Below are 56,553 nucleotides of genomic sequence, written 5' to 3' on the forward strand. Positions count from 1 at the left end.
CCCGCGGGGGGGGGGGGGGGGGGGGGGGGGCCCCCCCCCCCCCCGGGGGGGGCCCCCCCCCCCCCCCCCCCCCCGCCCCTGAGGTAAGTGCAACGTCCCCCTGCGAAAAAGTGGCCCCTACGCAGCCAGGACGTCCGCGTCCAGCAACCGGCGCCATTCCTGGACGCGGCCCGCGTCCAGCGGGCTGTCCCAGCCCGCGACGCGGACCATCGTGCCGACGTGGAACCCGTCGATGCCGAGCGCGCGCAGGCGCGCGACGTGCTCGGTGCGGAGGCCGCCGCCGACGAGGATCCTCGGCGCGTAGCCGGGCTCACCCGCGCGGGTGACCTCCGCGCCGAGGACGTCCATGCCGGAGGACACGCCCTCGGCGGAACCCGCCGTGAGGACCGTGTCCAGGCCGGGCAGGCCGTCGATCGCGGCGCGGACCTCGTCGCGGGAGACGGCGTTGTCCAACGCGCGGTGAAAGGTCCAGCGGCAGCCGGGGATCGCGTCGAGGACGGTCCGCACCGCGGCGAGGTCGACCGCGCCCTCCGCGGTCAGGAAGCCGAGGACGAACTCCTCCGCGCCCTCCGCGCGCAGCGCCTGCGCCTTACCGCAGAGCGCGTCGAGGTCGCGGACGCGGAAACCCGCGCCGTCGCGGAGCATCACGCGAAGCGGGACGTGGACCGCCGCCCGGATGCGGGCGAACTCCGCGAGGTCGGGCGTCAGCCCGTCGGCCGCCATGTCCGAGGCCAGCTCCAGCCGGTCCGCGCCGCCCGCGGCCGCCGCGACGGCGTCCTCCGCGGTGGTGGCGATGACCTCGAAGATCGCCCGATCACTCATGTGCAGCCTCTCTGCTCCGCTCTCAACGCCCGACCGTCGCGAACGGCCGTGCGACCACCAGTGTGACCGCGCTGCGGCCACGGCCGAGCATGCCAACAGGTCTAGTCCAATACACCCTAGATCCTCGCGGGCACCCGACGCATCCCTCATACGGCCGCACCCCAGCCGGACCCCAGCGGAGCGGGGGCTGTCGGGACCACAATGGCTGTATGCCAGAGCCGTCGTACCCCGACCCCCACCCCGCCGCCCGGCGCTCCGGTCCGCAGCCAGGGCCACGGGGCCAGGCCGCACAACCGGGCAGGCAGCCCGGCACGCCACCCGGCACACCGCCTCGCCCAACGCCGGGCCCGCAGCAGGGCGGCGCACACCCGGACCAGGCACTCGCCGAGGCGCTGCTGGCCCGCTGGACCGCGCTCTTCGCCGCCCCGGAGGCGGAGCCGTACGGCGAGCAGTTGCTGCGCCGCTGGTCGGAACCGCAGCGCAAGTACCACACGGTGCGGCACCTGGCCGCGACGCTCTCCGTGGTCGACCGGCTCGCCGGGCACGCCGACGACGCCGACCTGGTCCGCGTGGCCGCCTGGTTCCACGACGCGATCTACGCTCCGGACCGCACCGAGAACGAGGAGCGCAGCGCGCGCCTCGCCGAGCGCGTCCTGCCCGAACTGGGCGTCGCCGACGAGGCCGTCGCCGAGGTCGCCCGCCTGGTACGGCTGACCGCCGAGCACGACCCGGCCCCCGGCGACCACAACGGCGAGGTCCTCTGCGACGCCGACCTCGCGGTGCTGGGCTCCCCGCCGCACATCTACGCGGGCTACACGGCCGCAGTGCGGGCGGAGTACGCCTTCGTGCCCGACGAGGACTTCCGCAAGGGCCGCGCTGAGGTGCTGGAACGGCTGCTGGCACTGCCCTCGCTCTACCGGACCCAGCCCGCCCGCTCCGCCTACGCCGAGCGCGCTGCCATGAACATGCGTACCGAGCTTGCACGTCTGCGCGATAGGGTGCCGCCCGTCACTTGAGTCGATCCGGGTGGGGCACATGGACATAGAGGCCGACTTCGCCTTCGCACGCGGCGAGCTGCGCAGCCGCTGGCTGCGGACCCGGGCCTGGATCAACGCCCTGTGGCTGCTCCTCGGCCTGGCCGGGCTGGTCATCGCGCTCGCCTCGCACCCGGCGTCCGTGTCCCACCTGGCGCTTCTCGCCATCTCGGTCATGCTGCTCTCGGTGCACGGCCAGATCGTCGGCCACAAGCTGCGCTCGCTGACGACCAGCAACGAGATGTCGCTGCGCTTCACCGACGCCGGGCTGAGCTGGCGCAACCAGTTCGTCTCGCACCAGATCCGCTGGCCGGCGGTGCGCCGGGTCCGGCGCACGGGCGGCTGGCTGGTCTTCGAGGGCACCCGCAGCGTCGGCGACGTCGCCTTCCCGGCGCGCGCGCTGAGCGAGGTCCAGATCGAGGAGCTGATCCAGTGGCTGACGGCCCAGAAGCTGATGCGCTGACCCCCCTGACCCCCTGACCCCCTGACGCGCGGTCTCAGGGTCGCGGCGCGCGGCGCTTCGGTCGGCGCAGGCCCGCGTGGGCGAGGCGGGCGACGATCTCCCGGCTGCGCACCGGCTCGGCGCCGAGGCCGAGGGCGGCCTCGTAGAGCCGCTCCGGCACGTCGTAGTGGTCCCCGTCGAAACCGCGCTCCGGCACGCCGAGCAGGCGGGCGAAGGCGTGCAGCTCGTCGAAGGACCGGTCCGAGACCAGGTGCGACCAGAACCGCCCATGGCCCGGCCAGGTCGGGGGGTCGATCAGGATCACGGAGTCAGCTCCCCGACGGCCGCGACCACCACGCCCTGCTCACCGCAGACCCAGTGCGGGTCGGGACCGAGCTCGGGCTCGACGGAGAGCGCGTGCGGATCCCCCTCGGCCGAGCACACCTGGCAGAGGGGCCAACGCCCCCACCCCTCCAACAGCCCGTCCTGCACGTCCTGGGCGACCAGGCCCAGTACGTAGTCCACCCCGTCCGGCCACTGCTCCACCCACCACCGCCGCTGCGCGATCGCGTCCTCCAACACCGACACGACGGCGGCGTCGGCGACGTCCCGCGCGCTCAGATCCCGCAGCAGGGCGCCGCGGGCGGCGTGCAGGGAAGCTTCCAGGGCGTTCTCCATCACTCCAGTGTCTCCTTTTCTCCCAACGGGACGTTGCACTCCCCAGGGGTGCGGGGAAGTGCAACGTCCCGGTCCGCAAAATACGTCCCGTCGGCAAAAGCCGGAAGGCGACCCACCCCGGTGAGGGGTGAGCCGCCTTCCGTGGGGCTCAGAACATCCGATCCGTCAGGATCAGAAGTCCATGTCACCGCCCGGCATGCCGCCGCCGGCCGGGGCCGCGGACTTCTCCGGCTTGTCGGCGATGACGGCCTCGGTGGTGAGGAAGAGCGCGGCGATGGACGCCGCGTTCTGCAGCGCGGAGCGCGTCACCTTGGCGGGGTCGATGATGCCCGCGGCGATCAGGTCGACGTACTCGTTGGACGCGGCGTTCAGGCCGTGACCGGCGGGGAGGTTGCGCACCTTCTCCACCACGACGCCGCCCTCGAGACCGGCGTTGGTCGCGATCTGCTTGATCGGGGCCTCGAGCGCGACGCGCACGATGTTGGCACCGGTCGCCTCGTCGCCGTCCAGCTCGAGCTTGTCGAACGCGACACCGGCCTGGAGCAGGGCCACGCCACCACCGGCGACGATGCCCTCCTCGACCGCGGCCTTGGCGTTGCGGACGGCGTCCTCGATGCGGTGCTTGCGCTCCTTGAGCTCGACCTCGGTGGCCGCGCCCGCCTTGATGACGGCGACGCCACCGGCCAGCTTGGCCAGGCGCTCCTGCAGCTTCTCGCGGTCGTAGTCCGAGTCGCTGTTCTCGATCTCGGCGCGGATCTGGGCCACGCGGCCCGCGACCTGGTCGCTCTCGCCGGCGCCGTCCACGATGGTCGTCTCGTCCTTGGTGACGACGACCTTGCGGGCGCGGCCGAGCAGCTCGAGACCGGCGGACTCCAGCTTGAGGCCGACCTCCTCGGAGATGACCTGGCCACCGGTGAGGATGGCGATGTCGCCGAGCATGGCCTTGCGACGGTCACCGAAGCCCGGGGCCTTGACGGCGACGGACTTGAAGGTGCCGCGGATCTTGTTGACGACCAGCGTGGAGAGCGCCTCGCCCTCGACGTCCTCGGCGATGATCAGCAGCGGCTTGCCGGACTGCATGACCTTCTCGAGCAGCGGGAGCAGGTCCTTGATCGAGCCGATCTTGGAGTTGGCGATGAGGATGTAGGGGTCCTCGAAGACCGTCTCCATGCGCTCCAGGTCGGTGGCGAAGTACGCCGAGATGAAGCCCTTGTCGAAGCGCATACCCTCGGTGAGCTCCAGCTCCAGACCGAAGGTCTGGGACTCCTCGACGGTGATGACGCCTTCCTTGCCGACCTTGTCCATGGCCTCGGCGATGAGCTCGCCGATCTGGGTGTCGGCGGCGGAGATGGAGGCCGTGGAGGCGATCTGCTCCTTGGTCTCCACGTCCTTCGCCTGCTCCAGCAGCTGGGCGGAGACGGCCTCGACGGCCTTCTCGATGCCGCGCTTCAGAGCCATCGGGTTGGCGCCGGCGGCGACGTTGCGCAGACCCTCGCGGACGAGCGCCTGGGCCAGCACGGTGGCGGTGGTGGTGCCGTCACCCGCGACGTCGTCGGTCTTCTTGGCGACCTCCTTGACGAGCTCGGCGCCGATCTTCTCGTACGGGTCCTCGAGCTCGATCTCCTTGGCGATGGAGACACCGTCGTTGGTGATCGTGGGAGCGCCCCACTTCTTCTCCAGAACGACGTTGCGGCCCTTGGGGCCAAGCGTGACCTTGACGGCGTCGGCGAGCTGGTTCATACCGCGCTCGAGGCCGCGACGGGCCTCCTCGTCGAACGCAATGATCTTGGCCATGGAAGCGGTCCTCCTGGACAGACTGGCTGCTTCGGACCGCGCCTGCGCCCGCGACGGACGGCTCCGGCCTTCGGCGGTTCCGTCCCGCCTCGCCCGGGGCCTCACCGACCCGGCCCGTTGTCACTCTCTACCTCAGAGTGCTAACGCCAATGATTAGCACTCGACCCCTGGGAGTGCAAGCGCCCCGAAGGGGCACGAACAAGGGTGGCGGCGGGCGACGGGAGGGGCAAGCAGGTGGGGGAAGCTCGGAGCACATCGAAGGGCCCCTGTCCCAGGACGGGACAGGGGCCCTTCGGAAGACCTGCGTGGATGCATCGTTTCGCTTGGAACGAGCTCTGCGGGTCCTGATCAGTCAGCGATCGCTACTCATGTCAGCAGGTGGTGGTCAGACGATAGCCTTGACCATGTCGGCCTGCGGGCCCTTCTGGCCCTGCGAGATCTCGAACTCCACCCGCTGGCCCTCTTCGAGCGACCGGTACCCGTCCATCTGGATCGCGCTGTAGTGGACGAACACGTCCGCACCACCGTCGACCGCGATGAAGCCGTATCCCTTCTCCGCGTTGAACCACTTGACGGTGCCCTGAGCCATTCCGAACTCCCCTATTACTGGCCCTTTCACGGTCCGCACACCGCGAACCGGGCCGGTCCGGGACGCTGCGGGCTGCAGGCGCCGGGCTCGACCGACGCTGAATGTATCCACTCCGATGCCCTGAGCAACAGAGCATTCGACGGAGAATTCTCGGGGCTAGTTAAGAGACATAACGCGCAATGTTCGGCAAAGGGGAGCAATTCGGGCCGGACATATCGGACGCTCCCGACATAACGTCGGACGATAAAGAATCGGTCAACCGTCTCGTAGGACGGGACAAGCGCGGGACAGGAGCACTCTACTCCTCTTAAACCGCTGGAAATGACAGAGCCGGAGCCACCCCGGCTCGGGGTGCTCCGACTCGTCGGTACCTCTCGGGGTTTCCCTCAGCAGCCGCCGGCGACCGCCGGGATGATCGAGACGCCCGCGCCGTCCGGCGTGGCGGTCTCCAGGCCCTCGGCGAAGCGCACGTCGTCCTCGTTGACGTAGACGTTGACGAAACGGCGCAGCTTGCCGCTGTCGTCCAGGAGGCGGGCGGAGATGCCCGTGTGGTTGGCCTCCAGGTCCTTGATCACCTCGGCCAGGGTGGTGCCCTCGACCGTCACCTCGGCCTTGCCGTCGGTGTAGGTGCGCAGGATGGTGGGGATGCGGACGGTGACGCTCATGCGAGGCCTGCCTCTCGGAACGAGTCAAGGGTGGGGCGGATGACGGCGGTCGGGCGCGCGGCGTCCGCCACGGCCTCCAGGGTCTTCAGGCCGTCGCCGGTGTTCAGCACGACGGTCTCGGCGGCGGGGTCCAGCAGGCCGTTCTCGATCAGCTTGCGCAGCACGCCGACGGTGACGCCACCCGCCGTCTCGGCGAAGATGCCCTCGGTGCGGGCCAGCAGCCGGATCGCGTCGACGACCTGCTCGTCGGTCACGTCCTCGACCGCCCCGCCGGTGCGGCGGACGATGTCGAGCACGTAGATGCCGTCGGCCGGATTGCCGATCGCCAGGGACTTGGCGATGGTGTCCGGCTTCTGCGGGCGGACCACGTCGTGTCCGGCCTTGAAGGCGGTGGAGACCGGGGAGCAGCCCTGGGCCTGGGCGCCGAAGATCTTGTAGGGCTTGTCCTCGACCAGGCCGAGGGCGATCAGCTCCTTGAGACCCTTGTCGATCTTCGTCAGCTGCGAGCCGGACGCGATCGGGATGACCAGCTGGTCCGGAAGCCGCCAGCCGAGCTGCTCGCAGATCTCGTAGGCCAGCGTCTTGGAACCCTCGCCGTAGTAGGGGCGCAGGTTGACGTTGACGAAGCCCCAGCCCTCGCCGATCGGGTCGCCGATCAGCTCGGAGCAGAAGCGGTTCACGTCGTCGTAGTTGCCGTCGATGCCGACGACGTCGCCGCCGTAGATCGCGGCCATGACGACCTTGCCGGCCTCCAGGTCGTGCGGGATGAAGACGCAGGCGCGCAGACCGGTGCGGGCGGCGGCGGCCGTCACGGCGCCGGCCAGGTTGCCGGTGGAGGAGCAGGAGAGCGTGGTGAAGCCGAAGGTGCGGGCCGCCTCGACGGCGATGGCCACGACCCGGTCCTTGAAGGAGTGGGTCGGGTTGCCGGAGTCGTCCTTGACGTAGAGCGAGCCGGTGACGCCCAGCTCACGGGCCAGGTTGTTCGCCTTGACCAGCTTGGTCAGGCCGGGGTTCAGGCTCGGGCGCTCCGCGACGTCCGGGGAGACCGGCAGCAGCGGGGCGTAGCGCCAGATGTTGTTCGGGCCGTTCTCGATCTGCTTGCGCAGGCCCTCCGGGTCCCCGGCGGGGAGCTCGTAGGCGACTTCCAGCGGGCCGAAACACTCGGCGCAGGCGAAGTCGGGGGCGAGGGGGCTGCGGGCTCCGCACTCGCGACAGGAAAGGGCGACGGCGGGGCCGAAGGCGTCGGCGGGGATACTGCTGGAAAGGGCCATGATGGCGAGATCCTCTTCTCTCCTCATCTTCCCCGGGGCGCGTCTCGCCACGGGCCGGAATTGGCACCTTCCCGACCGGGGGCCGCAGCGCGTGTGGGCTGCGGGCAACCTGGTAGGGGGGTTGCCGGGACTTCAACGGGCCGTTCCCTCAGTCCCTCTGGATGAGCGCTATGGCGTCGCGCGTCCGAGCGCGGCGCATTTGTCCGGAGGCGGACCCCAATGTGCGGTCGGCACGCCTCGTCCTCAAGACTGTAACCGAAGGCCCACCGAGCGCTCACTGCCGTCCGAGACGCGAGACGGCGGAGGCGTCGCCCGGCCCCGGCCGCCCTGGCCCGGGGACTGGGGCACTCTGGACGGGCAGACGGGCCGGATGCGCCGGGCGTCCGCCCGTCGGACGGGCCTCCCACCGGACGGGCCGCCGAGGAGTTCAGGAGAGGGAGTCAGGTGCTGGACCAGGTCGAGGAATGGCTGCGCCGCCGTTCGTGGAGCGCGGCCGACCGGCCCCTGCCCGACCTGCTGGCCGCCAAGCGGCACAGCGGGGCGACGGTCAGCGTGGTGCTGCCCGCGCTCGACGAGGAGGAGACCGTCGGCGAGATCGTCACCGCGATCCGCCGGGACCTGGTCGAGGCCGTACCGCTGGTCGACGAGCTGGTCGTGGTGGACTCCGGATCGGTCGACCGCACCGCGCACGAGGCCGCCGCCGCTGGGGCGCGGGTGATCCACCGCGACGACATCCTGCCCCGGCTGCCCGCAGGGCCGGGCAAGGGCGAGGTGCTCTGGCGGTCACTGCTGGTCACCGAGGGCGACATCGTCTGCTTCGTCGACTCCGACCTGCGCGCCTTCGACTCCACCTTCGTCTCCGGGATCGTCGGCCCGCTGCTGACCGATCCGGATGTCGCACTGGTCAAGGCGATGTACGACCGGCCCTTCGACACCGAGACCGGCTCCATACCCGCGGGCGGCGGCCGGGTCACCGAGCTCGTCGCCCGTCCGCTGCTCAACCTGCACTGGCCGCTGCTGGCCGGCTTCGTCCAGCCGCTCGGCGGCGAGTACGCGGCCCGCCGCTCGCTGCTTGAGCAGCTCCCCTTCCCGACCGGCTACGGCGTCGAACTGGGCCTGCTGGTCGACGCGTTGGAGCTGGTCGGCCTGGACGCGCTGGCCCAGGTCGACGTGGGCGTGCGGCACCACCGGCACCAGGACGCGCAGGCCCTCGGCCGGATGGCGGCGACCATCTACCGCACGGCGCTGGACCGGCTCAAGGCGCCGGAGGAGCTGGTCGCGACAGCTGAACCGTCGGGCACGCCGCAGCTGGTCCAGTTCACCCGGACGCCGGACGGGTTCACGCCGAGCAGCACCGAGGTGACGCTGGTGGAAAGGCCCCCGGTCGCGAGCGTGCCGGAGTACCGCGAGCGCGCCGCGGCGGGGCTCCCGCCGGGCCGGTCGAAGGTTTGCCCGCATCCCTCCTAGGCAAGGGTCACTGACATGGCTCCAACGACTGCCCCCGGTTCCGCAGGCTCCGCTCCACGGCGGACCGCACCGATCGTCCTCGCGTCCAACCGCGGCCCGGTCTCGTTCTCGGTCGGGGACGAAGGGACGCTGACCCCGCGCAGAGGCGGCGGCGGGCTGGTCTCCGGCCTGTCCGCGATCGGCACCGAGCAGGAGAGCGTCTGGGTCTGCGCGGCACTGTCCGACGGCGACCGTGCGGCAGCCCGGCAGGGCCTGACCGACCCGGACGTGCACATGCTGGACATAGACCCCGGCACCTTCACCCGGGCGTACAACGGCATCGCCAACTCGACCCTCTGGTTCGTCCACCACCTCCTCTACGACACGCCGACCAAGCCCGTCTTCGGCGCGAACTTCCGCCGCGAGTGGGCCTCCTACGAGGCGTACAACCGCGCCTTCGCGGACGCGCTGGCGGCCTGCGCCGAGCCCGGTGCGGCGGTACTGGTCCAGGACTACCACCTGTCACTGACACCACGGCTGCTGCGCGAGCTCCGACCCGACGTGCGGATCGGCCACTTCTCGCACACGCCCTGGGCCCCGCCGGACTACTACCGACTGCTACCGGACGACGTGGCCGCCGACGTGCTGCGCGGCATCCTCGGCGCGGACCGGGCAGGGTTTCTGACGGAGCGTTGGGCGCGGTCCTTCGCGGCCTGCTGCGAGGCGGTGCTGGGCGCCGAGGTCGGCGAGGTCGCCCCCGACGCGGACGGCCTGCTGAGCATCACCTACGAGGGCCGGACCACCGTGGTCGGCGTGCACCCGCTGGGCGCGGACGCGGGCTTCCTCCGCGAGCGCGCCCACCGCTCCGACGTGGACGCCCGGTTGGCCGCGCTGCGCGAGCAGGTCGGCGACCGGCGGACCGTGGTGCGGGTGGACCGCACCGAGCTGAGCAAGAACATCGTCCGCGGCCTGCTCGCCTACCAGCACCTGCTGCGCACCCGCCCCGAGTGGCTCGACCGGGTCGTCCACATCGCCTTCGCCTACCCCTCCCGCCACGACCTGCCGGAGTACCGCGAGTACACGGCGGCGGTGCTGCGGACCGCGCAGGAGATCAACGACGAGTTCGGGACGCCGAGTTGGCAACCGGTGATCCTGCACGTCAACGACGACTTCCCGCGCTCGCTGGCCGCCTACCGGCTGGCGGACGTGGCGCTGGTCAACCCGATCAGGGACGGCATGAACCTGGTCGCCAAGGAGGTCCCGGTCGTCTCGGACCGGGGCGTGGCGCTGGTGCTCTCGCGCGAGGCGGGGGCCTTCGCCGAGCTGGGCGAGGACTCGCTCACGGTCAACCCGTACGACGTCATCGCCACGGCGGACGCGCTCGCGGCGGCGCTGGTGATGCCGGAGGAGGAACGCGCCTCCCGCAGCAAGCGCCTGGCCGAGGCCGGCACGGCGCTTCCTCCCACGGAATGGTTTCTGCAGCAGCTCCGCGCCCTGACCGCGGGCCGCTGACCCCGTTATGGTCGTAGCCATGGGCATTCCCGAGCCGAGCACCCCCGCCGGAGCAGCCGGGCTCGCCGCGCTGCTCGCCGAACCACGTCGCGCCGTCGTCGCCCTCGACTTCGACGGCACGCTGGCGCCGATCGTGGCCGACCCCGACCAGGCGCGCGCGCACCCGGACGCCGTCCCCGCGCTGGCGCGCCTCGCGCCGCTGGTCGACACGGTCGTGGTGGTCACCGGCAGACCGGCGGGCGTCGCCGTCCGGCACGGCGGCTTCGCCGGGGTTCCCGGGCTGGAGAACCTGACCGTGCTCGGCCACTACGGCGCGGAGCGCTGGGACGCGCGCAGCGGCGAGGTGCACGCGCCCGCCGTGCACCCGGGCATCGCGGCCGTCCGCGCCGAGCTTCCGGGCTTCCTGGACTCCGAAGGCGCCTGGCAGGGCGTCTGGATCGAGGACAAGGGCCGCGCCGTCGCCGTCCACACCCGTCGCGCCGACGACCCGGAGGCGGCCTTCGCCGCGCTCGACGCACCGCTGCACGAACTGGCCGCCCGGAACGGGCTGGTGGTCGAGCCGGGCCGGATGGTGCTGGAGCTGCGTCCGCCCGGCGTCGACAAGGGCGTCGCACTGACCGGCTTCCTCACCGAGCGCCGGGCCGGATCCGTCCTGTACGCGGGCGACGACCTGGGCGACATCGCGGCCTTCGACGCCGTCGAGAAGCTCCGGGCCTCCGGCCTGCCGGGCGTCCTCGCCTACAGTGCGCCGACGACGGACGAACCGCCGTTGGCGGCGATCGCGGGGAGGGCCGACCTGGTCGTGCCGGGCCCGGCGGGCGTGGTCGCCCTGCTGGCCGCCCTGGCGGACAGGCTCGGCGGTACGGCTAGCGGCGCTGCCGCTTCTGCTCCCTGATCCGGCGCAGCCGGTTGACCAGCACCGGGTCGAAGGCCAGCGCGGCCTCGCGGTCCAGCAGGGAGTTGAGCAGCTGGGCGTAGCGGGTGGGCGAGTACCCGAGCTCCTCGCGGATCGCAGCGTCCCTGGCCCCACGGCTCCGCCAGGCGCGCGCCTCGAAGCGCAGCAGCGCCCGGTCGTGCTCGTCCAGCTCGTCGCCCATCGCCCGCTGCCCTCCCCCTCGCGTCCGAGGTCCTGCCGCCCCTCACGTCGGGACGACCATACGACTTGTCATTCTGCCGCCTCCCTCTGACGCAGGTTGCTCCTCCCCCGGGCCACCCGCGCGGGCTACGGTCGGCGGCATGACCAGTTTCGCCGTGCACATCCCCGACGCCGAGCTCGAACCGGACCCGCTCGACCCCAGCCAGATCGTCTCCGGCACCCCTGAGGTGTCCGGCAAGGTGCTGTGGGAGTCCGCGGACGGCAAGCAGATCCGCGGCATCTGGCAGATCACCCCGGGCGTCGTCACCGACACCGAGGCCGACGAACTCTTCGTCGTCGTCTCCGGCCGCGCCACCATCGCGGTCGCCGACGGCCCGACCTTCGACGTCGGCCCGGGCGACGCCTGCGTCCTGCGTGAGGGTGACGAGACCACCTGGACCGTGCACGAGACGCTGCGCAAGGCGTACCACATCACCCTTCCGTAGCCGACGAAACGTCAGAGGGGCGGCCGCGCACGATGCGCGACCGCCCCTCTGCCTTTGCCCTGCGGCGCGGAGCGCTACTTCACCGCGCCCGCCGTCAGGCCGGAGGCGACCTTGCCCTCGATCAGGGCGAACAGGATGATCACCGGGATGGTGGCGATCACCGAGCCGGCGAAGAGGTGCTGCCAGTCCACGCTGTACTCGCCGACGAAATTGGAGATCTTGACGGTCAGCGTGCGCGGGCCGGCCTGGGTGGTCAGGGTGAGCGCGACGATGAACTCGTTCCAGGCCGCGATGAAGGTGAAGATCAGCGCCGTGACGATGCCGGGCGCGGCCAGCGGCATGATGACGCGGAACATCGCGCCGATCCGGCTGCAGCCGTCGACGATCGCGGCCTCCTCGATCTCCTTGGGGATCGCGCTGAAGTACGCGTTCAGGATCCACACCGCGAAGGCCATGTTGAAGCCCGCGTTGACCAGGATCAGCGACCAGATCGAGTCGATCATGTTGAACTGGACGAACTGCTGGTAGATGCCGACGATCATCGCGGTCGGCTGGAACATCTGGGTGATCAGCACCAGCAGCAGGAAGATCCACTTGCCGCGGAAGTTGCGCCGGGCGGTGTAGTACGCGGCCGGGATCGCGACCAGCAGCACCAGCGCCGTCGCGCCGCCAGCGATCTCCAGGCTGGTGGCGAGGCTGCCGCCGAGGCCGGTGGACCAGATGTTGAGGAAGCTGGCCAGCGTCGGATGGGACGGCAGCAGGTTTCGGTCGTGGAGCTCGCTGCCCGGACGGACCGCGGTGACGACCATCTCCAGGTAGGGCAGCAGGAAGAAGAGCCCGATCAGGTACGCGCCGCCGGCCATGCAGACGGTGCGCAGCTTCGGCAGCCGACGCTGCGTGGCGGACTTGTTCGCCTTGCGGGCCGCGGAGGCCGGCGCGGGGGCGGTAACGGTCGTCATGTCAGTCCTCCGCGGAGTTCCACTTGGACGCCCGCAGGAAGAGCAGGACGATCACGATGATGAAGCCGAAGTTGACCACCGACATCGCCGCGGCTTCGCCGATGCTGGTCTGCTGGGTGTTGAACATGAACAGCGTGCTGGTGGAGGTCTCGTTGCCGGGGCCGCCGCCCGTCATCTCGTAGATGATCGGGAAGGAGTTGAAGACGTTCATGATGTTGATCAGCGCGGCCACCAGCAGTGCCGGACGCAGCAGCGGCAGCGTGATCGACCAGTAGGTGCGCACCACCCCGGCGCCGTCGAGGCGGGCCGCCTCGTAGACGTCGTCCGGGATCGCCTGGAGTCCCGCCAGCAGCGCGTAGGTGGTGAACGGCACCGAGACGAAGACCGCGACGAAGATCTCCCAGCTGAACCCCGCGGTCTGGCTGGCAAGCCAGTTGACGCTGTTGTAGTTCTTCATGAAGCCCAGGTCGTGCAGCAGCACCAGGATGGTGCCGTTGCTCGGGTTGAGCATCCACTTGAAGACGATGGAGGTCATCACCACCGAGGCGGCCCACGGCGCGATCAGCGCCCAGCGGGCGACCCGGCGGCCGGGGAACTCCTGGTTGAACAGCTGGGCGACACCGAGCGAGATCAGGATGGTCAGCGCGACCACCGTCACGACCCAGATGCCGGTGCGGATCATCACGCCGGGCAGGTCCTGCTCGGCGAAGAGCCGGGAGAAGTTCGACCAGCCCGCACCGCCCTGGTCGAAGCCCATGGAGTCGTACTTCTGACGTGCGGTCAGGAACATCGAGACCACCGGCCAGATCACCACGAAGAGGATCAGCGCGGTGGCCGGGGCGATCCACGGCAGGGGCGCCAGTGCCCGCAGCACGCGGCGGCCCGCGCCGTACCGGGGGCCGGACGGCCGGGGGGCGTCATTGCTCCCAGGTGCCGACTCCAGCAGGCCGGCTCCGGCCGCCGAGTCCTGGGTCGATTGCGTCATGGTCTGCTCCATGGCATACGCGCCGACGGGCCGGCCGGCGGGGGTGACCCGCCGGCCGGCCGCCGACAGTGCGGACTACCGGGCGTCCTGAGTTCAGGACTGCCGGACTTACTGGTTGCTGGTGGCGAAGTTCTGCAGGCCGTTCAGGACCGAGGCCGCGTTGTCGGAGGCGGCGGTGCCCAGGGTCTGCTTGAGCTTGGCCAGCACCGTGTTCCAGTTGGTGTTGGACGGGTAGACCACCGAGTTCGGGACGTTCTTGAGGAAGCCCGCCGCGACCGGGTCCTGGCCGGAGAGGGTCGCGGACGCCGAGGTGGTGGCCGGGAGCAGGTCGTACTCCTTGTCGAAGGAGATCTGGTTGGCGTCCGAGTAGACGTAGTCCAGGAACTCCTTGATCTGCGCGGCGTGGCCGCCCTGCTTGAACGCGACGACGTCGTCGTGCACGCCCAGGGTCTGGGTCAGCGGAGCGGTCTTGCCGGGCATCGGGACGACGCCGTAGTCGGCGGTGGTCAGCTTGCCGGTCTTGACGATGTCCGGCAGCAGCGCGCCGGAGCCGCCGACCATGCCGACCTGGCCGGCCGAGAAGGCGTCCCACATCTGCTGGCGGTTGGTGCTCGCCGGGCCGGGCTCGGTGTCGCCGGCCTTGACCAGCTGGTTCATGAACTGGAAGGTCTGGATGTTGGCCGCGGAGTTGATGTCGTACTTGCCGGAGGAGTCGACGTAGCCGCCGCCGTTGCCCAGCATCCACAGGTAGGACTCACCCTGGGCCTCCTCGGGGCCCAGCGGCAGGCCGTAGCCGATGTTGCCGCCGCCCAGCGCCTTGATCTTGGCGGCGTCGTTCTGGATGTCGGTCCAGGTCTGCGGCGGGGTGGCGATCTTCGCGGCGGCGAAGAGCTTCTTGTTGTAGAAGAGGCCGCGGGCGCTGGTGGTGAACGGGGCGCCGTAGGCGACGCCGTCGGTTCCGTCCTCCTGCTTGGCGAAGACCGGGATCAGGTTGCTGATCGTGCTGGACGACATCACGTCGGTCAGCGGGTAGAGCAGGCCGTCGGCCGCGAACTGCTGGGGCGCGTCGCCCTCGAGGATGTCCGGGTACTGCTTGTCCTGGATCATCGTGGCGACCTGGGCCCAGTTGGTCCAGGCGATGGTCTGCACGTGGACGGTGATGTCCGGGTGGGCCTTGTGGAACGCGTCCGCGAGGGTCTGCCAGTAGGTCTGGGTGCTGTTGGAGGTACCGGCGGTGCCATAGTCGGCGGCGAGCAGGTTGATGGTGGTCGAGCCACCGGAAGAACCCGAGCTGCCCGAGGAGGAGCTGCATGCCGACAGCGCCATGACCCCGGCGACACCGATTGCTGAGAGAGCGAGCAAACGACGCTTCAAGAAAACCTACCGCCTTCGCAGATGCGAACCCGGTCCCTGCCGGGGTCGATTGTCAGTCCAGGTCCGGCAGTTGGGGGGCCGGCGGAGGTGGGGGTCACCGCCGGCCGGCCCGGGCTGCGCTGCCGCCGTCCCGGTGTGACGGCCAGTCTGGTCACGACCCGCGCAAGAGGTCTACACCATTTACCGAAAAGCTGGGGTTCGTTGCGCCCTGTGCAACGGCAATTCGGAACATCACCGTGCAAAGCCGCCGATTTGCCGGGGCCTGCGGGTCACAATCGACTGGACCACTTGGTCTAGACCAGCTGTCCGAAGGGTGTTTTCGGGGACCGGCGGGGGCCTCCGGGGAGCTGCCGCGGAGCCGCTGCGGAACGGCCGGGATTTCCGTGGATCTCGACCGGATCCCGGACGGATCGGGCGGCGACGACGGCCCGATCACGCACATTCCGCGCAAAAGCCTCGGTACATTGGCCATGGACCAGACCAATCTGCAAACTGGACTAGACCTCTGTGCGTTCCAGGAGGGAGACTGTCGCGTCGTGAAGCACGTCATCGCACTCGATGTCGGCGGGACCGGCATGAAGGCCGCGCTGGTCGCCCCCGACGGCACCCTGCTCCATGAGGCACGCCGCCCCACCGGCCGCGAGCACGGCACGCCAGCCGTCGTGTCCGCGATCCTCGACTTCGCCGCCGAACTGCGCGACGAAGGCAGGCAGCGGTTCGGCGAGACCGCCGCCGCGGCCGGCGTCGTGGTGCCCGGCACCATCGACGAGGCGGAGGGGGTCGCCGTCTTCTCCGCCAACCTCGGCTGGCGCGACCTGCCGATGCGCAAGCTCCTCGGCGAGCGGCTCGGCATCCCGATCGCGCTCGGCCACGACGTCCGCACCGGAGCCCTGGCCGAGGGGCGGCTCGGCGCCGGGCGCGGCGTCTCGCGCTTCTTCTTCATCGCACTCGGCACCGGCATCGCGGGCGGCATCGGCATCGACGGCCGGATCGAGTCCGGGGCCCACGGCAACGGCGGCGAGATCGGCCATGTCATGGTCCGGCCCGGCGGTCCGGCCTGCGGCTGCGGCGCCCACGGCTGCCTGGAGACGGTCGCCTCGGCCGGAGCGGTCTCCCGCGCCTGGGCGGCTGCCTCCGGCAACCCCGGGGCCACCGCCGCCGACTGCGCCACCGCCGTCGCGGCGGGCGACCCGCGCGCCGTCACCGTCTGGACCGACGCGCTGTCCGCGCTCGCCGACGGGATCGTGATGGCGCACAGCCTGCTCGACACCGGAACCGTCATCATCGGCGGCGGCCTGGCCGAGGCAGGTGACACCTTGTTCGCACCACTGCGCGTCGCGGTCACGGAACGACTCTCGTTCCAGGTGCCGCCCGCGCTCGTACCGGCGATGCTCAAAGACACCGCCGCATGCCTGGGCGCGGGGCTCCTCGCCTGGGATCTGCTCTCACTGGAGGTGACCGCGTGACCGACGCGGAGCGCACTGTGCTGGCCGGGGCCAGGCTCGTCCTGCCCACCGGCGTCGTCGAGAACGGGAAGATCGCGGTGGAGAACGGCCGGATCACCGAGATCGCGGCGCCGGTCACTCCCCCGGACGGTACAGCTCCCGCCCTCGACCTCACCGGCCTCACCGTGGTCCCGGGCTTCGTCGACATGCACGTCCACGGCGGCGGCGGCGCCTCCTACCACTCCGGTACCGCCGAGCAGATCATCACGGCCGCGCACACCCACCTCGCCCACGGCACCACCACGACCGTGGCCTCGACCGTCACCGGCGAGATCGACGACCTGTGCCGGCAGGCCGGGCTGCTCAGCGAGTTGGTCGAGGACGGCGTGCTGGCCGGGATCCACTTCGAGGGCCCGTTCATCTCGACCAACCGCTGCGGCGCGCACGACCCCGACCTGCTGCGCGACCCGGACCCCGCGGTGGTCCGCAAGCTGCTCGACGCCTCCCGGGGCGCGGCGCGGATGGTGACCCTGGCACCCGAGCTGGACGGCGGCATCGAGTCGATCCGGCTGCTCGTCGAGCGCGGCGTGATCGCCGCCATCGGCCACACCGACGCCGGCTACGACACCACCCTGGCGGGCGTCGCCGCGGGCGCCACGGTCGCCACGCACCTGTTCAACGCCATGCCCGCGGTGGGCCACCGCACGCCCGGCCCGATCGTGGCGCTGCTGGAGGACGAGCGGGTCACCGTCGAGCTGATCGGCGACGGCGTCCACCTGCACCCCTCCGTCGTCGACCTCGCCTTCCGCGGCGCGGGGGCGGAGCGGGTGGCGCTGGTCACCGACGCGATGGACGCGGCCGGCTTCGGCGACGGCGACTACATGCTCGGCCCGCTGGCCGTGAAGGTGCGCGAGGGCGTCGCCCGACTCGCCGAGGGCGGCTCGATCGCGGGCTCGACGCTGACGCTGGACGTGGCGTTCAAGCGCGCGGTGACGATCAACGGCCTGCCGCTGGAAACGGTCAGCCGGATGCTCTCGCTCAACCCGGCACGGCAGTTGGGCCTTTCCGACCGGATCGGCTCGCTGGAGGTCGGCAAGCGCGCGGACCTGGTGGTGCTGGACGAGCAGTACGAGGTGGTCGCCGTCATGCGCGACGGCGTCTGGGCGGTCGGCGCGGACAAGCTCACCGACCGCGTCCCGGTGGCGCGCTGACGGAACGCCAGTGCATGAGCCTCGACCCGCACTCCCAAGGGGTGCGGGCCGAGGCGTCTCCGGCTGTTACTGCGTCAACTACCGGGCATCGATGCCAGCCGCAGCTTCAAATGCCCAAAAGGACTTTACCGTTAGTAGTAACTCGTAAATCCTTGGAAGTTAGTAGTACCAATCTGCACATTGCCTTCGGCCCGCGACTGGAGCGGACTGAGATCATACAGAACCGGCGTATAGCAGCTGTACGCGCCGAGCGAACTGCTCCAAGTCAGAGCATGACATGAATACGCCTTCGCATCCTGCTCGCGATCGATCCACGCATAAGTGCTGTACTCAGTATCGTTCGTGCGAATTCGCGCCCAAGCTGCATGGCACTTCACGCTATAACGCAGATCGACCGTCGCATACGCGCCGGTGATGTCGTTGGCATAAACGGTCGCCGATTCAATGGTCGTGGCATCGGACGAACACCCAGCGGATACCGGATCCTGTCCATCGAGAGCATAGTTGGCGGCAAATGCCTGCCCCGGAACCGAAACAGCAATTGCGGCAGCTGCCGCAATGGTCGCCCCCACGGCACCGATCTTACGTACGTTCATAAACCCTCCCAGATCGTACTCAGATTCCCAATACGTGATCTTCACCCAAGATGAAGGCAGATGTCAACGATGATTATCAGACACCTGTGAGGCCGAGCTTCGAAAATGCCGCATATATCAGACAACCTCCACCAGGTCCTCATAAGTCCAAAATGGGGGCATTGGCATTGGAAGTCCGTATTGTCGACCGCGAGAAGTATGGGACTACTCACGCCAAGAGCAGAATTCCTAAACCGCCCAGTCGTCAGTCGCCGAACTTGGTCGGCGGATGTTCGGCCAGTTCTTCTGACGACCGCCGGTGAGGGTCCAGCAGGCGAGGAGTGTGGGGTAAGCGCGGAGCAGCGGCCCGATCGACGACGAAAGAGCACACGGGAGCGGTCGTGGTTGCACACCGTGGAACACTTCGAGACCGGGCAGAAGAACGCGGCATCGCGGCCGCGCTGCGCTTGAGCGAGCGTTCCGCCGAGCGGCGGCGACAGGCCTGTCGTGAGCGGGGCGAGGCCGGGTCGTTGTCGAAGGGGTCACAGGGGAGACCCGGCTCCCCAATGCCCAGATCGCCAGGCTGGAGCGGGAGTTGCAGCGTGGGCCGCTTGCTGACGGGTGGACCGGCGGTGGACGCTCGCGCAGATCAAAACGCTGATCGTTCGGCTGTTCCATGTCTCGTACACGGTCGAGGGCACCTGACGACTGCTGAAGAGCCACGGCTGGAGCCGGCAGCAGCCGACCCCATGGGCGATCGAGCGCGACGACGAGGCTGTCAAGGCCTGGAAGCAGGAGATTTGACCGCGAGTAAGGGCACAGCGGCGGAACTCGGCGCCTGAGGTGGTCTTGGAGGACGGAGCCAGTCAGTCGATGGCGCCTCCGCACGCCAGAACCTGGGGCCGAATCGGCCAGACCCCCGGTCGTCCGAGTACGCGGCCAGAACCGCCGTGAGCTCGTCGACGGCTGCCAACTCGGTCCGGGACATCTGGATCCACCTGGCTGCCTGAATGCGAGAGTTCATCGATGCGGACGCCGAGTGGCTCATCGAGACCCAACCCACCAGTTTCGGCGAGCAGGTGACCGGCAGACATCAGGCGCAGACCAGTCGACCAGCGCCCCGACCTGCTCCTCAGGTTTCCGAGACTGCCGGGCCAGACCCGGGCACTGGAATAAGGTCAGAGATCGTCCAGCTCACGGCACGACTCACAAATGAGCATCAACGCAAGGCCGTGCTGCCGAAGGTCGGCACGTCACCACGGACTAGCGGCATTCGGCGTTGTGATGGCCAACTGATCCACGTTGACCGGTGGCTCACCATCTATGCCCTGGAGCGTGATGGTGACTTGACCTGCCGGTAGGTCCGGCTGGACCCAAGTGCGGAACCAGGCCCTGGTCGGGTCCTTCTCGGGGCCGTAGTTCTTGCAGTTGGCTTCGCGGGACTTGGCCCCGTTCACCAAGATATCCAGCTTAGAGTCGGCACCGGAGTTGCCATAGCGAATCCAGACCTGATACGAACCCGCCGAGGGGATGTTGACGGTCCAGGTGATGCTCTGGCCCGAACCGCTCAGCGGCACCGAGGAGCCGCCCGCAGCCTTGGCACCGGCCGGAGTGGTGACGGGAGCGGTGCCGGCCAGCTTCATGGTGGCGGCGTCCGTCGGGCCGAGGCCGGCGGAGACCGACGGCGAGGACGAGGCGGAGGCGCTGTTGCTGCCCGCCGTGGTCGTCGGCGAGGTGGAGCTGCCGGAGCCGGCGTTGGACTTGTCGCCGTTGCTGCTGAACACCGCGAAGCCGATGCCGATGGCGATGGCCACCACGACCGCGACCGCACCCAGCATCACGCCGCGGCTGCTACCGCCGCCCGAGCCACGGGAAGCGGCCCTGCCGCCCGCCGGGGGCCCGCCGGGAGCCGAGCCCTGCTGCGGTACGCCGCCCTGGTAGCCGCCGTAGGCCTGGGTCTGCTGCGCGCCGTAGCCGCCCTGCTGGCCGTAGGACGACTGCTGCCCGTATCCGGACTGGCCGTACTGGCTGCGGCCGCCCACCTGGGTGGCCTGCTGGTACGAGGTGCGGGGCACACCGGGCATCGGCTGCGTGGGCGCGGGGCCCTCCGCACCGCCGTCGGCGTCGCCCTCCGACCGGTACAGGTACGCGAACGGGTCGTCGTCCTCGGGCACGCCGTTGTTCTCGGCTGTCATCGAGTTCTTCTCCCGAGTCGTGATACGTGGATGTTCCGTGATGTTCGGCTTCGCGCCCGGAGTACCGCACCGAAGGCACGCGTATCCACCGCACACTACCCCGACTGGGTGACGCGACGGAAAGAGCGGCGTGGCCGGAACGGTGGACGCAACCAGCCCGCCGCACGGTTCCGCGCGACCCCCACCTGCGAGGCAACGAACGGCGGAACAACGGCGTAACGGCGCGGAACAGCGCCGCGACGTGGATGAGGCGAGGGTGAGGACGGTCAGCCGAACGGCTGTCGCGATCAGCCCGCGCGCCGGTGCGAGCGGCCTCCGCCGCCCGCCCGCGCACGCTTCTCCACGTACATCAGTTCGTCGGCTGTGTGGAGTACGTCGTCGATGCTCATCCCGCAACCGGCCCAACCGACGCCTATGCTCACGCCGACCCGCAGGGTGCGGCTCTCCCACCGTATGGGCGGGGTCACCGCGGCGCGGAGGCGGTCGGCCAGATCCTTGGCGCGCTCGCGGTCCAGCCCGTCGGCGAGGACGACGAACTCGTCGCCGCCGAGCCGGGCCACCGTGTCACCCTCGCGGACGGCGGCCTGAAGCCGTCTGGCCACCTCGATCAGGGTGGCGTCGCCCGCGTTGTGGCCGTGGCGGTCGTTGATGCCCTTGAAGCCGTTCAGGTCGCAGAAGAGCACGGCGAGACCGCGGCCGTTGCGCCCGTCCGGCTCGGCGCCACCCTCGTCCGGCGGAACGGCGTGGACGTGGTCGTACCCACCGCCGTCGAAGCCGCCCGCGTCGGCGGCCTCGGGGTGGCCGTGAGCGTGACCGTCCCCCTCGTCCTCGGCCAGGAGGTCGGCCAGGGCCGGGCGCTTGGGACGACCCGCGAAGTCCCGGGGGTCGCCGCGCAGGCCTTCGGGGTGCAGACCCTCACCCTCGGCGTGCAGACCGTCGGCGTACGGGCCGTCCATGTGGGGGCCATTCATGTGCGGGCCGTCACCCCGGATGGCCAGAGCGGCCATGTCGCCCCGGCTGTCGAGGCCGCCCATGCCGCCGTCGTACCCGCCGAAGCCGCCGAAGCCGCCCGGGTTGTGCGCGGCGGCGCCGGGGGCGCCGGAACCGTGTGCGGCGGGCCCGAGGCTGTCGTGCGGATGGTCGCAGAGGCGCATCTGCAACCGGGCCCGGAGCTCGGCGGCGTTGGGCAGGCCGGTGAGCGCGTCGTGACTGGCCCGGTGGGCCAGGGCCAGCTCGTGGCGCTTGCGGTCCTCGATGTCCTCGACATGCGTGAGCAGGTACATCGCGCCCTCGACCGGGTCGGAGACGACGGAGTTGCGCAGGTTCACCCAGAACCAGCCGCCGTCGCGCCGGGCCAGCCGCACCTCGGCCCGGCCGTTCTCGGTGGCGATGCCGCGCAGCTTGACGGCGTCGTCCGGATGGACCAGGTCGGCGAAGGACTGCCGGTGCAGGGAGGAGCGGGAGCGGCCCAGCAGCCGGCACAGGGCGTCGTTGACGCGGGTGAGCTGTCCGCGGGTCTGGCCGTGCAGCTCGGTGATGGCCATGCCGCTGGGCGCGTACTCGAAGGCCTGGCGGTAGCTCTCCTCGCTGGCGAGCAGCACCTGCTGTTCGCGCTCCAGCCGGATCAGCGCCCGCTGCATCTCCGCGCGCAGGCGCGCGTTGCCGATGGCGATGCCCGCCTGCTGGGCGAACATCTCCAAGGCCTCACGCGTCCACGGACCGGGCCTGCGGCCGTTGCGGGGGCGGTCGACGGAGAGCACGCCGAGCAACTCGCCGCCGTAGCTGTACATGGGGGCGAAGAGACAGTCGTCCGGATGCCAGGCGCCCTCGACGAACTGGGCGTCCCCGCCACCCCAGATGGGGAGGTCCGGTGGGCGCGCCCACATCCGTTCGGCCGGGACGAAGACCAGGCTGCCCCAGTGGTCGCCGACGTTGAGCAGCCGGTTCCACGAGTCGCGGGTGCCGACCTGCCCGAGCATGCTGTTGATGCCCTCGTCGGCCTCACCCTCGGTGCTGATCTCCCAGACGGCGGCGACGACCAGATCGCCGTCGGGCCGGACCATGTTCACGGCGGCGCTGTCGAAACCCAGACCCATCACGGCGCCCTCGACCACGGCCTGGAGGGTACCGGCGAGGCTGCGGGCGGCGTTGAGGTCGGCGATGATGCGATGGAGCGTGCGCAGGGTCGCCAACCGGACATACGGCTCCGGCTGCGGCTCGGCGTCCATCGCCCACCTCCCTCCGATGGTCCGACTGGCAGACAAACTGAATCACATAGAGCACACTGTTCAACACTCTGGGTCAGCAATTCGTTCCCACTTGTGAGCCAACTCACAGGCATCGCACGTGTGAACGTCGAAACTCTGTACCAGGCGCGAGCAGACCCTCCGTCAGTTCCTCCCTCGGTTCCCCTCGTGGCCCATCCCTACCGTTCCCCCTCATTTCTTCCCCAACGTTTGCATCGATCCGACGCAACGTGAGCAATCAGACGCCCGTCCTACGCCCAAGGTCCGATGCGAGGCAGGGCCGAGCGAAGATAGCGTGCTTGTGTGTACGACGCCGCAGCAACTGCCACCCCAGCCCCTGTGACCCCTCTGGACGGCCCCGAGGCCACTCCTGAGGAGTTCCGCGCCGCCCTCGGCCAGCTCGCCTCCGGCGTGGTCCTGGTGACCGCCCACGACGCGGAGGACGGCCCACGCGGCGAGGACGTGGGGATGACGGCCACGGCGTTCCTCTCGGTCTCCCTCGACCCACCCCTGGTCCTGATCTCCGTCCGCGAGGACTCCCGGATGGAGGACGTCCTCTCCCGCGTCGAGACCTGGGCGGTCTCCGTCCTCGCCGCCGACCAGCGGACCGCCGCCGCGCGCTTCGCGATGAAGGGCCGCGTCAGCGACCGCCTCCTCTTCGCGGACCTCCCCCACCACCGCGGCGAGCAGTCGGGCTCCCCCCTGGTCGACGGCGCGCTCGCGACGGTCGAGTGCCGGACGGTGGACCGCATATCCGCGGGCGACCACGTGCTTTTTATCGGCCACGTCCTCGAAGCGAAGGTCGGCGCGCCGACGGGTGGTCCGCTGCTGTACTTCCGGGGCCAGTACCGGCACTTGAGCTGAGCCACGGAGAGAATCCACCGGCATGCGGAGGGTCCTGCACGTTCGGGGCTCTTCCGTCGTGGGTGGCTTGTCGCGCAGTTCCTCGCGCCCCTGGACGTTTGCAACGTCCCCGTCTGCCCGGGGCTAGAAGTCGCGGACGGGGCCGCGGCCGCGTTTGACGGCGGCGGTGCGGCGCTTGTTCTCCAGGCGGCGCTCGACCATGCCGCGGGAGGGCTTCGTCGCGCGGCGGGCACGCGGGGGCGGGGCGACCGCCTCCGCGAGGAGCGCGGACATGCGGACGGCCGCTGCCTCCCGGTTGCGCCACTGCGACCGGTGCTCGGACGCCTTGACCACCACCGCGCCGTCGACCAGCCGACCGGCCAGCCGCTCCAGCGCGCGCTCGCGCCACACCTGCGGCAGCGCCGCGCTCGCCTCCAGGGCGTACCTCAGCTCGACCTGGCTGTCACTGGTGTTGACGTGCTGTCCACCGGGACCGGAAGAGCGGGAGAACCGCCACTGCAGCTCGGCGTCGGGCACGACGACACCCCGGACGCGTACGGCCACAGGATTCGCAGACATGTGCCCATGATCCTGCCGAGCGGCCGCACCCGCGAACCCTTTTCACCGACTCTCACCGGCACTGCGAGAATCGTGGGGTGATCGAGCTCGGCTACTCCCTCTCCAACCGCTTCCCCGACCCGCCGCAGACGGACTACGCGACGGCGCCCGTCCGCGCCCTGCGGCACGACCTCTTCTGCGGGGACGTGTTCATCGAGGGCGAGGGCGGACGGGACCTCTCCACCCGGTGGGGGTGGGTGCCGGTGCTGGACTTCGCCTGGGCGCTGTGCGACATCGTCGAGCAGCTGGACGAGGTGCTGCCGGGCTTCCGCACTCCGCGTGCCGAGCTGGACTTCACGGAGTCGTCGGACCGGCTGCGGTTCTCCCGGCGCGGCGACTGGGTCGAGCTCCGTGCCGACTGGGTCCGCGACGAGCGCCCGCTGCTGGTGGACCACGGCGTGCTGCGCCGCGAATCACGGGACTTCCTGCAGGACATTCTCGCGGACCTGACGGACCTTCACGACGACCTGCAGCACAACCTCACCGTCTGGGAGCTGCGCAGCCGCTTCCCGCGCGTTCCCTGAGCCCGTACTGACCGCCTACGGCCTACAGCCGCGTGCTGCGGCCCATCACCACCAGGCCGGGCACCGGGCGGGCCAACTCCGAGAAGCCGAGCCGGTCGTAGAACGCGCGCGCGGACACGTTGGCCGCGCCCATCGCCAGGTGGACAGCGTCGACGCCGCGCTCGCGCAGCGCGGCGAGGTAGGTGTCCATCAACCGCCGACCGAACCCGCGCCCCTGCGCCTGCGGCATCAGGTCGATGTGCAGATGGGCCGGGTACGCGTCGGCGATCGGGCTCAGCATCACCTCCGGGCGGCGCAGCTCACTGCCCCGTCCGCCGTCGTCGGGGTAACGGTCGACCACCTTCGGCAGCCACTCGTCGCGGTAGCGGGCGACGAAGCGGCGCGTGTCGGCCGTGCCGAGGATGTAGCCGAGTGCCCTGTCGCCGCCCTCCCCGTCCGCCCCGTCCGCCGCGTCCGCCGCGTCCGCCGCGTCCGCGACGACGAACGCGAGCTCGGGCTCCAGCGCGAGGTACGGGCCGACGAAGATGTCCGGCAGGATCCTCGGGTCCGGGTACAACGAGCTCGCGTCCGCACCGTTGTCGCCGGTGCGGACGCAGATCTCGTACAGGTCCTCCCAGTCGTCCGACCGGTACGGACGGATGCTCAGCTCCATCCCGCCAGGCTAGACCGGACCGGACCACTGCGTGCCGTCTCGTGCACGGTCGCGCAGGGTCACGCAGGGCTCAGCCGAGGCTGCTCCACAGCGTGCTGGTGACGAGCGCCTTGAGCTGGGCCATGGTCAGCACCGGTTCGGCCCGGTCCGCCGCCACGCCCTGGGTCGGGGCGTTGAACTCCATGGCGACCACCCGCAGGCCGTCGGGGTGCAACACGTCCGCGATCCACTGGACCGCGCCGCTGCCGCCCTTCTCCGCGGGGTTCTCCGACACGACCAGCTTGCTGCCGTCGGGCAGCACCGTGGCCCCGGCGTAGAGCTGGGCGAGCGTCTGCGCGTCCGTGGTGGGGTTCCAGTGCTGGTAGTTGATCCCGATCAGACCCACGCCGCCGGTGCCGTCGGAGAGCTGCTCCTCGGCGTAGCCGGTCTGGGTGTCCTCGTGCAGCGCGGTGACACCCTTGGGCAGCAGCGCGTTGACCGTGTTGAGGATGGCGTCACCCGTCGGGCCCTGCGGAACGGCGACCGGCGGGGCCGTGGGCGCGGGCAGGGCCGCGAGCAGCGGCTGCCAGGCGCGGTCGGTGACCAGCGCGCGGAGCTGTGCGGCGTCGAGCGGAGGGGTGGGTCGGGAGACGGACGCGCCCTTCTCCTGCGGCGCGTTCCACTCCGAGACCTGCACCTCCTGGCCGTTCGGCCTGACCAGCGTGGCGCCCCAGTCCTTGGTGCCGGTGCCGCGTGAGGGGTACTCGTAGCCCTGGTCGACCACCAGCCGGGAGCCGTCCGGGAGCGTTTCGCTGCTGCAGACGTCGTTGGGCGCGTAGACGGGATCGACGCACCCCGGCACCGAGGCCCCAGGAGCGACGTGGTTGAGGCCGAGCTCGATCAGGGACGCCCCATGGGAGTCGTCGTAAACGACGCTCGCCAGCGGCGCGATCATCCCTCCCCCCAGGCCCCAACGTCCCTGCAGAGAACCGAACGTGGCGCCCTTGGGCAGCAGGCTCTCCAGCGTCCTCAGCATGGCGGCGGCGTGGTCGGGCGTCGGCTCGACGCTGACCGGCGATGTCGACGTCGACTGCCCCGTCGACGCCGACGGGGCAGCACGCCGTCCCGCCGAGGCGGCCTCGGCGCGCTGCTGACCCGTGCCGTGCCCGAGCAACGCGGGTGTGAGCGCCCCGCCCACGGCGATCAGCGCCAGCGCCGCCGTCCCGCCCACGATGGCGAGGTTGCGGCGGTGACGCCGCCGGTGACCGTCGGCGACACCGCCCGCGACGAGGTCGGCGAGGTTGTCGGGAGTGAAGGCCGCACCGGCGCTGCGCAGCTGCTGCAACAGCGGGTCGCCGGAGGCCTGTTCGTCATCTCGGTCCGGGTCGGGAAGGGAGCCGGAGGTGGAGGCGGGCAGGGATTCGGGTGTGGAATCGCGCATGGAAGGTCACCGTCTCTCTGGGAAGCGGGACGTGCGGGCGTCGCGGGAAGTCGCGGGAGTCGCAAGTGGGCAGGAGCGAGGTCAGGCGGTGGACAGGTCCGTCAGGGAGTCGCCGAGGACCGCGCGGAGTCTGACCAGGGCACGCGAGCTCTGGGTCCGCACCGCTCCGGCACTGATCCGGAGCACGCGCGCGCTCTCCTCGACACTGCGGTCCTCCCAGTAGCGGAGGACCAGCACCGTACGGTCGCGCGGATGCAGGCGCGAGAGCGCGTCGAGCAGCGTCAGCCGGAGCGTGGCGTCCCCCTCGGCCGCCACGTTCTCGGGCAGCTGCCCGGTGGGTTGCTCGCCCGCGCTCCGGCGACGGCGATGGCTCAGGAAAGCGCGCACCAGCACCGTGTGCGCATAAGCCGCCGGGTTGTCGGCGCTCGCGACACGGCGCCACTGGGCGTACATCCGGCCGAGCGTCTCCTGGACCAGGTCCTCGGCCAGATGCCGGTCGCCGGCCGTGAGCAGGCACGCCGTCCGGTACAGCGCTCCGGCTCGCGCGGTCGCGAAGTCCAGGTACTCCTGCTCATCGGTCCCGTTCATCGACCGCCCGCATCCACGCCCCCACCACTGCCGCGTTTTCTGGCCCGTGCCGTCCCTGGCCTGTGCTGTGCTTGGCCCGTGCACCCCGGCGTTCCGGGTGATGTGCACTGCTGCCTGATTGACGCGGATGACCCCACGGGACGTTACAGGTGGCGGCAAAAAAGCCAGGAAAGTCAGCGAGGACGGAAAACCGGCGCGCAGAAGCCCCCGGCCGGATCCGGTCGGGGGGCTCTGGCGCAGCAGGTTTGAGGGAGCGTTCGCTCCGGGTCAGTCGTTGGGGCGGAGCTGCTCCGGGCTGAGGAGTTGGAAGGCGGTGGCACCGTCTGTCGCCTCGCGCAGGATGTCGGCGTGGCCGGCGTGGCGGCCGATCTCCTCGATCAGGTGGAGCAGGATCCACCGGGCCGAGCGCTCGGCGCCCTTGGGGAACCAAGGGCGGTCCGGCAACGGGACGGTGACCTCCAGGTCGGGAAGTCCGCCGACGATCTCGGCCGTCTCGGCGGCGACCTCGTCCCAGAACGTCAGGACGTCGCCGATCTCCTCGCCCTCCACCAGGCGGAAGGAATCGGACCAAGTGCTCGTGTCGCGAGTGACCAGCGGCTCGCGTCCGGCCAGGATCACCCGGACCCAGTTGCTCTCCATCTCGGCGAGGTGCTTCACGAGCCCGCCGAGAGTCAGCTCACTCACGGTGGGCTGGGCGGTGAGCTGCTCGCGGCTCAACCCGCCGACGGCCCGGCGCACCGCCGCGCTCTGGGCCTCGACGAAGTTGAGCAGGGCGTCGCGCTCGTCCTTCTCTTCGATCACAACAGTCGGCATGGGGACCACCTTTCAGAACATCAATGCTTCGCTCTCGGTGGTCCCCACGCTAGAGGGGAACTAGGACAGTTTCTGTCCTCCTTGCTCCGGGTTTCTCATCGTGGCGGGGGCAGTCGTTCCAGGAACACCTGGAACGCGGTCGGATCGACGTGGGTCACACCGGTGAACGGGTAGTCCATCTCCTTGATGAGCAGCAGTGACACCACGACCAGAGCAGTCAGGGTGAGCACCATCAGCCCGTGGGCGAGGGTGTTGGACAACCCGAACAGATAGGTGAAGCCGACCGTCAGCAGCCCTCCGGCGAGCAGCGCCACCCACATGATCACCGGCACCGAGTCCCCCACCTCGTTGAGCCGCGCGCGGCGCTCCGAGGCGAGGTCCTCGACGTGGGTCACGGCGTGCTCGTAGAGCACCTGCTCCCGGGGGGTCGAGGGGTTGAAGCTGAAGACCTCCGAACGCATCTCGTAGACCAGGTCCGTGGCCTGCGAGCTGCTCTCGTGCTTGGTCATCAGCGGCCACTCGGTGTCCTGCACGACGTGCGCGTACTCCAGCGTGTTGTGCTCCAACTGCGCGCCCAGCGGCAGCGGAAGCTCGCGGGAGATCCAGTAGACGCCGGCCAGGGCGTCGGCCTCCTTGAAGGTGGTCTGCTTGGCGGAGTCCAGGTTCTGCCAGACGGCGATGACGACGAAGGCCAACAGCACCGCGTACATCACGCCCACGGCGGCGAAGATGAACCCCGCCACGTCGTTGTGGCTCTCCCGCAACCGGTGCGGGACGAAGTGCTGCAGCAGCCACAGCAGCACCGCCGAGGCCACCAACGTGGCCGTGAGTATGAGGATGTCGCTCCAGCTCACGCTCGGTCGCCGTCCCTCAGTCCCGGGGCCGGGCGACCTCGACGTTCTCCAGCACCCCGAGCGCGTCGGGGACGAGCACGGCGCAGGAGTAGTAGGCGCTGACCAGGTACTGGATCACCGCCCGCTCGTTGATGCCCATGAACCGGACGGACAGACCGGGCTCGTACTCGTCCGGCAGCCCCGTCTGGTGCAGGCCGACCACTCCCTGGTCGTCCTCACCGGTACGCATCACCAGGATCGAGCTGGTGTGCCCGCCGTTGACCGGGATCTTGTTGCACGGGAAGATCGGCACCCCGCGCCAGGCCGGGATCCGGTTGCCCGCGACGTCCACGTCCTCCGGGTAGAGCCCGCGCCGGTTGCACTCACGCCCGAAAGCGGCGATGGCACGCGGGTGGGCCAGGAAGAACTTGTTGCCGCGGCGACGCGCGAGCAGCTCGTCCATGTCGTCCGGGGTGGGCGGGCCGCCGTGGGTGTGGATGCGCTGCTCGTAGTCGGCGTTGGCGAGCAGCCCGAACTCCGGGTTGTTGATCATCTCGTGCTCCTGGCGTTCGCGCAGGGCCTCGACGGTCAGCTTGAGCTGCTGCTCGATCTGGTTCATCGGCTGGTTGTAGAGATCGGCGACCCGGGTGTGCACCTGGAGCTTGGTCTGCGCGACGCTCAACTCGTACTCGCGCGGCGCGAGTTCGTAGTCCACGAAGGTGCCGGGCAACTCCGGCTCGCCGTCGTGACCGGCGGCCAGCTCGATCGCCGCCTGCCCATGCTTGTCCTGCGCGGCAGCACCGGCCGCCTCGAACGCGGACAGCTGCGCCCGCAGTTCGGGCGACCGGCCGACCAGGTCCGTGAAGGCCTGACGCGGGAGGGACAGCAACGTGCCTGCGGTGGCGGCCTTCGCCGTGTACTCCCACAGCGCGTCGTCGCGCAGCAGCGCCTCGTCGCCGAAGTGGTCGCCGTTGGCGAGGACGCCGAGGACGGCAGCGCTGTCCCCGAACTTGCCGGTGCCCACCTTCTGCACCTTGCCGTGGGCGATGACCAGCACGTGGTCGACGACTTCGCCGTACTCGGCGATGACCTCGCCCGCGGCGAAGTCCCGCTGGGTGAAGCGCGAGGCGAGCTCGGTGAGGAGCGCGTCCTCCCCGAAGCCGCGGAGCGGCGGCAGCTCCGCGAGGCTCGGCGGCACGATCCGGGTCTCCGCCCCGGTCTGTGCGAAGCTGAGCCGGCCTCGGCCGGTCGCATAACTCAGGCGGCGGTTGACCCGGTAGGTGCCACCGGACACCTGCACCCACGGCAGCATGCGGAGCAACCACCGAGAGGTGATGCCCTGCATCTGCGGCGGGGTCTTGGTCGTGGTGGCGAGGTTCTTCGCGGCGGCGGTACCGAGCGCAGTCGGCTCCGCCGAAGCGTCTGACTGGGCGTCAATACCTGCGTCGACGGTCATGCTTGGGGTCCTCCCCTGGAGCCCTGGAGTTGATCGACACCTCCAGGGTGGAGGGCGGGGAGGGGCGGCGGCTATTACCCGAAAGAGCGTGACTGCGCGCGATCAGCGGTGGGTATCAGGGCAGGTAACGGCCGACGCGCAGGGCGCGCTCCCCCGAGCGGTTGCACCATCCAGGGGCGCGGGGCTCTGCTGATATGCGGCTCCGCCGCGTGGGCGCGACAAGCCACCCTGCGAGGAAACACACCGAACGCGCAGGGCCATCCGCTCGTCAGTGGTTTCTCGCGCAGTTCCCCGCGCCCCTGGATAGTGCAACCGCCTGCCTGCGCAACGTACTTCCTGGCTACGCCTCCAGCGCGGAGCGCACGTGCGGCCAGGCGGAGCTGCTCGGGTCGATGAGACCGTAGTGCTCCATGTCCGGCAGTTCCACCAGCCGGACCTCCTCGCCTGCCTCGCGCGCCATCCGCGCGTACTCGCGCGACATCGTCACCGGCACCACCACGTCGTCCACGCCGTGGACAAGCGTCACAGGCACGCCGAGAGGCAACTGCGCCGCGGGGTCGCAGTCCGCGTAACGGGACGCCAGGGCGTCCACCGAGCCGCCCATCATGTCGTGGGCCGCGCCGCCGCCCAGGCGCCACTCGTCCGCGAGGCGGAGCGACGCGCAGCCCGCCAGTGAGACGACCGCGTCCGGGCGGGACTCCGTGCGCCACGGCGAGCCCGCCGGGAGGCGGTGCCGCGCGGCGGCCCACAGCGCGAGGTGGCCACCGGCCGAATGGCCCACAAGTACCGTACGGTTGGGGCGGAAGCCCAACGCCGCCGTCATCATCGGCAGGGACTCGACGCAGACCGCGACGTCGTCGAAGATCTCCGGCCAGCCCGTCGTCCGCCGGTACTCCGGCACCGCGACCAGGTAGCCCTCGTCCGCCAACGCCCGTGCCAGCAGCGCGGTGTGCTGACGGTCGTAGGCCGGACGCCAGAACCCGCCGTGGAGCAGCACGACCAGCGCCTTCCCCTCGCCGCCCTGGCCGCCGCCCGACCCCGCGCCGCCGCCCGGCAGCAGGAAGTCGACGACCTGGTCCGCGTGGCCGCCGTAGGCGCGGGACTTGTCGGGCGTCAACCGCAGCTCGCTCAGCGCGTCCTCGTCCAGCACGTCGGTTCCCCTCCAGATTCGGGCCTGGTCACGTCTTCACGCCTCTGCACCTCTCCGCCTCGGCGCATCTGTGCCGGAGCGGGCGCTCACACCGGCTCGACCGGCCGCCAGCGGAGCGGGGTCGACAGGATCATCGTGCTGGACGGCTGCCCGTACTCCGCCAACCGGTCGATGAGCCCCTCGAACTCAGCCATCGTTGCCACAGCGACCATCAGCACGCAACAGGCCCCTCCGGTGACGCGGTGCAGTTGCAGCACTTCCGGCCACTCGGTGACCGCAGGGTCACGCAGCACGCAGCGCGGGCCGTAGCACTGGACCTGGACCAGCGCGGTGACCACGCGACCGGCCCGGTTCAGGTCCACCTCCGCGTGGTACCCGCTCAGCACACCCGTCGACTCCAGCCGCCTGACCCGCTCGGCCACCGCCGGGGCGGACAGGTTCACCCGCCGCGAGAGCTCGTTGAAGGACAGGCGCGCGTCCTCCTGAAGTTCGGCCAGCAGCCGACGGTCCACCGCGTCCAGCACCGCACTCACCTCACGCTTTGTGTTTGCAAACCACTATCGCGAATCTGCCTTGCCAAGGCTAAGCCGAACGGCCCAGTCGCGGTTCGTTGCCCATTCAGCAGAAGGCCGCCGCGCAGCAGAATGGCAGTGCCCCACCGCGCCGGAAGGACCACACCATGCCTGCGACGCCCTCCGTTGCAACCACGCTCCCCGAGGCGACCACACCCAAGGTCGACTTCGGCGAGCCCACCACGCCGTACGCGGCGTACGCCGGGATCGACACGCTGCACAGCCTGTTGCACCCGCTCAGCAAGGAGCCCGCGGAGACCTCGTTCATCGTCGCCACACAGGTGATGGAGCTGCTCTTCGGCCTGATACGGCACGAGTGGACCCGCGCCCAGCACGCGCTGCGCGCCGACGACCTGCCCGAGGCGACCGCCGCGCTGCGGCGGGGCCTGGACGCGCAGGACGTCCTCGTCCGGTCCTGGGACCTGCTCTCGACGATGACGCCGGTGGAGTTCTCGGCGTTCCGCCCGGTGCTGGGCGAGGCGAGCGGCTTCCAGTCGTACATGTACCTGCATCTGGAGTTCCTGCTCGGCAACAAGGAGGAGCGCCTGCTGCGCCTCTACGCGGGCAGCCCGCAGGTCCACGCCGACCTGACCCGCACGCTGAACGAGCCGAGCCTCTACGACGACGCCGTCGCCTACCTGGACCGACGCGGGGTGGACACCACGGACGCGAAGGCCGCCTGGCTCTCCGTCTACACCGACTCGACGATGCCGCACGCCCGCGAGCTCCAGGGCCTCGCCGAGTTGCTGCTCGACGTCGCCGAGCGGGTGACGCAGTGGCGCCAGCGCCACCTCAGCGCGGTGAAGCGTTGCATGGGCGCGAAGCCGGGCACCGGCGGCTCCAGCGGCCTCACCTGGCTGCGCAAGGCAGCGGAGACGGATGTCTTTCCGGACCTCTGGGCCGTCAGGAACGAGCTGTGAGCCAGGGGGCGGGGGCTCCCACCCGCGAGGACGCGCTGGCGCTGGACGCCGTGGACCCGCTGGGCGGGTTCCGCGAGCGGTTCACGCTCCCCAAGGACGTGCTCTACCTCGACGGCAACTCGCTGGGCGCGCTGCCCGCCCACACCCCCGAGCGCCTGCGCCGCATGGTCGAGGAGGAGTGGGGCAACGGCCTGATCCGCAGCTGGAACGAGGCCGGCTGGTACGACCTGCCGCGCGGCCTCGGCGAACGGCTGGCTCCGCTGGTCGGCGCCGCGTCGGGCCAGGTCGTCGTCTGCGACTCGACGTCGGTGAACCTGTTCAAGGTGCTCACGGCCGCGATGCGGCTGCGTCCGGGCCGTTCGACGCTGATCAGCGAGGTGGGCAGCTTCCCGACCGACCTCTACATGACCGAGGGCCTGGTCCCGGCCCGCCGCCGGCTGATCGGCCGGGACGGGGACTCGCTGGCGGACCTGCTCGACGACGACACCGCGGTGGTCCTCCTCTCCCACGTCGACTACCGCACCGGCCGTCTCCAGGACATGGCCGCGGTGACCGAACAGGTCCACGCGGCGGGCGCGTTGATGGTCTGGGACCTGTGCCACTCGGTCGGCGCGCTGCCGATCGAACTCGACGCCTGCGGTGCGGACTTCGCCGTCGGCTGCGGCTACAAGTACCTCAACGGCGGCCCCGGCGCCCCGGCCTTCCTCTACGCCGCCGCCCGCCACCACGACGCGGCCCGCCAGCCGCTGACCGGCTGGTTCGGCCACGCGGAGCCGTTCGCGATGTCCCCGGACTACGCCCCGGCGACCGGCATCGGCCGCTTCCTGACGGGCACCCCGCCGCTGCTGAGCTTCGCCGGCCTGGACGCGGCGCTGGACGTCTGGGCGGACGTCGACCTCGAACGGATCCGCGCCAAGAGCCTGAGCCTGACGTCGTTCTTCCTCCGTCTGACGGACGCACTCGGCCTGCCGACGGTCACCCCGAGGACGCCTGCGGAGCGCGGCAGCCAGATCTCCCTCCGGCACGAGGGCGCGTACGCGGTGGTGCAGGCGCTGATCGCACGCGGCGTGATCGGCGACTTCCGCGCCCCGGACGTGATGCGCTTCGGCTTCACCCCGCTCTACGTCTCCCACGCGGACGTCTTCGACGCAGCCGAGGCCCTCCGCGAGGTCCTCGCCTCCGGCGAATGGCGCGATCCACGCTTCGCCCAGCGGGGCGCGGTGACCTGAGGACGTTCGCCCTCGGGTAGTTGCACCGCCAAGGGCGCTGGGATTCTGAAGAAGAGCAACCGTGCACCTCAGGGGCGCGGGGAACTGCGCGACAAGCCACCCACACAGGTAGCACGCCGAACGAGCAGGGCCATCCGTATGTCAGTGGTCTCTCGCGATGTCCGGGAGGTGCAACTGACCGCCGCGCCGACGACAGCAGCATCGCCGTGAGACACCCCTGTCGCTTCCGCACGGGCGCTGTCACAATGCGACTCATGCACAGCCCTCGGCGCTCCTTCGGTCTCCCCCTCGCGCTGGTCAGCGCGTTCTGCTTCGGTGGCTCCGGCGTTGCCGCCAAACCGTTGATCGAGGCCGGGCTGAGCCCTCTGCAGGTGGTCTGGATCCGGATGGCGGGCTCCGCCCTCGTGCTGCTGCCGGTCGCGATCCGCCACCGTGACCTACCGCGACGTCAGCCGTGGCTGCTGCTGGGGTTCGGGCTGCTGGGCGTGACGCTCGTGCAGGTGTCGTACTTCTTCGCCATCTCCCGCATCCCGGTCGCCATCGCGATGCTGCTGGAGTACCTCGGCCCCTCGCTGCTGCTCGGCTACGTCCGCTTCGTGCAGCGGCGCCCGGTGACGCGTGCGGCGGCCTTCGGCGCACTGACGGCGACGGTCGGCCTCGCGCTGGTGGTCGAGGTGTGGACCGGGCTGGGCGGGCTCGACCCGATCGGCGTGCTCTTCGGGTTGGGCGCGGCGGTGTCCCAGGTCGGCTACTTCGTGATCTCCGAGAAGGCCGGGCGCAGCGCCTCCGCCGCCCCGAAGGACCGGATCGATCCGATCGCCCTCTCCGCGTTCGGCCTACTCATCGGCGCCTTGGTGATCACGCCGCTGGCACAGCCGTGGACGCTGCCCTGGCACGTGCTGGGCGGCGACGCGACGATGAACTCGACCCGCGTCCCCGCGATCGCGCTCGCGCTGTGGATGGTCCTGATCTCGACCGTCGTCGCCTACCTGACCGGCGTCACGTCGGTGAGCCGCCTGTCCGCACCGGTCGCATCGGTGATCGCGTTCCTGGAGGCGATCTGGGCGACGGTGCTCTCCTGGGTCCTGCTCGGCGAACACCTCGCCACGCCACAACTGTTGGGCGGAGCGCTGGTGCTGATCGGGGCGTTCATCGCCCAGACCAGCCGTCCCTCGGAGCCGAGCACGCCCGTCGTCGTCTCCACTCCCACAGGCGCGCCCGACAACGCGTCCGCCGGGACGCAGGCCGACCCGGCCCCGTCGGCGTCGACTCCGCACTGACCCTGTCCCTACACCTCCTGACCTGCCCCCCACGCCCTGCCTGACCCGACTGCCCGTCCCGAGGTGCGGGGCCGGGCAGTCGCGCGCATCGTGGTGCCATGACTGCGATGACGACGAACGGCACCCAGGGCTTCCGCCCCAACACCCGGTTGCTGGCGGTCGGCGCGGCGATGACGGGATTCGGCTCGATGGTCGTCGCCACCGGCGCGACCCTCGTCGGCCTCTCCCTGATCTCGGCCGGGCGCCGCTGGATCCAGACCTGGGAGACGCCTCCCAGCGAGATGGCCACGCGCACCCTGAACCAAGCCAAGATGGCCCGCCAGGCCGGCTTGGACGCCTGGCGCACGGGGCCGTCAGTGAACTGACCGCAGCCCTTTACAACCGCATACCGGCAACGCGCCGGGACCCCCGCAGCAAAGCGGGCGTCCCGGCGCGTTCGCATGGTCGGACGCTCTCCTGACCGGGTTCCTGCGCGGTTCCGGTTCATGCTCATGTTCATGTAAGAAGTGGTGCCGGACTTCTTGACGGCGATTCAGGCCAGGGCTACGTTCCCTCCTCAAAAGATAGGAAAGTTTCCTAACAGGAACCGCCGGAGGCCCCCTTGCGTCCCACCGCACGCCTGCGCGCCGCCCTCGCCGTCACGGCAGCCGCCGTCACCACACTCGGCGCCACCGCCGTCGCCCAGGCGGCCGACACCACCGCACCCGCCGCCCCGGTCACCGCCCACGCGACCGGGGCGGCCGCCATTCGGGCCACCGCGGTCCCCTCGCACCTCTTCGCGCCCTACATGGAGGCCTACACCAGCGACGACCCGGCGACCATCGCCGCCAAGTCCGGTGCCAAGTGGCTGTCCATGGCCTTCCTGCAGACCCCGTCCAAGGGCTCCTGCACGCTCGACTGGAACGGCAACTCCTCGCAGCCGATCGCCTCCTCGACCTACGGCTCGTCGATCGCCAAGATCCAGGCCAACGGCGGCGGCGTCATCCCGTCGTTCGGCGGCTACTCCGCGGACACGGACGGGACCGAGCTCGCGGACAGTTGCACCAACGTCAGCACGATCGCCTCCGGCATCGAGCACCTGATCACCACGTACAACCTCTCCCGCGTCGACTTCGACGTCGAGGCCAACTCGCTCACCAACAGCGCGGGCATCGACCGCCGCAACAAGGCGATCGCCAAGGTCGAGGCGTGGGCGGCGAGCAACAAGCGCTCCGTGCAGTTCTCGTACACGATGCCCACCAACACGAACGGCCTGGACTCCGGTGGCCAGGCGGTGATGAAGAACGCGGTGGCCAACCACACCCGTATCGACGTGGTCAACATCATGACCTTCGACTACTACGTGGGCACCACGCAGGAGATGGCCAAGGACACCGAGACCGCCGCCCAAGGCCTGGTCAACCAGCTCCACACGCTCTACCCGAGCAAGTCCTCCAGCCAGCTGTGGGCGATGGTCGGCGTCACCGAGATGCCGGGCATCGACGACTACGGCAAGGGCGAGACGTTCACCACGGCCGATGCCACGACGGTCTACAACTGGGCTGTCAGCAAGGGGATCGACGAGATCTCGATGTGGGCGGCCGAGCGCGACAACGGCGGCTGCCCGGGCACCGGCGGCTCCGACTCGTGCTCCGGGCTCTCCCAGTCCAGCTGGTACTTCAGCCACACCTGGGAGCACTTCACCAACTGACGGTCAGTCCGCTTGACTGCCACCGCTGCCGGGGCCGTCGTCCGCCAGGGCGCGGCCTTGGGCGGTTAGCCCGGCGAGGGCCGCGAGGTGCGTCTCGAACGCCTTGCCTTGCGGCCCTTCGCCCCCGCGTCGAAACGGCGCGTCGAGCGGCTGCCAGGCGCTGTCGGTCCCTGCTGAGACGATGGGGACATGAAGATGCCTCGGACCACCTGCGCCCGCTGCGGCAGGAACGTGGCCGCCATACCGGCCGGAGTCGCCGGCCACTGGAACGCCGCCCGCCACGACGAGCCCCACCGGGGCGCCCGCGACCTCCTGGTGTCCTGCGTCGGCAGCCTCAAGCCCGTGGACCTGGAAGACCTCGTCTACCAACTGGCCTTCGGCGAGCAGGACGACGCCGCTCCCACGATCTTCTGAGCCCTGCTCGACTCCCGCACGTCCCCAAGCCCGCCGAAGGACTCCGCCGCATGCCCGGACGACGCGACTACTACGACGACCCCGCCGCGCCGCGTGCCACCAGCATGGTTCCCTCGGTCAACGTCATCGTCTGCGACCCGGACGGCCGGATCCTGCTGATCCGCCGCACGGACAACGGCAACTGGGCGGTCCCGGGCGGCGCGATCGACCTCGGCGAGTCCGCCCCCGAGGCGGCGGTGCGCGAGACCCGCGAGGAGACGGGGGTCGAGTGCGAGATCACCGGCCTCTCCGGCGTCTACACCGACCCGAGGCACGTGATCCACTACACCAGCAACGACGAGGTCCGCCAGGAGTTCTCACTGGTCTTCACCGCCCGCCCCGTGGGCGGCCACACCCGCCCCAGCCCCGAATCCAGCGAGGTCCGCTGGGTCGCCCCACAGGATCTGCCGTCCCTCACCATCGACCGCTCCATGCGCCTCCGGCTCAGCCACTACCTCTCCAGCACGGACGGCCCCCACCTCGGCTGAGCGGACACCGGCGCCGCACCTGGAGTTCAAGGATCGAGAGCGGCTCAGCTCGCGTCGCTGGACGTTGGGGTCGTCTCCGGCACGGTCGACTTCGACACAGGCCCGGCCCACCGAGCCGAGCGGGCTGAGTGGTCCGACCCGGCGAGCAGTGCCAGCACCGCCAGCACCTCGCACGCGGCGCCGACGTAGGGCAGCCGGCCGACCTCGCCCGCGCCCACCACCAGGCCGCCGATCACCGCAGCGGCAGTCTGCCCGACGTACACCGCACTGTTGTTCAGGGCGAGCAGCATGTCGCCGTCACCGCCGCCAATGGTCAGCAACCGGTGCTGCATCAACGGGAAGCTGGACCAGTGCACCAGGCCCCACAGGGCCAGGCCCGCGGCCGTCGCGACGAGGCTGTGCAGCACGAGCCCGAATCCGGCCAGCACGACCGCCAGCAGCGTGAGGGTGGCGATCAGGCCCTTGCCGGGGTCCACCCGGTCGGCCAGCCGCCCGCCGCCCATCACACCGGCGAAGCTGCCCAGGCCGAACAACAGCAGCAGCCAGGAGCGCTCGCCCGAACCCGCACCGGTGACCTTCTCCAACTCCGTACCGAGGTAGGTGTAGACGGTGAAGGTGCCGAGGATCCACAACGCCGTCGTGAGCAGGGCGCTCGGCGCTCGCTTGATCCGGATGGCCGCCAGCCGCCGGCCGACACTGACTCCGGGCGCGCCGGGCACCGACGGGATACTCGGCCAGACGCCGAGCACGGTGGCGACGGCCAGCAGCGCGACGAAGCCGAAGGCCCAGCGCCACGAGCCGATGCTGCCGATCGCGCTGCCGAGCGGGACGCCGAGCGCGATCGCACTGGTCATTCCCGCGTAGACGATGGCCAGCGCCCAGCCCCGCCGCTCGGGCGAGGTGATCCTGGCCGCCACCGCGGACGCGGTGGCCGCGTAGAGCGCGGCTCCGGCACCGGTGATCGCCCGGCTGATCAGCAGCACCTCGAAGTTCGGTGCCAGCGCCGACAGCGCGTTCCCGGCCGCGAACACCAGCAGCACCGCGATCAGCAGCGTCCGCCGGTCCACCCTGGACGTCACGCTGGCCAGCACCGGCGCGGCGATCGCGTACGTGATCGCGAAGGCCGTAGCCGTCTGACCAGCCGCCGCCACCGAGAGCCGGAGGTCGTGCCCCAACGCGGGCAGCAGGCCGGACACAATGAACAGGTCGGTCCCGATCGCGAACATACCGAGGGCCAGCAACCAAACCCGAGCGGCGGAGGACTGCCCCGCCGCGTTCCCCCCGTGCACCATCTCCTACCCCCAGATGCTAACCACACATACGGTTACTTCCCGAGTAACCTAACATGTGGTTATGACTGACGCAGGAGCCGAACTGCGTGACTGGGTCTGGTACGGCGGCCGACCCAGCCTCGACTTCGTCAACACACTCCGAGACCGCTTTGCAGGCGGCCGCGAACTGCTGGTCCACGCCGAGGACTTGGCCACCTGGTGCCAGGCCTCCGGGGCTACCGCGGCACCACCGTCGGTGGACGACGCCCTGCTGCACCAAGCCCGGGAGCTACGCGAGGCGATCGACACGGGCCTGTCGGCGATCGTCCGTGGCACCGCCTTCCCGGCGGAAGCCGCCGACGTGCTCAACGTCTGGCTGACCCGCGCCGCCCAGCACGCCCCACGGCTCGAACTGACCGACGGCACACCGGTCTTCCGGCCCAGCACGGTCCCGGACGACGCCCACGGCGTGCTCTGCCGGATCGCCCTTGACGCCGCCGAGGTACTCGGCAGCGACCTGCGGCAACGGCTGCGCATCTGCGACGGCGTCGGCTGCAGCGCCCGCTTCATCGACCACTCCGCCGGCGGCCGCCGCCGCTGGTGCTCCATGTCCGCCTGCGGCAACCGCGCCAAGGCCAACCGCCACCGCCGCGCGAGCGTCACGACTGCCGTGAAGTAACCCCGCCCGGAACACGCGGCCAGCCGGGAGACGTCCCGGTTCCTGAAGCGCCGCCGCAAGAGCGGTTGATGTCATCTGGTGATGTCAGAAGCGCCCCGGACCAACCCGACCCGGGGCGCTTCGTCGTTTGCATGGCCGCTGACGTGCAGCGGAGCCAAGAGCCCCCTGTCGGGTTCGAACTCATCTCACGAGTTGCGCTCAACCGTTGTGTCTTGTGTCGAGTCTTCTAATTCTCACCCACAACGATTGCGCTCCGAGTCACGTCGGCTTCCCAGTCCAACATGCCAGCCTTCGTGCTCTTGTAGCCCTTCCCTTCAGGCCAGATGACAGTGACGTTCTGACTGTCTGCCAAGTCCAAGAGGTCTTCGCGCGGCTTGCTCGGCACCAAGATGGCGCGTACATCTGCCTCGACATGGCGGCCATAGTCAGCCAGCTGGCCAAGCGCCATGCGGAAGTTCTCGCGCGTCACGCTGCCCTTCGCCTCAACCAAGAGTCGAAGGTCTTCGTCATAGAAGTCGGTCATCAGGGGACGCGTCTCGCCCTTCGGAAGAATCCTGTGTCGACCAACTCGGTGCCCCCGAGAGCGCAGGTAGTCACTGAGCGCGAGCACAAGCTTCGCTTCGCGACGTTCCGCCTCGTAAGGCTCACGACTCGGATCAACGAAGGTCTTTTCGGTCTCCTGCTGCTCGATGCCGATCGGCTGGACCTTGGCGCGCTGGTCCTCCAGCAGTCGACCGAGCTTGGTCACTGGCTCCTGAGACGCGACGTCGAGCGGACGCAGCCGGAAAACGAGCACCTTGCGCAACGGACCATCGGCGAACTCCGGGGCATCTGCCTCGTACCAACCGTCAACCTCGAATTCGCCGATGTAGGTGACGTTGCCGCGGGCGCCCTGGAAGAGACGTAGCGCTCGATGCTCCGCTCGGTGGTTCAGGATGCTGGCGTTGCCCGAGAGCATGCGCTGATCTCCGTACTGGCCTTCGCCGGTGTAGTGGAAGAGTCCGTCCGGCATCCACCCGTCGTAGTACCCGTACCTCTCTCCGGCAACAGGATCAGTGAAGATCATGACGTTCGGCGTCTTCGCGGACGGGCCGATGCCGCCTTGCGTTCGCCCTCCGAATCGAACATGTAGCCGCTTCCGCTCGATCACTTGGCCGGGCTTGAGATCCCACGCAGCCGGCATCGACTCCGCGCCATCGGCAACTGTCACAGCCTCGCTCCTCATCCGCCGCAACTACTACGGCGTCTAGTACTGTACTCTTTCGATGCATGAGCGAATCGGATAGCAAAAAACAGCATCCGATTCGGACATGATACGAAGCTGGATGAACAACGAGCCCGTCGCGCGACCCGCCACCGTCCGCGAACCGCACGTCGTCTGTCGATCACCACCCTCTTGGGGGACTCATGAACACAAGGCCCACCCGCCGCGACGACCAGCCTCGCCGCCGCCTGTCCACCAAAGCCCGGCGCCTCATCGCCGCCTACAGCGCTGGCTCCGTTGCCTGCGGCATCGCCCTTGCCGCACCGGTCATCGGTACGCCGCTGCTCGTCTTCGTCGGTGTGGTGACCCTGGCTTCTCTCGACCGCGAGTAGGTGCTGCTGCGAGGTGTCCCGCTACCCGAAATCGAACGGCCCCCGACCAACAACAACGGCCGGGGGCGGCCTCCACAACCGACCCCCAACAGTGCAGTTCCCCGGAGCCGAGCCTCGTGGTGTTTGCCCATGGGAGCCGGCGGCGCGGCTACGACCCGCCGTGGTCAACGGTTGAGGAAGTTGAAGACCTGGCTTCTCAGAACGAGAGCCAGGAGCGCTAGCTGAAGCTACGTTCGGTTGGGCTTCGGACCCCGGCCAAAGAGATTGCCGGGGCAAGCAGAAGCCGCCGGACCCTTCTGGCACGGCTGTGGCACGACCCGAGTAGCGCCCGCCAGAGCTCGAACAATGACGAAGGGCCAGTTCGAGAGGCACACCGCCTCCGAGCTGGCCCTTCTCACGTCTCCGCGATCACTCGCGTCTGGAGCCCCTGTCGGGTTCGAACCGACGACCCCCGCTTTACAAGATCAACATGGATCATGACGGCGCGTGATCGCTAATGCCGCGCGGTGCTGTTCCTGCAGGTCAGCACCGCGCGGACGATCGCGGTATCCACTCCGGGTTGCCCCGTGCTGGCACGTCCGCTCACGCATCGCTCACGCATCTGGGCCATCCCGGCACCGAGCGGGAGGCCATAGGATAGCACACACCTACTTCGGGGCAAGCGAGGCCTCGTCCGCAGAGCCTTCTGCAGCGCTACCGCCCAACCAAGTCTGCGTACGCTCGGTGTAAATTCGCTGCTACCAGAACCAACTTGACTGCACGACGGAGCGAAGCGCTTGACGTGCAGGCTCGCTGGCAAGCAATCTGAATCGCTGATGAGGCGTGGGCCTGTCCCTGCCACCGTCCCAGCACGGCCGCGAGCCGCCGACAGGAGCACAGTGACCGCTCTGCACGCCCAGCAGCTCGAACATGCCCTCGACGAGCAGTTCTCCGGGATCACTGCGGTTGACGATCTGTCTCGGTTCGAGGAGCGAATCCGGCGGAGCTCATTTCTCTCCCGCTCCTTGGCTGCCCTGGCGGTCCGCGAGTTCACCGGGTATTCGCTCGAGCGCTGCGCCGAGTTCGTGATCGACTCGTTCGGCGACCAGGGCATCGACGCAGTGGCGGTGGATCTCGCCTCGGAAGAGCCCCAGGTCTTGGTGGTGCAGGCGAAGTGGAGTAGCGACGGCACGGCCACCTTCTCTAAGAGCGCTGCACTTGACCTGAAGAACGGCCTGGAACTGCTGATCGCCCGGGAGTACCAGCGCTTCAACGCCAAGCTGACACCGCTCATCCCGGACCTGGAACGGGCACTCAGCAATCCGCGAGTCCAGATCACCCTGCTACCTGCCTGGGCAGGTAGCCAACCGATGGGGGCCGAAGCCCAGGACGTGCTCGCCCGGTTCTGTGACGAGTACGAGGACTCACTGCGCCTGCGCACGCTGAGATTGCCGGACTTCATCCGCATCCTGCGCTCCGGAATCGCCGAACCTCGGATCAAGCTGAAGGCCGCAGCCTCGGCCGTCGATCTCAGTCCGTTCAAGGAGCCCATCCTGGCCTACCACGGCACCATCGGTGCCGCGGAGGTTGCGCGCTGGTACGAGGACAACCACCACCGGCTGTTCCAGCGAAACATCCGCAATCCGCTCGGTGTCACCGCGGTCAACCGCACGCTTGTGGAGACTCTTCGCAGGAGGCCCGAGTACTTCTGGTACTTCAACAACGGGATCACGGTGCTGTGCGACAAGGTGATCACGGGCCCTCGGGGAGATCTGGAAATGGAGGGGGCAAGCATCGTCAACGGTGCTCAGACGGTCGCCTCCGTTCATGAGGCATACCAGCAAACCCCAGATGTCGTCGCACGCGCACGGATCGGCGTCCGCATCATCTCTTTGACAGACTGCCCAGAAGGTTTCGATCACGACGTCACCCGGACGACCAACACCCAGAATAGGGTCGAGCCCCAGGATTTCATCGCCCTGGAGAAGGTGCAGCAGCAGCTCCGCGACGACTTCCTGCTGCGGCTAAGGAAAACGTACGTGCTGCGCCGAGGCGAAGAGGCCCCACAGACGCAGGACGACGGCTGCACCCTCAGAGAGGCAGCAACCGCGCTCGCCTGCGCTCACGCCGATGCCGAACTGTCCTTCCAAGCCAACGTGGACATCGACCTTCTCTGGGATCCGAAGCAGCATCACCGGCTATTTCCATTGCACCGCACGGACGCCGTGAAGACCTGGCGCACCATCCTGGTGCTGCGGGAGATCGAGCGGCAGATCGACACACAACGCCCACAATGGGAGGGGCGCGCTGGCACACTCGCCGACCTTGGGCGACTACTCATCGCTCACGTAACCTTCCGACGCCTGTCCCAAGGCTGGCAGGAGGTCCCGGAGGTCGACTGGCCAACAGTTCCTGCGAGCATCCCCCAGCTCGTGGACACCACCGTAGCCACCTTGATCCACTGGATCGACACGGGCTACGGACCCAAGAGCCAGGTGAGCAGCATCTTCCGCAATGCTGAGCGATATTCGGCCGTCGCCAGTTCCGCACTGGTGACCCTGCAGGGCAACAATCAAGCGCCGGCCCTCTCACCGGAGTACCGCGCGTCCGAGCGGGAACAGCACGCGCGGCAAGCCAACGCGGTCACGGTGATCTTTGAGAACAACGCACTGGAAGAAGGGACGCTCCTGGAGTTTCGCCCAGTCCCTGGCCGCGAACAGCAGCAGCTCACCCCTTGGCTCACGGCGGATGCGCGGCGGGCGCGTGCAACCTGGACTCGTCAGCGCCGCAATTGCCTTGTTTGGGCGGTGGATGGTGCCGCATACTCACCGACTGGTCTGGCCCAGAAGATGCTGGTCGAGGCCGGTCACCAGAGCCGACCGCTTCAAGGCACGCGTCGCTGGTTCGTTCCACAGCGCGGCTCCCTAGTGGACATTGCCGACCGGTTGCGCCAGGAATCTGAAGAGGAGGAAGAGTGATCTTGTTGCTCACCTGCGCAGCCAAAGAGGCACGCTGAGGGCATCGGACCGACCGGCCATCGCCTCGCGATACCAAGCGCTGGAGGTGCTAGCCCCAGATAGATCATGACGGCGCGTGATCGCTAGTGCCGCGTGGTGCTGTTCCTGCTGGTCAGCGCCACGCGGCCGGTCGCGGTATCCTCTACGGGTCGCCTGCTATTAGCACGTCCGCTCACGCATCGGCTACGGGGGCGCTACTCTTCGGGGTTCCGGTCCGTCTGTGCAGCCAGCCACGTCTCCATACCCATGAGGTGTTCGCCCATTGCCCCGAGCGCCCCGGGGGAAACCGTGTAGAGCCTCGACAGGTTGGCTTGGTACAGCTCATATGCGGAATCCAGCTCCGCGGCCACTCGGACGGCATCCAGCAGGTGAGCGACTGCACTGTCGCGGTCCCCCGCTTCGACCGATGCCACCAGCTCTGGCCAGATCGACTCGCCGATCTCCTCGACGATCTCTCGGATGTTGTCAGCTGCCTTGCCGGCGAGGTTGCGCATGGCCTCCAGTTCGCGCTCGCCGCGGTCCGTTTCCCACTGATCGTCGCGCTGGCTGTCGTCCCAGTCCGTGTCACCCCAGAAGCTCTCCCAATCGCGAGCCCCATCGTCCAACTCTTTGGCGTACTGAGCGTCCAACTGGGCCTGCGTAAGTCGCGGTGTACTGTCCGGATTCACCCCCTCTGCGAGTTTACGCGGCCATTTGTAGGAGGGAACTGCGCTGTCGTCTCGGATGGCAGTCAGCAGGAGCACCGCATCCACCACCGAAAGAACCGTTCGTGGATCTACGAGCCCCCGCACCGAGTCGACGGACTGCTCGACGGCCATGAAGTCGTGTTCGGCGATCTGATTGTCCAGGTCGAAATGTGCTTCGCGGACAGCACTGCCGATGCTCTCGATCTCCTCGAGGTTCGCCGCGATCTCGTCGTCGAGTCGCTCTGCGATGGCCCGCAGCTCTCGGGCTTCCTCGACCTGCTGCTCCAGTTCGGCAACTTCCTTCGCCAGATCCCCCACATCACCCTCCAGATGAGCAATCCACAGATTCGGTTGTTGAGCCTGACCGCAACCATGGCTGTCATGGCTGCCGAGCACCGCCGACAGCAGCGGCGGCCCGCTCAACTCCTAGTTCATTTAGCCTGCTTGGTGACAGTCGCCTCGGCCGCCTCGGAGACCCGGCATACTCCCCCTTCACGACTGCTGCGGCGGGGTCGAGGCCGCGGAGGCCTGCGATCGGGGTCACCCGTCCAGGTCGTGAGCTGGTCAGTCGAGGTCAGGCGCGTCCGGGTCCAACCCGATCCGGAACAGGGTCTCCGCGACCTCCTGGGTCAGCTCGTGCTCCTCTCCGTAGACCATGACCAGGTCGGCGTAGAGCGGCTCCAGCTGCCGCACCGCCTCGCGGACCCGGCCCTGGGCGAGAGTCAGTACGGCGACGCTGTGCCGCAGGTCGATCGCTTCCTCACTGACGTGGCTGTCTACCGCCGTGACCAGATCCAGCACATCCTGCAGTTCGTACGACGCCTGTGTCACGTGCCCCAGCCCGGCCCGGCAGCGAGCCGCTTGCGCTCGGCATTCACGGGTGACCTTCGCCGTCGGACCCACAGTCCGCGCGTAAGCGACGACCAGCTCCTCGAACTCCGGCAGCGCCGCCCGCAGGTCGTCGGCCATCCAACGGATCGCCGCTCGGCGCCGACGCAGCGCCAGCACCAGCCGGTTGTCGGAGCCCAAGGCCGGAACGGCCCGCTCGATCGCCTGCGTCAGCACGTCGACAGCCTGGGCATAGCGCTCCTCCTCCGCCAGGGCCAGCGCCTGCTCGTCCGCCTCCTTGACGGCCTGGCGCAGTGCGTCCGACTCTGGCTCGGGAATGGGCACGACGGGAGCCGGGGGCTGACCCTCAGTCGGGGCGGCCTCGGGACGCGGCCGCGGGGCGTACGGGCTGCGGTACAGCCCGGTCGGATCGGGCACACCGGACGGCCCTGCCTCCTGCGGTGCCGGGGCTGAGCCCGTCAAGGGCAGGAAGGGCAGCAGCCGGGCATAGACCTCCTGGGTGTCCGCGGGCCTAGCCTCTGGAGCCTTGCGGAGCAGCTCCAGCACCAGCGCCTCCAGCCCTGCCGGCACCTCTGCCCGCAGCTCCCGCAGGGGTGTAGGCGGCGCTGAGATCTGCTGCTGCATGACGGCGAACTCACTTTCGCCCTGGAAGACCTGACGGCCGCAGAGCAGCTCGTGGAGGACGCAGCCGAGCGCGTACAGGTCTGTGCGCGGGCTGATCTGGCGGTCGAGCACCTGCTCCGGGGCCATGTAGGGGTGGCTGCCGAGGGCAGAGCCAGTGGCGGTCAGCTTGGTGACGTCGGTGCGCAGCAGCGAGGCGATGCCGAAGTCCAGCACCTTGACCGTGCCGTCGGTGGCGACCATAACGTTGCTGGGCTTCAGGTCGCGGTGCACCACGGGGATCTCGTGGGCGTACGACAGCACGGTGGTGATCTGCGCGGCGACGGCGACGGCCCAGCTGAGCGGCAGCGGGCGCTCGGGGTGGATGTAGCGGGCCAGCGAGGCGCCCTCGACCAGCTCCATAACCAGGAAGACCCGCTCGTGGTCGTCGCCGAGCACGGCGTCGTAGACCTGCGGCACGCCAGGATGCTGGATCTTCGCGGTAATCCGGGCCTCGCGTCGGAACCGCTTCGCGAACTCCTCCGCCTCGCGCGGTCCGCCGACGACACCGCTGCGGATCCGCTTGATCGCGACAGGGCGGTCCAGGACCACGTCGTAGCCGCGCCAGACGTCGCCCATGCCGCCGTGGTCGAGTGCGGCGATGAGCTCGTAGCGGTCGTTGATCACGTTCTCCGGCACGCGGGTGCCCCCGTTCCTGCTGCTGGCATGGTCGTTGAAGCCCCGACGGCCCGGAAGCTGGGGCTGGCGGCTTCCGGGCCGAAGGCGTCGGCACAATTGACTCGTGCACCAAGTGTGGCGACTGTGGAGATCATTCGTCCAGAGTCTGAGCGGGCGTTCGAGCGCTCAGCGCTCAGGCCACGTCGTCCACGCCCTCCTCGCGGCGGATCATCCGCCATGCGGCCCGGCGGGCGCTGCGGTCCAAGCTGGACTTGAAGCCCCGATCCTGGGCGAAGTAGCGCTTGCCAAGATCGGTGACCACGCCGACGTACTCCTCGACCTTGTCCGCGAAGACCCGGTCGAAGACCTTGCCGAAGTTCTCCTCATCGTTGACCACGGCCGCCTGGCGGACTTCAAGATCCTCCGTGGTGGCCTGCCAGGCAGGCAGCACGTCCTGCTCGGTGAAAGCGGTGCCGAACTTGTCGTTGAACCGCTCGATGAGCTCGGAGAGCAGCGACTTCTCGTCCTCCTTCACCCCGCCGGCGCCCTCGCCCACGTTGCGGATCAGACTCGCGCCCTCCTCGGTCAGCCCGAGGTCGTACTCGCCCGTGCGCTGCACTCGCAGGTGGCTCAGGTCGATGTCACCCACGTCCACCCCGCCGTCGGCGAGGCGAGGCAGCCGGTTGAGCAGATGCCGCCCGTACAGGTGCAGGCGCTCCAGCTCGGCATCCTGGTAGCTGAGGATCTGGGCCACGAATCCGTACTTGCGGACGTAGTCGTTGAGGTCCGCGCGGAAGGCCTCGGCGGTCTGCCGGTCCTCCTCGTCGTCGCTGAACAGCAGCGCGGCGAAACGGTCAACGGAGGGGGCCAGCAGCCGGTACAGCTCGGCATGCAACTGCTCCCACTTCTTGGCCGAGCCGGCCGCGCGTTCCTGGGCCTCGAAGTATGCGGCCGCGAACTCGTCCATATCCTTGGCGGAGAGGATGTCCACGCCCATCACCCTGCTCTGCGCCTGGTAGAGCAGGTTGGGATCGGAGGGCAGCGTCTGCGCCTCCCTGAAGTAGGGGACGAAGGCGTCCTTGACCGCCTCGGCATCATTGACGAAGTCGAGGACAGCCAGATCGGCCTGGGTCTTCCGTTCCGCGGTGCGGTTGAGCCGGGAGAGCGTCTGCACGGCGGAGATGCCGGTCAGCGTCTTGTTGACGTACATCGTGGTCAGCAGCGGCTGGTCGAACCCGGTCTGGTACTTCTCGGCCACTATCAGGATCCGGAACTCCGGCTTGCCCGGCCCGCCGGCCTTCACCGCCTTGTCGTCGGCCCGGGTGTAGCCGAATGCCTTCGGCAGGCCGCTCTCTGAGAGGCCCCCGTTCTCCTTCGGCTCGGTGGTCTCCTCGCCCTCGTAGTTCAGCGTCCCGGAGAAGGCGACGAGCACGCCGAGGTCCGGGTAGCGGGTGTGGTAATCGCGATCCAGGATGTAGCTCTTGATCGCCCGGGACATCTGCACGGCGGACTGCCGTGAGGCCGTGACCACCATGGCCTTGGCTCGTCCGCCGAGCCTGCCGCGGGTGTGCGTGACGAAGTGCTCCACGATCACCTGCGCGTGCTGGGCCACGGTGGAAGCGTGGGTCAGCGCGAAGCGGGCCAGGAGCGGGTTCGCCTTCGTCGGGTCGACCTCGCGCTCGGTGTCGTTCTGGTTGACCAGCTTGTAGTAGGTGTCGTAGGTGACGTAGTTGCGCAGCGGATCGAGGATGAAGCCCTCCTCGATCGCCTGCCGCATCGAGTAGGTGTGGAACGGGCGGTACGTGGCCACACCGTCGATCTGCTCCAGCTCGCCGAAGAGTTCGAGGGTCTTCGACTTAGGAGTGGCGGTGAAGGCGAAGTAGGAGAGGTTGGCCGCCTGGGAGCGCTGCAGCGCGCGCTTCTTCAACTGCTGCTCGACCGTGACCGCGAGCTCCGACGCTCCCGCGTCCTCGTCGTCCGCGTCCAGGCCGAGGTCGCGCAGCGCGGCCCGGACAGCGGTCGCGGCGTCGCCGGACTGCGAGGAGTGCGCCTCGTCCACGACGATCGCGAACCGGCTGCCCTGGATCTCGGTCGGGTTCCGCTTGAGGTAGTCCAGCAGGGCCGGGAAGGAGTGCAGGGTGACCGTGATGATCTTTCCGGTCTGCTGCGAGAGCGCCTGTGCGAGCTGAGCACCCTTGGCCCCGTGACTCTCGTCGATCTTCACGACCAAGCCAGCTGTCTGCTCGAAGCTGCCTACAGTCTCGCGCAGCTGCGAGTCCAGGTTCCGGCGGTCCGTGATCACGATTACCTTGTCGAAGACCGGCACGCCGGGCAGGAGCCCGGCGGCGCGGGCCTCGGGGTCGAGCGCGGCGGGGTCGGTGGGGGTGTGCAGGTCACTCAGGCGGTGGGCGAGCCAGCCGATGGTGTTGGACTTGCCGGAACCAGCGGAGGCCATCACGAGGTAGTTGTGCCCGGCGCCGTGGATCGCGGCGTGGGCGGCCAGCTTCTTGACGGCGTCCCACTGGTGGTAGCGCGGGAAGATCAGCTTGCTGGTGCTGCCGCCGCCGGAGGCCGGCTTCTCCTTGTGCACATGGACGAAGCGATGGAGCAGGTCCAGCCAGTTGTCCCGCTGCCAGACCTGCTCCCAGAGGTAGGAAGTTGCGTAGCGGCCGGGGGTGGTGTGGGTGGGGTTGCCCTGACCGCCGGGCAGGCCGGGGCCGGACGAGCCCGTATTGAAGGGGAGGAAGAGAGTCTTGCCGCCGCGCAGCCGGGTGGTAACGAAGACCAGGTCGGGATCGATCGCGAAGTTGACGACGGAACGCTGCGCGAAGATCAGCTCACTGTCGTCGCGGTCCCGGCGGTACTGCTCCTTGGCCTGCTCGGCGCCCTGACCGGTCAGCGGGTTCTTCAACTCGGCGGTGGCGACCGGGATGCCGTTGAGGAAGAGGGTGAGGTCGAGCCGCTTGCCATGGTCGGCCTGCTTGGTCGCGTAGGCCAGCTCGCGGACCACGGTCAGCCGGTTGGCGTGGTAGTCCGCGAGGGTCGACTCGTCCACGACCAGGTTGGGCCTGAAGTACGCGACCCGGAGATGGGTGCCGCGGTCCTTCAGACCGTCGTGCAGCACCTTCGTCAGCCCGACATCCTTGATCGCCTCCCCGAGCCGCTTGGCGAAGCCGAGCTGCGCAGCATTCGGGTCGCCCCCGTACTGCAGGTCCACCAGTTCGCCCCAGGCCTCGGCCTGAGTCGCGCCGATGAAGGTGAACAGCTCGTTGGTGTCCAGGCCAAGGTCGACCCGGTAGTCCTGCGGCTGCACCTCCCGCCACCCACGCGCAGTCATGGCGGCGACGATGGCTTCGCCGAAGGCGGCTTCGGAGTGGATCGGCGGCATGGTGCGGTACCTCGTTTCGGGGTGGCGGGGCGGGGCAGGTGCGACAGAAAAGGGTTTGCGCTACGACACGTCGATGCCTCGGCCGGAAGCGGTAGAGACGTCGAACTGGCCGGTGACTGCGGCGGTGATCAGCGCTTGGCGCCGCTCGGCGAGGAGGTCCAACTGGCGGGTGACCTTGTCCACCAGGGAGTCGATGCGCGCAGTCTCCGCGCGGATCGATGCCACGGCGTCAAGCTGTTCACCGAGAGGCGGCAATGGCACCCGAAGCATCTGCAGATCCGGCACGTAGATCGTCTTGTGCGTCGATCCCATCGCCAGGCGCCCAAGAAGATCTCTGCGCATCGCCCGCAGGCACCACAGCAGGAATTCTGGGCTGAGGCGTGGGCCGCAGGTCCACGTGGCGAAATCCTGACTCGTCGCCATATCCAACCCCATAATGCCCGAATAGCCAGCCGACGCGGTCCGACACAGAAAGACAGTTCCAGCGGGACGCAGTTCCGCAGCCGAGTTCTCCATGCCGAGCTGGCTGATCTTCTCGCGCGTGCGATAAAGCTTTTCGATCCGATCATTACGAACCTGCTTAACTTCGCCGGTCGTAATCCACGGAATCGTGCAGTCCTGCCACCACTCAGGACGCGATCGACTCGGCGTGTGCCCACTACCCATGCGGGCAAGTAGGGACAGCCCGGCCTCATCCCATACCTCCGGGAGGCTGTCCAGCCAAGGAACTCGCGTGTCGCGGCGCGGCGCGGCAACGTGCCGGCCCGAGACCGCCGCGATGACACTGGCTTCACGACGCTCTGCCAACCGTTCGACAAGCCGAGCTTCTACGGCTGCCAGACGATCGAGACGGGAGGTCTCGGCATCGAGGAAGTCGGCGATGCCGCGCTGTTCCGCCAACGGCGGCAAAGGCACGAGCGCTGAACCCAAGCGGTCACGATTGAGCTCGATCTGATTCGTCGCTCCGACTGCAAGAGCGGCCAGAACGTACTCCTGAAACGGACGGCAGGCAAGCCAGTAGTAGAGGTAGCGCGAATCCAACCTCGCGCCATGCGTCCTAGCAACGGTGAGATGCCCGTCGGCGACAGCATGAGCGCCTTCGGGCGCTCCCGTGAAATAGCCCACCCGCCCCAATGTCCCCGTTCCAGTCGAGTTGACCAGGACATCGCCAGCATGCAGGTATCCCTTGATCTTCCGCGGGTCTCCCGAAAACGCGTGGTATCGCGTCCGCGACCAGTCCAGCCCGGCCTCCTGATTTGCCGCCTGGCTGACGGCATAAATTACGCCATCTTCGGCATAATCGGGAGCGGTGCCTCGATTGAGCAGCTGCGTCAGATGCTTGAGCGGAACGGCCAACCAGTCAGCCGGAAGCGAGATACCAAGTACGGAGCTCACCCCGCCACCTCCCCCAGCAGCGCCTGAATCTCCGCCTCCAGCGACTTCAGCTCTGCGTCGATCTCCACCAATGGCCTCGGCGGCTTGTACTCGTAGAAGTGTCGGGTGAACGGGATCTCGTAGCCGATCTTCGTCTTCGTGTGGTCAATCCACGCATCCGGGACGTGGGGCAGCACCTCGCGCTTGAAGTACTCCTCCACATCCTGCTCCAGGGGGACGTTCTCCGCGTCTCGCAGCTCCGCGTCCGGCTCGGGCGCGCCCTTCACCAGCTGCACCTCACCAGCTTCGTCCCGGACGCCCACCGCTTCCCGCACGGCCTTCGTGAACGGCGCCCCCGCCGGCCACAGCAGACCGGCTGCGACGACCGCGTCCCTCAGAGCCAGGAACGCCTCCGCCTTCGTCGCCCAGGACTGGCCCTCCAGCGTGGCCACCGCCGCGACGAACTCCTCCGCCTGTGCCAGTTTCGCCACCGGCTTGGCCGCCGCCAGCGCGGCCAGCGTCTCCTCCGTCATCTCGAAGCGCAGCTTCAGCGGCCGCTCCACTGTGATCCGGCGATAGCCGAAGTCCTCGTTCCGGAAGACCTTCACCTTCTGGTGCAGCGCGTGCTGCGGGTCGCCCGCGACATGCAGCGCGTCCCCGTACAGCTCCGTGATCTCACGGATGTGCGCCGGGCTCAGCTCCTTGCGCTTGTCACCCAGCGACTTGCGCATCTTCTGCCAGTGGTCCCGAGCGTCCAGCAGGATGACCTTGCCCTTGTGGTCCTCGCGCTTCCGGTTCGTCAGAATCCAGAAATACGTGGAGATCCCGGTGTTGTAGAAGAGCTGGTCCGGGAGGGCGACGATCGCCTCCAACCAGTCGTTCTCCAGGATCCACTTCCGGATGTTCGACTCCCCCGACTCCGCCGCGCCGGTGAACAGCGGCGAGCCGTTGAAGACGATCGCAACCCGCGAGCCGCCGGTCCCGTGCACATCCAGCGGCTTCATCTTCGCCAGCATGTGCTGCAGGAACAGCAGCGAGCCGTCGTTGATGCGCGGCAGCCCCGCGCCGAAGCGGCCGGCGTCACCGAGCCGCTCGTGCTCGTCCTCGACCTCGTCCTTGACCTTCTTCCAGTCCACGCCGAACGGCGGGTTGGCGAGCAGGTAGTCGAAGTGCTTGCCCTTGTGACCGTCGTGGCTGAAGGAGTTGCCGAAGGCGATGTTGCCAGGCTCGTGGCCCTTGATCATCAGGTCCGAACGACAGATGGCCCAGGACTCCGGGTTGAGCTCCTGCCCGTAGGCGTCGACTTCAGCCGCTGGGTTGAGCTTCGTAATGTGCTCCTCCGCCGCGCTGAGCATGCCGCCGGTGCCGCAGGCCGGGTCCAGGACCGAACGCACCGACTTGCTGAAGGTAAGAGCGTCCGCGTCCGGCGCGACCAGCAGATTGACCATCAGTTCAATGACCTCGCGCGGAGTGAAGTGCTCACCGGCAGTCTCGTTCGACTGCTCGGAGAAGCGCCGGATCAGCTCCTCGAAGACGTAGCCCATGTTGTGGTTGGACACGACCTCCGGTCGCAGGTCCAGCGAGGCGAACTCCCCCACGACCTGGTGCAGCAGCTTGGCGCTCTCCAGCTTGCGGATCTGCTGCGCGAGGTCGTACTTCTCCAGCACCTCCCGCGCATTGTCCGAAAAGGCACCCACATACGTCAGCAGGTTCTTCGCCTCGTGCTGCGGATCGCTCGCGATCTTCTTTAGCGTCAGCGCACCGCGGTTGTAGAAGACCTGCCCCGATGCCTTGCGCAGGAAGCGGTCCTCGTCCAGCCCCTGCCCTTCGATGTTCACCGCCGTCTCCGCGACCTTCTCGCGGGTCGGCTCCAGCACGCACTCCAACCGCCGGAGCACGGTGAATGGAAGGATGACCTTGCCGTAGTCGGACTGCTTGTAGTCGCCGCGAAGAATCTCCGCGACGCTCCACGCCTTGTTGGCGAGTTCGGTGTGCTTACTGCTGTTCAAGGGGGTTCCCCGGTTTCCTCTCGGGTCGTCCGGCCGGGCACCGCAGGGCAGGCCTGGCAAGTCGGGACAGGTGAAGTCTGGTCGATCACTGCGACACCAGGGGCGGTTTTCAGCCGCCCGGCGGCGGTACCAGCGCGCCGGAGGTCAGGCCAGCTGTGGCGCTGCCGATTGCCTCCTCCATCAGAAGGGCCGTCCGTCTGGCCAGTACCCGCAGTTCGGAGCCCCGCTGGAAAGCCGCGCCATACCGGCGCTGCTCCGCCAGCGGCATGAGCGGGATGCGCAGCTGCATCGGGTTGACTCGGCGCAGCGAGGTGGTCCCGGACGAGGCCGCGGCGATGTTGTCCTCGGCGCCGAGGAACCCAGCCAGGAACCAAGGGTCGATCCGGCTCGGGTCCGGGCGCAGCTGGTGCAAGTTGGGACCCACCAGCGCGCCCGCGTCCGCCTCGGTGGCAACTCGTGCCATCACCCCGCCCATCCCCGGCCCCGCGTTCGCGCGGATCAGCACGTCGCCCACGGCGACCTCGCGATCGGTTTCCCCCCGCAGGTCGTCGCTGCCTCCGGACGGAGCGCCGCCCGAGGCGACGTCGCGCACCAGCAACACACGCCGTTCGCTGTGGTCAGCAACGGTCCCCCGCCTAGCATCCCGCTGACTGGGACTCTGCAGAGTGGCCCGCAGCACGGTCAGCGCCCCACCCCGGGTGAGGTCCGCGACCGTCGCCGAGCGACGCTCCGCCGCGCCCTCCCCCCTTGCCTGCCAGCCGCCCCCCTCATCAGCCGCGACCACCAGCTCGCCGATGCGTTCCAGTACCTGCCCGTACAGCCCGGTCACGCGCGCGGCCAGCGATTCCGGGTCTACGTCAGCGGCTGTTGCGCGGACGTGCCGCGCCGGAGTGACATCCACGTGTTCATCCAGCAGCTCGATCACCGACACTGCTCGGGCCAGCCCTGGTTGGTCCGTGAACTCCTCGGGTTGGTCGCGGAACGCGGCCCACAGTGGGAGGAGCCGCGCGGCCAAGCCTCCCCAGTCGAGCCTCGCGCGGGTCGCGGTGTCGGCCTGCTCTCCCTCGCTCGCATCCACGAAAAGCACCGAGCTGTGCTCGGCTCCTTCCGCGTCCGGCCGCTGGAGTATCCAGAGCTGCAGGGCCACATGGAGTGGATAAGCAGCCCGAGGGGGGAGTGAGACCACTCCGCGCAGCGCACCGCTGCGCAACAGTTCGATGCGGACGCGACGGCCAGAGGTACGGAAGGCCGTGGCCGGCGGGAGCAGCATCACGACGTGCCCGCCGGGCTGAACATGGGCGAGTGCGTGCTGCACCCAGGCCAGCTCGGATTCGAAGCGCGGGGGCAGGCCGTAGGCCCAGCGGGGATCGTAGGCGAGCTCGTCGTGCCCCCAGTCCCGGTCGCCGTAAGGCGGGTTGCACAGCACCGCGTCAACGGTGCGGTCCGCGAAGGCGTCGGCCCGCAAGCTGTCGCCGAACGCCAAGTGGACATCGATCGTGTCCAGTGGCAGCGGAGGCTCGGCCAACACCACCGCTGCAGCCGCGCGCTGCGCCTGAAGGCTCAGGCTGTCCTGCCCGTACAGCTCGCGTGCGCCGCGCCGCGCCGCTGCGACCAGCAGGGTGCCGCTCCCGCAGGCCGGGTCGAGGACCCGACCAATTCCGTCGGCAGGCAGAAGCTCGGCCATCAGCCGCGCCAGCCCTTCGGGAGTTTGGTAGGTGCCGGACGCGGTCTTCTCGTCGAGCTCCCTGGACGCCAGCACGTCCAGCGCCGCCTGCCCACCCGCCTCGCGTACGCAGGCCAGCAGGGCACGCAGGACCCCGGCGTCCGCAGCAGTGTACGAAACCGGCAGCCGCAGCGGGGCCAGGCGGTCGGGCACCGCGGCGACCGCCTGACCTGCTTCCTCGGCGAGCGCGCCGTCCGTGAGGGAGACAAGCCGCTCGACCTGCTCCGGCTCGGCGCCTGCCGCGACCAGGAGCAGCGGGAAGAAGCGGGCAGCGTCCGCCGCACCGCCGAGGAAACGCAACGCGGTCCGCAGCTCTTCAACAGGCGAGGCGGCGGAGGTATGACCGCGTCG

General features: G+C 69.3%; 51 protein-coding genes, 1 pseudogene and 1 riboswitch (1 of these 53 running past the window's edge). Of the genes and pseudogenes, 21 read left to right on the top strand and 31 right to left on the bottom strand.

Annotated elements, in window-relative coordinates; translation table 11 throughout:
• Positions 1-117: 117 nt before the first annotated feature.
• Positions 118-822 carry a copper homeostasis protein CutC gene (locus tag I2501_RS29595; protein WP_196197358.1) on the bottom strand — a complete coding sequence of 235 codons (705 nt, stop codon included), beginning with the start codon at positions 820-822 and terminating at the stop codon, positions 118-120.
• Between the two features lie 209 nt (positions 823-1,031).
• Between I2501_RS29595 and I2501_RS29600 the strand changes: the two genes are divergently transcribed.
• Both I2501_RS29600 and I2501_RS29605 read left to right on the top strand, forming a co-directional pair.
• A complete protein-coding gene (locus tag I2501_RS29600) occupies positions 1,032-1,838 on the top strand; it encodes an HD domain-containing protein (RefSeq protein WP_328806734.1) in 807 nt (268 codons plus the stop codon).
• 19 nt (positions 1,839-1,857) lie between these two features.
• Positions 1,858-2,319, top strand: a complete 462-nt coding sequence (locus tag I2501_RS29605; RefSeq protein ID WP_196197359.1) for a YcxB family protein — start codon at positions 1,858-1,860, stop codon at positions 2,317-2,319.
• A gap of 34 nt (positions 2,320-2,353) precedes the next feature.
• Here the strand turns inward: I2501_RS29605 and I2501_RS29610 are convergent, their stop codons facing one another.
• The 6 genes from I2501_RS29610 to thrC all read right to left on the bottom strand — a co-directional run bounded on the left by I2501_RS29610 (position 2,354) and on the right by thrC (position 7,295).
• Entirely contained in the window at positions 2,354-2,623 is a 270-nt protein-coding gene (locus tag I2501_RS29610; protein ID WP_196197360.1) for a DUF4031 domain-containing protein, read from the bottom strand.
• Entirely contained in the window at positions 2,620-2,976 is a 357-nt protein-coding gene (locus I2501_RS29615) for a hypothetical protein (protein ID WP_196197361.1), read from the bottom strand. Before I2501_RS29615 ends, I2501_RS29610 begins: the two co-directional genes overlap by 4 nt.
• A gap of 171 nt (positions 2,977-3,147) precedes the next feature.
• Positions 3,148-4,770, bottom strand: a complete 1,623-nt coding sequence (groL, locus tag I2501_RS29620) for a chaperonin GroEL (protein WP_196197362.1) — start codon at positions 4,768-4,770, stop codon at positions 3,148-3,150.
• Positions 4,771-5,155: 385 nt separating this feature from the next.
• Positions 5,156-5,359: a cold-shock protein gene (locus I2501_RS29625; protein ID WP_196197363.1), complete on the bottom strand. Its 204-nt coding sequence runs from the start codon at positions 5,357-5,359 to the stop codon at positions 5,156-5,158.
• 386 nt (positions 5,360-5,745) lie between these two features.
• The gene (locus tag I2501_RS29630) at positions 5,746-6,024 is read right to left on the bottom strand and encodes a MoaD/ThiS family protein (RefSeq protein ID WP_196197364.1); all 279 of its coding nucleotides are present in this window, start codon (positions 6,022-6,024) and stop codon (positions 5,746-5,748) included.
• Positions 6,021-7,295, bottom strand: coding sequence for a threonine synthase (gene thrC / locus I2501_RS29635; RefSeq protein ID WP_236047499.1), 1,275 nt, complete (start codon positions 7,293-7,295; stop codon positions 6,021-6,023). The genes I2501_RS29630 and thrC overlap by 4 nt, the downstream gene beginning before the upstream one ends.
• Positions 7,296-7,315: 20 nt before the next feature.
• Positions 7,316-7,463: riboswitch (SAM riboswitch) on the bottom strand.
• A 276-nt stretch (positions 7,464-7,739) separates the two neighbouring features.
• Between thrC and I2501_RS29640 the strand changes: the two genes are divergently transcribed.
• The 3 genes from I2501_RS29640 to otsB are packed head-to-tail and all read left to right on the top strand — an operon-like array spanning position 7,740 to position 11,148.
• A complete protein-coding gene (locus I2501_RS29640) occupies positions 7,740-8,762 on the top strand; it encodes a glucosyl-3-phosphoglycerate synthase (protein WP_196197366.1) in 1,023 nt (340 codons plus the stop codon).
• A gap of 15 nt (positions 8,763-8,777) precedes the next feature.
• A complete protein-coding gene (locus tag I2501_RS29645) occupies positions 8,778-10,253 on the top strand; it encodes an alpha,alpha-trehalose-phosphate synthase (UDP-forming) (protein ID WP_196197367.1) in 1,476 nt (491 codons plus the stop codon).
• A 19-nt stretch (positions 10,254-10,272) separates the two neighbouring features.
• Positions 10,273-11,148, top strand: coding sequence for a trehalose-phosphatase (gene otsB, locus I2501_RS29650; RefSeq protein WP_196197368.1), 876 nt, complete (start codon positions 10,273-10,275; stop codon positions 11,146-11,148).
• On the opposite strand, the gene I2501_RS29655 is transcribed toward otsB, so the two are convergent.
• Positions 11,120-11,350, bottom strand: a complete 231-nt coding sequence (locus tag I2501_RS29655; RefSeq protein WP_196197369.1) for a DUF3263 domain-containing protein — start codon at positions 11,348-11,350, stop codon at positions 11,120-11,122. The two genes, otsB and I2501_RS29655, sit on opposite strands and share 29 nt — an antisense overlap.
• A gap of 139 nt (positions 11,351-11,489) precedes the next feature.
• Here I2501_RS29655 and I2501_RS29660 point away from each other — a divergent pair, with 139 nt between their 5' ends.
• Positions 11,490-11,834, top strand: coding sequence for a cupin domain-containing protein (locus I2501_RS29660; RefSeq protein ID WP_196197370.1), 345 nt, complete (start codon positions 11,490-11,492; stop codon positions 11,832-11,834).
• Positions 11,835-11,908: 74 nt separating this feature from the next.
• Here I2501_RS29660 and I2501_RS29665 read toward each other — a convergent pair whose 3' ends face one another.
• The 3 genes from I2501_RS29665 to I2501_RS29675 form a co-directional block, all read right to left on the bottom strand.
• Positions 11,909-12,793, bottom strand: a complete 885-nt coding sequence (locus I2501_RS29665; protein WP_196197371.1) for a carbohydrate ABC transporter permease — start codon at positions 12,791-12,793, stop codon at positions 11,909-11,911.
• A 1-nt stretch (position 12,794) separates the two neighbouring features.
• Positions 12,795-13,778, bottom strand: coding sequence for a carbohydrate ABC transporter permease (locus tag I2501_RS29670; protein ID WP_196197372.1), 984 nt, complete (start codon positions 13,776-13,778; stop codon positions 12,795-12,797).
• Positions 13,779-13,886: 108 nt separating this feature from the next.
• Positions 13,887-15,104, bottom strand: a complete 1,218-nt coding sequence (locus I2501_RS29675) for an extracellular solute-binding protein (protein WP_196197373.1) — start codon at positions 15,102-15,104, stop codon at positions 13,887-13,889.
• Between the two features lie 584 nt (positions 15,105-15,688).
• On the opposite strand from I2501_RS29675, the gene I2501_RS29680 reads away from it, so the two are divergent.
• Both I2501_RS29680 and nagA read left to right on the top strand, forming a co-directional pair.
• Positions 15,689-16,618, top strand: coding sequence for an ROK family protein (locus I2501_RS29680; RefSeq protein ID WP_196197374.1), 930 nt, complete (start codon positions 15,689-15,691; stop codon positions 16,616-16,618).
• Positions 16,615-17,808, top strand: coding sequence for an N-acetylglucosamine-6-phosphate deacetylase (gene nagA / locus I2501_RS29685; RefSeq protein WP_328806736.1), 1,194 nt, complete (start codon positions 16,615-16,617; stop codon positions 17,806-17,808). The genes I2501_RS29680 and nagA overlap by 4 nt, the downstream gene beginning before the upstream one ends.
• Positions 17,809-17,939: 131 nt before the next feature.
• On the opposite strand, the gene I2501_RS29690 is transcribed toward nagA, so the two are convergent.
• A complete protein-coding gene (locus I2501_RS29690; RefSeq protein WP_196197376.1) occupies positions 17,940-18,449 on the bottom strand; it encodes a DUF2690 domain-containing protein in 510 nt (169 codons plus the stop codon).
• Between the two features lie 312 nt (positions 18,450-18,761).
• Between I2501_RS29690 and I2501_RS41070 the strand changes: the two are divergent.
• Positions 18,762-19,326, top strand: a pseudogene (locus I2501_RS41070) (winged helix-turn-helix domain-containing protein); the annotation flags it as partial.
• A 310-nt stretch (positions 19,327-19,636) separates the two neighbouring features.
• Here I2501_RS41070 and I2501_RS29705 read toward each other — a convergent pair.
• Together I2501_RS29705 and I2501_RS29710 are read right to left on the bottom strand one after the other, a co-directional pair.
• Positions 19,637-20,578, bottom strand: a complete 942-nt coding sequence (locus tag I2501_RS29705) for a carbohydrate-binding protein (RefSeq protein WP_196197377.1) — start codon at positions 20,576-20,578, stop codon at positions 19,637-19,639.
• A gap of 287 nt (positions 20,579-20,865) precedes the next feature.
• Positions 20,866-22,806, bottom strand: coding sequence for a sensor domain-containing diguanylate cyclase (locus tag I2501_RS29710; RefSeq protein WP_196197378.1), 1,941 nt, complete (start codon positions 22,804-22,806; stop codon positions 20,866-20,868).
• Positions 22,807-23,163: 357 nt separating this feature from the next.
• Between I2501_RS29710 and I2501_RS29715 the strand changes: the two genes are divergently transcribed.
• Positions 23,164-23,688 (top strand): flavin reductase family protein, encoded by a 525-nt coding sequence (locus I2501_RS29715; RefSeq protein WP_328806737.1) that lies wholly within the window; start codon positions 23,164-23,166, stop codon positions 23,686-23,688.
• A 123-nt stretch (positions 23,689-23,811) separates the two neighbouring features.
• Here I2501_RS29715 and arfB read toward each other — a convergent pair whose 3' ends face one another.
• Positions 23,812-24,246 carry an alternative ribosome rescue aminoacyl-tRNA hydrolase ArfB gene (gene arfB / locus I2501_RS29720; protein WP_196197380.1) on the bottom strand — a complete coding sequence of 145 codons (435 nt, stop codon included), beginning with the start codon at positions 24,244-24,246 and terminating at the stop codon, positions 23,812-23,814.
• A 77-nt stretch (positions 24,247-24,323) separates the two neighbouring features.
• Here arfB and I2501_RS29725 point away from each other — a divergent pair, with 77 nt between their 5' ends.
• Positions 24,324-24,809, top strand: coding sequence for a hypothetical protein (locus tag I2501_RS29725; protein ID WP_196197381.1), 486 nt, complete (start codon positions 24,324-24,326; stop codon positions 24,807-24,809).
• Between the two features lie 22 nt (positions 24,810-24,831).
• On the opposite strand, the gene I2501_RS29730 is transcribed toward I2501_RS29725, so the two are convergent.
• From I2501_RS29730 to I2501_RS29765, 8 genes are all read right to left on the bottom strand, one after another.
• On the bottom strand, positions 24,832-25,461 hold the full coding sequence (locus tag I2501_RS29730) for a GNAT family N-acetyltransferase (RefSeq protein ID WP_196197382.1): 630 nt from the start codon (positions 25,459-25,461) through the stop codon (positions 24,832-24,834).
• A 70-nt stretch (positions 25,462-25,531) separates the two neighbouring features.
• Complete coding sequence (locus I2501_RS29735; RefSeq protein WP_196197383.1) at positions 25,532-26,881, bottom strand: hypothetical protein; 1,350 nt, start codon at positions 26,879-26,881, stop codon at positions 25,532-25,534.
• Positions 26,882-26,962: 81 nt separating this feature from the next.
• The gene (locus I2501_RS29740; RefSeq protein WP_196197384.1) at positions 26,963-27,469 is read right to left on the bottom strand and encodes a SigE family RNA polymerase sigma factor; all 507 of its coding nucleotides are present in this window, start codon (positions 27,467-27,469) and stop codon (positions 26,963-26,965) included.
• 267 nt (positions 27,470-27,736) lie between these two features.
• Positions 27,737-28,282, bottom strand: coding sequence for a DinB family protein (locus tag I2501_RS29745; protein ID WP_196197385.1), 546 nt, complete (start codon positions 28,280-28,282; stop codon positions 27,737-27,739).
• A gap of 95 nt (positions 28,283-28,377) precedes the next feature.
• Positions 28,378-29,136: a bestrophin-like domain gene (locus I2501_RS29750; protein WP_196197386.1), complete on the bottom strand. Its 759-nt coding sequence runs from the start codon at positions 29,134-29,136 to the stop codon at positions 28,378-28,380.
• A 16-nt stretch (positions 29,137-29,152) separates the two neighbouring features.
• Positions 29,153-30,571 carry a family 2B encapsulin nanocompartment shell protein gene (locus tag I2501_RS29755; protein ID WP_196197387.1) on the bottom strand — a complete coding sequence of 473 codons (1,419 nt, stop codon included), beginning with the start codon at positions 30,569-30,571 and terminating at the stop codon, positions 29,153-29,155.
• A 340-nt stretch (positions 30,572-30,911) separates the two neighbouring features.
• Positions 30,912-31,721: an alpha/beta hydrolase gene (locus I2501_RS29760; protein WP_328806738.1), complete on the bottom strand. Its 810-nt coding sequence runs from the start codon at positions 31,719-31,721 to the stop codon at positions 30,912-30,914.
• 86 nt (positions 31,722-31,807) lie between these two features.
• On the bottom strand, positions 31,808-32,254 hold the full coding sequence (locus I2501_RS29765; RefSeq protein ID WP_328806739.1) for an Lrp/AsnC family transcriptional regulator: 447 nt from the start codon (positions 32,252-32,254) through the stop codon (positions 31,808-31,810).
• Between the two features lie 146 nt (positions 32,255-32,400).
• Here I2501_RS29765 and I2501_RS29770 point away from each other — a divergent pair, with 146 nt between their 5' ends.
• The 7 genes from I2501_RS29770 to I2501_RS29800 all read left to right on the top strand — a co-directional run bounded on the left by I2501_RS29770 (position 32,401) and on the right by I2501_RS29800 (position 38,353).
• Positions 32,401-33,213: a tryptophan 2,3-dioxygenase gene (locus tag I2501_RS29770; protein ID WP_196197388.1), complete on the top strand. Its 813-nt coding sequence runs from the start codon at positions 32,401-32,403 to the stop codon at positions 33,211-33,213.
• Positions 33,210-34,442 (top strand): kynureninase, encoded by a 1,233-nt coding sequence (gene kynU, locus I2501_RS29775; RefSeq protein WP_196197389.1) that lies wholly within the window; start codon positions 33,210-33,212, stop codon positions 34,440-34,442. The genes I2501_RS29770 and kynU overlap by 4 nt, the downstream gene beginning before the upstream one ends.
• 254 nt (positions 34,443-34,696) lie before the next feature.
• Complete coding sequence (locus tag I2501_RS29780) at positions 34,697-35,722, top strand: EamA family transporter (protein WP_196197390.1); 1,026 nt, start codon at positions 34,697-34,699, stop codon at positions 35,720-35,722.
• Between the two features lie 98 nt (positions 35,723-35,820).
• Positions 35,821-36,087, top strand: coding sequence for a hypothetical protein (locus I2501_RS29785; protein ID WP_196197391.1), 267 nt, complete (start codon positions 35,821-35,823; stop codon positions 36,085-36,087).
• A 236-nt stretch (positions 36,088-36,323) separates the two neighbouring features.
• Positions 36,324-37,412, top strand: a complete 1,089-nt coding sequence (locus I2501_RS29790; RefSeq protein ID WP_408022800.1) for a chitinase — start codon at positions 36,324-36,326, stop codon at positions 37,410-37,412.
• A gap of 189 nt (positions 37,413-37,601) precedes the next feature.
• Positions 37,602-37,826 (top strand): hypothetical protein, encoded by a 225-nt coding sequence (locus I2501_RS29795; protein ID WP_196197392.1) that lies wholly within the window; start codon positions 37,602-37,604, stop codon positions 37,824-37,826.
• Positions 37,827-37,876: 50 nt separating this feature from the next.
• Positions 37,877-38,353, top strand: coding sequence for an NUDIX domain-containing protein (locus I2501_RS29800; protein WP_196197393.1), 477 nt, complete (start codon positions 37,877-37,879; stop codon positions 38,351-38,353).
• A gap of 44 nt (positions 38,354-38,397) precedes the next feature.
• Here I2501_RS29800 and I2501_RS29805 read toward each other — a convergent pair whose 3' ends face one another.
• Complete coding sequence (locus I2501_RS29805) at positions 38,398-39,579, bottom strand: MFS transporter (RefSeq protein ID WP_196197394.1); 1,182 nt, start codon at positions 39,577-39,579, stop codon at positions 38,398-38,400.
• Positions 39,580-39,706: 127 nt separating this feature from the next.
• Between I2501_RS29805 and I2501_RS29810 the strand changes: the two genes are divergently transcribed.
• Entirely contained in the window at positions 39,707-40,303 is a 597-nt protein-coding gene (locus I2501_RS29810) for a CGNR zinc finger domain-containing protein (protein WP_196197395.1), read from the top strand.
• Positions 40,304-40,529: 226 nt separating this feature from the next.
• Here the strand turns inward: I2501_RS29810 and I2501_RS29815 are convergent, their stop codons facing one another.
• On the bottom strand, positions 40,530-41,513 hold the full coding sequence (locus tag I2501_RS29815) for a restriction endonuclease (RefSeq protein WP_328806740.1): 984 nt from the start codon (positions 41,511-41,513) through the stop codon (positions 40,530-40,532).
• A gap of 197 nt (positions 41,514-41,710) precedes the next feature.
• Between I2501_RS29815 and I2501_RS29820 the strand changes: the two genes are divergently transcribed.
• Positions 41,711-41,899 carry a hypothetical protein gene (locus tag I2501_RS29820; protein WP_196197396.1) on the top strand — a complete coding sequence of 63 codons (189 nt, stop codon included), beginning with the start codon at positions 41,711-41,713 and terminating at the stop codon, positions 41,897-41,899.
• Between the two features lie 878 nt (positions 41,900-42,777).
• The gene (locus tag I2501_RS29825) at positions 42,778-44,856 is read left to right on the top strand and encodes an AIPR family protein (RefSeq protein ID WP_196197397.1); all 2,079 of its coding nucleotides are present in this window, start codon (positions 42,778-42,780) and stop codon (positions 44,854-44,856) included.
• Positions 44,857-45,089: 233 nt separating this feature from the next.
• Here the strand turns inward: I2501_RS29825 and I2501_RS29830 are convergent, their stop codons facing one another.
• The 6 genes from I2501_RS29830 to I2501_RS29855 form a co-directional block, all read right to left on the bottom strand.
• Positions 45,090-46,004: a hypothetical protein gene (locus I2501_RS29830; RefSeq protein ID WP_196197398.1), complete on the bottom strand. Its 915-nt coding sequence runs from the start codon at positions 46,002-46,004 to the stop codon at positions 45,090-45,092.
• Positions 46,005-46,145: 141 nt separating this feature from the next.
• Entirely contained in the window at positions 46,146-47,729 is a 1,584-nt protein-coding gene (locus tag I2501_RS29835; protein WP_196197399.1) for a serine/threonine-protein kinase, read from the bottom strand.
• 172 nt (positions 47,730-47,901) lie between these two features.
• On the bottom strand, positions 47,902-51,096 hold the full coding sequence (locus I2501_RS29840) for a type I restriction endonuclease subunit R (RefSeq protein WP_196197400.1): 3,195 nt from the start codon (positions 51,094-51,096) through the stop codon (positions 47,902-47,904).
• A gap of 60 nt (positions 51,097-51,156) precedes the next feature.
• Entirely contained in the window at positions 51,157-52,491 is a 1,335-nt protein-coding gene (locus tag I2501_RS29845) for a restriction endonuclease subunit S (protein ID WP_196197401.1), read from the bottom strand.
• On the bottom strand, positions 52,488-54,479 hold the full coding sequence (locus tag I2501_RS29850; RefSeq protein WP_196197402.1) for a type I restriction-modification system subunit M: 1,992 nt from the start codon (positions 54,477-54,479) through the stop codon (positions 52,488-52,490). Before I2501_RS29850 ends, I2501_RS29845 begins: the two co-directional genes overlap by 4 nt.
• Positions 54,480-54,588: 109 nt before the next feature.
• On the bottom strand, positions 54,589-56,553 hold the 3' portion of the coding sequence (locus tag I2501_RS29855) for an N-6 DNA methylase (RefSeq protein WP_196197403.1). 150 nt of this gene lie beyond the right edge of the window; the window shows 1,965 of its 2,115 coding nt (coding positions 151-2,115); its start codon lies off the right edge, out of view; it ends in the stop codon at positions 54,589-54,591.

The organism is Streptacidiphilus fuscans (genome assembly GCF_015690355.1).
GTDB classification, from domain to species: domain Bacteria; phylum Actinomycetota; class Actinomycetes; order Streptomycetales; family Streptomycetaceae; genus Streptacidiphilus; species Streptacidiphilus fuscans.

What these genes read in the sequence shown, in the direction of transcription:
- I2501_RS29595 (WP_196197358.1), bottom strand. Translation starts at nt 822, where the DNA reads ATGAGTGATCGGGCGATCTTCGAGGTCATCGCCACCACCGCGGAGGAC.
- I2501_RS29600 (WP_328806734.1), top strand. Translation starts at nt 1,032, where the DNA reads ATGCCAGAGCCGTCGTACCCCGACCCCCACCCCGCCGCCCGGCGCTCC.
- I2501_RS29605 (WP_196197359.1), top strand. Translation starts at nt 1,858, where the DNA reads ATGGACATAGAGGCCGACTTCGCCTTCGCACGCGGCGAGCTGCGCAGC.
- I2501_RS29615 (WP_196197361.1), bottom strand. Translation starts at nt 2,976, where the DNA reads ATGGAGAACGCCCTGGAAGCTTCCCTGCACGCCGCCCGCGGCGCCCTG.
- groL (WP_196197362.1), bottom strand. Translation starts at nt 4,770, where the DNA reads ATGGCCAAGATCATTGCGTTCGACGAGGAGGCCCGTCGCGGCCTCGAG.
- I2501_RS29625 (WP_196197363.1), bottom strand. Translation starts at nt 5,359, where the DNA reads ATGGCTCAGGGCACCGTCAAGTGGTTCAACGCGGAGAAGGGATACGGC.
- I2501_RS29630 (WP_196197364.1), bottom strand. Translation starts at nt 6,024, where the DNA reads ATGAGCGTCACCGTCCGCATCCCCACCATCCTGCGCACCTACACCGAC.
- thrC (WP_236047499.1), bottom strand. Translation starts at nt 7,295, where the DNA reads ATGGCCCTTTCCAGCAGTATCCCCGCCGACGCCTTCGGCCCCGCCGTC.
- I2501_RS29645 (WP_196197367.1), top strand. Translation starts at nt 8,778, where the DNA reads ATGGCTCCAACGACTGCCCCCGGTTCCGCAGGCTCCGCTCCACGGCGG.
- otsB (WP_196197368.1), top strand. Translation starts at nt 10,273, where the DNA reads ATGGGCATTCCCGAGCCGAGCACCCCCGCCGGAGCAGCCGGGCTCGCC.
- I2501_RS29655 (WP_196197369.1), bottom strand. Translation starts at nt 11,350, where the DNA reads ATGGGCGACGAGCTGGACGAGCACGACCGGGCGCTGCTGCGCTTCGAG.
- I2501_RS29660 (WP_196197370.1), top strand. Translation starts at nt 11,490, where the DNA reads ATGACCAGTTTCGCCGTGCACATCCCCGACGCCGAGCTCGAACCGGAC.
- I2501_RS29665 (WP_196197371.1), bottom strand. Translation starts at nt 12,793, where the DNA reads ATGACGACCGTTACCGCCCCCGCGCCGGCCTCCGCGGCCCGCAAGGCG.
- I2501_RS29670 (WP_196197372.1), bottom strand. Translation starts at nt 13,778, where the DNA reads ATGACGCAATCGACCCAGGACTCGGCGGCCGGAGCCGGCCTGCTGGAG.
- I2501_RS29675 (WP_196197373.1), bottom strand. Translation starts at nt 15,104, where the DNA reads ATGGCGCTGTCGGCATGCAGCTCCTCCTCGGGCAGCTCGGGTTCTTCC.
- I2501_RS29705 (WP_196197377.1), bottom strand. Translation starts at nt 20,578, where the DNA reads ATGACAGCCGAGAACAACGGCGTGCCCGAGGACGACGACCCGTTCGCG.
- I2501_RS29710 (WP_196197378.1), bottom strand. Translation starts at nt 22,806, where the DNA reads ATGGACGCCGAGCCGCAGCCGGAGCCGTATGTCCGGTTGGCGACCCTG.
- arfB (WP_196197380.1), bottom strand. Translation starts at nt 24,246, where the DNA reads ATGTCTGCGAATCCTGTGGCCGTACGCGTCCGGGGTGTCGTCGTGCCC.
- I2501_RS29730 (WP_196197382.1), bottom strand. Translation starts at nt 25,461, where the DNA reads ATGGAGCTGAGCATCCGTCCGTACCGGTCGGACGACTGGGAGGACCTG.
- I2501_RS29735 (WP_196197383.1), bottom strand. Translation starts at nt 26,881, where the DNA reads ATGCGCGATTCCACACCCGAATCCCTGCCCGCCTCCACCTCCGGCTCC.
- I2501_RS29740 (WP_196197384.1), bottom strand. Translation starts at nt 27,469, where the DNA reads ATGAACGGGACCGATGAGCAGGAGTACCTGGACTTCGCGACCGCGCGA.
- I2501_RS29745 (WP_196197385.1), bottom strand. Translation starts at nt 28,282, where the DNA reads ATGCCGACTGTTGTGATCGAAGAGAAGGACGAGCGCGACGCCCTGCTC.
- I2501_RS29755 (WP_196197387.1), bottom strand. Translation starts at nt 30,571, where the DNA reads ATGACCGTCGACGCAGGTATTGACGCCCAGTCAGACGCTTCGGCGGAG.
- I2501_RS29770 (WP_196197388.1), top strand. Translation starts at nt 32,401, where the DNA reads ATGCCTGCGACGCCCTCCGTTGCAACCACGCTCCCCGAGGCGACCACA.
- I2501_RS29780 (WP_196197390.1), top strand. Translation starts at nt 34,697, where the DNA reads ATGCACAGCCCTCGGCGCTCCTTCGGTCTCCCCCTCGCGCTGGTCAGC.
- I2501_RS29785 (WP_196197391.1), top strand. Translation starts at nt 35,821, where the DNA reads ATGACTGCGATGACGACGAACGGCACCCAGGGCTTCCGCCCCAACACC.
- I2501_RS29795 (WP_196197392.1), top strand. Translation starts at nt 37,602, where the DNA reads ATGAAGATGCCTCGGACCACCTGCGCCCGCTGCGGCAGGAACGTGGCC.
- I2501_RS29800 (WP_196197393.1), top strand. Translation starts at nt 37,877, where the DNA reads ATGCCCGGACGACGCGACTACTACGACGACCCCGCCGCGCCGCGTGCC.
- I2501_RS29805 (WP_196197394.1), bottom strand. Translation starts at nt 39,579, where the DNA reads ATGTTCGCGATCGGGACCGACCTGTTCATTGTGTCCGGCCTGCTGCCC.
- I2501_RS29810 (WP_196197395.1), top strand. Translation starts at nt 39,707, where the DNA reads ATGACTGACGCAGGAGCCGAACTGCGTGACTGGGTCTGGTACGGCGGC.
- I2501_RS29820 (WP_196197396.1), top strand. Translation starts at nt 41,711, where the DNA reads ATGAACACAAGGCCCACCCGCCGCGACGACCAGCCTCGCCGCCGCCTG.
- I2501_RS29840 (WP_196197400.1), bottom strand. Translation starts at nt 51,096, where the DNA reads ATGCCGCCGATCCACTCCGAAGCCGCCTTCGGCGAAGCCATCGTCGCC.